This window comes from Marasmitruncus massiliensis (assembly GCF_900186535.1).
Lineage (GTDB): Bacteria > Bacillota > Clostridia > Oscillospirales > Ruminococcaceae > Anaerotruncus > Anaerotruncus massiliensis_A.
Window position 1 is genome coordinate 1,490,775 of sequence record NZ_FYDE01000005.1, and the last position, 57,671, is coordinate 1,548,445.

The following is a 57,671-nucleotide window of genomic DNA, read 5'->3' on the forward strand; positions in this document are numbered from 1 at the left end:
GGCGGACAGGCTGGATGCTTATGGCCTGCTGAACCTTGTCGGCAGAAAGCGCGGTATGCTGGTGTCGGGCGGGGAAGTAAACACCGAACGGGCCGCCATCACAGTTTTGGATGAGTTCCGAAGCGGAAAGCTGGGCAGGATTACGCTGGAACTCCCACCGGAGGGCTGAATATGGGGTTATACGATTATGAGTTGATTGCCTATGATAACGGATTTTCCGCCATCTGCGGGGTAGACGAGGCCGGGCGTGGACCGCTTGCGGGCGATGTATACGCGGCCGCCGTCATTCTGCCGCGCGGGGTGGAAATCGAAGGCGTCAACGATTCCAAAAAGCTCTCCGAGAAAAAGCGGGAAAGACTCTTTGATGTGATTACAGAAAAGGCGGTGTCGTATTGCATCGCGACTTCTACGATCGAAGAGATCGATACGCTGAATATTTTGCAGGCGTCTCTGCTTGCGATGCGGCGGGCCGTTGCCGGATTGTCCGTCCAGCCTGATCTGGCGCTGGTGGACGGGAACCAGGACCCCCACCTCGCGATAGCCGCCACCCCGATTATTGGAGGGGACGGCAAAAGCGCATCTATTGCGGCCGCATCCATCCTTGCAAAAGTTGCCCGTGACCGCTATATGAAGCAGCTGGATCTGCAGTTCCCCGAATATCAGTTTTCCCGCCATAAAGGCTATGGGACAAAACTGCATTATGAACTTCTTTCGCAGTACGGCATTTCTCCGGTTCACAGACGCACTTTCCTGAAAAAATGGGCGGGGAAGTGAGCGGGTATGGCAGATACGCACACGCGCGGCACAATGGGCGAGGAGTTCGCCTGCCGCTGTCTGCAGGCGGACGGCTATGAAATTCTGGCGCGAAATTTCCGCAGCTCCCACAGCGAGATTGACATCATCGCCCGGAAGGACTATGTCATTGCCTTTGTGGAAGTCAAACTGAGAAGCCAAACCGCGCTGGCAGCTCCCATGGCCGCCGTATCGGCGGCTCAGCGGCGGCGCATTGTGCTGGCCGCCGTTTCTTATTTGAAAGAAAAAGGCATATATAATACAGGGGAATATCAGCCGCGGTTTGACATTTTTGAGGTGGTGACGGAGTCTGCGGGCTCACCCAATGTGGTGCGTTACGCGCACGTTCCTGCCGCCTATGACACGGGGGATTTGCATGTATTTGTTTGATCTGCACTGTGACACCATCACGCGCCTGAATGATGGTGTCCGGCTGGAACCGAACGACAGGAGCCTGTTGCTGAACGCAGCCCAGCTTGCGCTGGGCAGGATGCGGGGGGAAAACTGGTGCCAGTGCTTCGCCATCTTTATGCCCGATGAATACAGAGGCAGGGACGCTGTCGATTATTATGAACGGAGCTACCGCTATTTTCTGGAGCAGATGTCCTTCCATAGTGCGTATGTGGAGCAGGTGCAAAATGCCCCGGAAGCCGAAGCGGTGATTGCACAGGGGAAAGCCGCAGCGATTTTGACCGTGGAGGGCGGCTCCGCCCTTGCCGGGGATTTGGGCCGTGTGGAACGGCTCCGGGAATGCGGCGTCAGGATGATGACTCTTACCTGGAACGGTGAAAATGAGCTGGGAAGCGGAAACCTGACTTCACATGGGCTGACCGATTTCGGCAGGGCGGTTATTCCGGCTCTGGAAGAGGCGGGAATCGTCGCGGATGTTTCTCATCTCAACGACGCCGGATTCTGGGAGGTCGCGCGGCTGGCGAAACGCCCGCTCTGCGCGTCGCATTCCAATTCCCGCTCGGTGTGCGAACATCTGCGCAACCTGACCGACGACCAGTTCCGGTTCCTTGCGGAACATCAGGGTCTGGCGGGCATCAATTATTACGTTGGCTTTTTGGCGGAAGAGGCTGCAAACGTGACTTTTGACCATCTGGCCGCGCATGTTTCCCACTTCCTCGAATTGGGGGGAGAAGATGTTCTCGCGCTCGGCTCTGATTTCGACGGTGCGGATACGCCCCCATGGCTGAGCTCCGTCGAGCATACCTGCGGGCTTTACACGCGCATGTGCGCAGAATTTGGGAGAGAGATTACAGATAAAATTTTCTGGGGCAATGCGTTTCGATTTTTCTCGTAAAAAAGAGGTGACCAAATGGCGGTTTATACGATGGGCGATCTTCACCTGTCGCTGAATTCCAATAAATCCATGGACATTTTCCCCGGCTGGCACGATTATGTGCGGCGCATCGAGGAAAACTGGCGGGCCAGAATTACGGATGCGGATACGGTGGTGCTCCCGGGCGACAGTTCCTGGGGGGAGTCTCTGGAGGAGGCGTTGCCCGATTTTCAATTTCTAAATGGGCTGCCGGGGCGGAAAATCCTGCTGAAAGGGAACCATGATTACTGGTGGAACACCAAAAGCAAGGTGACAGGTTTTTTTGCCGCGCAGGGTTTAAATACACTGGAAATCCTCAATAATAACAGCGTCGCCATTGATCGGATCGCAATATGCGGCTCCAGAGGATGGCTTCTGGAAAACGGGGAGCCGTTTGACGATAAGATCATCAAACGGGAGGCTATACGGCTTGAGCTGTCGATCACGGACGCGGAGAAAACCGGAAAAGAACCGGTGGTATTTCTCCATTATCCCCCGGTCTACGGGGAAAGCGAATCCCCTCAGATTCTTGATGTGCTTGTGCGGCATAAGATCTCCCGGTGCTATTACGGACATATTCATGCATCGGGCTGCCGGTTTGCGATTGACGGCACCTACCTGGGAATTAAATTCTATCTGGTCAGCAGCGATTACCTGGGGTTTGACCCGCTGCTGGTGGAATCATGAGATAAAAAAGGCAGCGAAAATTTTGTTATTTACAATTTATCTATTGGCAGGCAGGCCAAAATTTGCTATACTGTTACGATAGTGGGCTTATAGTGCCTGAACGTTCCTCCATGATGAATGGCAGGAGCAACAAAGATTTATGGAGGAAATAAAACATGTCTGTTAAATCTGTGAAAACCAATGAAGACAAAAAAGTTGAACTTGAAATCGCGGTCAGCGCTGAAGACTTTAATAAAGCTGTGGATGCGGCGTTTAAAAAGAACGGTAAAAAAATTAATGTCCCCGGTTTCCGCAAAGGCAAGGCTCCCCGCAAGATGGTCGAAAAAATGTACGGCGAGGGAATGTTCTTTGAGGAAGCTGTGAATAATACCTATCCTGCCGCTTATCAGGCTGCTGTGAAGGAAGCGAATATCGATCCGGTTGACCGTGCTGATATTGAAATTATGGAAGTCAGCAAGGAAAACGGCTATACGTTCAAGGCAACCGTTACTGTGAAGCCGGAAGTAACCCTCGAAGGCTATAAAGGGATTGAAGTGGAGAAAAAAGTTTCTGTCGTCACCGATGAGGAAGTGGACGCGGAAATCGGCCGCCAGCGTGAACAGAATGCCCGCGTCATTGCCGTGGAAGGCAGAGCTGCTGCAAACGGCGATACCGCGGTGATTGATTTTGAGGGCTTTGTGGACGATGTCGCTTTTGAAGGCGGCAAAGGAACCGACTATTCCCTGGTGCTGGGCTCCAACAGTTTTATTCCCGGCTTTGAAGATCAGGTCGCCGGCCACAATGTTGGCGAATCGTTTGAAGTGAATGTTACGTTCCCCGAAGATTATCACGCGGAAGAACTGAAGGGCAAGGCTGCCATGTTCAAGGTGACCATGAAAGAGCTGAAGATGAAAGAGCTGCCAGAGCTTGACGATGAATTCGCAAAAGACGTCAGCGAATTCGATACGCTGGATGAGCTGAAAGCCGACGTTTCCAAAAAACTGCAGGAGAAGAAAGACGAGCAGAGCGACACAGATGTGGAAAACAAGCTGATGGAAGCGGTTGCCAATAAAATGGTCGTCGATATTCCGGACTGCATGTTTGAGTCCCGCGTTGATGAGATGCTTCGTGACTTTGAATACCGCCTCCAATCCCAGGGCATGGATCTGAAGAATTATCTGCAGTATACCGGCATGGAGCTGGACGCTTTCCGCAAGACCTTCCGCCCGCAGGCTGAGGCGCAGGTAAAGACTAGGTTGGCGCTTGAAAAGATCGTTGAACTGGAAAAAATTGAACCGACTTCCGATGAGGTGGAGGCTGAGTATCTGAATATTGCCCAGCAGTATAAGATGGAAGTTGAGAAGGTCAAGGGCATTGTTCCGACCTCTGACATTAAGAGCGGCCTTGCGATGAATAAAGCGCTTGACATTGTGCGTGAAAACGCTAAGATTTCTGAGACAAATGATGCCGAGCCCAAGCGCAAAAAGACAACGCGCACCAAAAAAGCGGCCGCGAAAACCGAGACAGCTGAGGAAGCGGTTGAGGCTGCGGAATAATTTTTCGCTACATACCGGCATGGGGGATTGCTTCGTGCCGGTATACAAGCAGGATGTAGAGAAGCAGTTTGCGGCAGAAACAATCCAGTAGGAGGTATTTACATGAGCCTGGTGCCAATGGTAGTGGAACAGACAAACAGGGGAGAACGTTCTTACGATATTTTTTCCCGTCTTCTGAATGACCGGATCGTAATGCTCTGCGAGGAAGTAAACGATACGAGTGCAAGTCTCGTTGTGGCGCAGCTTCTATATTTGGAGGGGCAGGACCCGGACAAGGATATTCATCTTTATATTAACAGTCCCGGCGGCTCGGTGACCGCAGGCATGGCAATTTACGATACGATGAACTATATCAAGTGTGATGTTTCCACTATTTGTGTAGGGCTCGCCGCTTCAATGGGTGCTTTTCTGTTGTCCTCGGGGGCAAAAGGAAAACGCTTCGCGCTGCCGAATGCCGAAATCATGATTCACCAGCCTTCCGGCGGTGCAAGGGGTCAGGCCAGCGATATTAAAATTCATGCTGACTGGATTTTGAAAACCCGCGAAAAGCTCAACCGTATTTTGTCGGAGCAGACAGGGCAGCCTCTTGAAAATATTGAGCGTGACACCGAGCGCGACAATTTTATGTCGGCGCAGGAAGCGTGCAATTATGGTCTGGTAGATAAAATCATTACCCGGTAATGACTGGAAATGTGCAACACCTTTTGAGGTGCTGCACATTTGTGTTACGTTTAAGCTACAATCAGGAGGTATCCCTATATGGCAAAAAATGACGACCAGCGGGAGTTGCGCTGCTCTTTCTGCGGGAAATCGCAGAATCAGGTTCAGCGGCTAATTGCGGGGCCGGGCGTATGCATTTGCAATGAGTGCGTCGAATTGTGCCTGAGTGTTCTGGAAGATGATGTCCCCGAGCAGCATGCCGGCCGGCCCAACAGACAAGAACAGCAGATTACGATTCTCAAGCCTCATGAGATCAAAGAGAAACTTGACGAGTATGTCATCGGCCAGGACCGCGCAAAGACGGCACTCGCAGTAGCGGTATATAATCACTATAAACGCATTTATTTCAGCGGCTCCAGCGATGTGGAGATCAATAAAACCAATATTCTGATGCTGGGCCCTACCGGCGTCGGAAAGACGTTGCTTGCACAGACATTGGCGCATATGCTGAATGTCCCGTTTGCCATCGCTGACGCCACCACGCTGACGGAAGCCGGATATGTGGGCGAGGACGTGGAAAACATCCTGCTGCGTTTGTTGCAGGCGGCCGATTATGACGTGGAACGTGCCCAAAAGGGGATTATCTATATCGACGAGATCGATAAGATCACGCGTAAGAGCGAGAATCCTTCCATCACACGGGATGTTTCCGGCGAAGGCGTCCAGCAGGCGCTGCTGAAAATCCTGGAAGGCACGGTTGCCAACGTCCCGCCTCAGGGCGGGCGCAAACACCCGCAGCAGGAATTTATCCAGATTGACACGAAAGATATTCTGTTTATCTGCGGAGGCGCTTTTGAAGGCATCGATAAAATTATCGAGCGCCGTGTGGATAAAAGCTCCATCGGTTTTGGCTCCACGCTCAAAGATGTCAAGGCAAAGGATCAGCTGCTTCAGCAGGTCATTCCGCAGGATCTGATTAAATTCGGCCTGATTCCGGAGCTGGTGGGCCGCACCCCGCTGATTACCGTTCTGGAGCCGCTGGACAGAGACGCGCTGGTAACAATTCTGACCGAGCCGAAAAATTCGATTGCACGCCAGTATCAGCACCTGTTCCAGCTCGACGGCATTCAGCTGAATTTTGAACCGGAGGCTCTTGGCGCGATTGCGGACAAAGCGATTGAACTGAAAACCGGCGCCCGCGGACTTCGCGCAATTGTGGAAGAAATTTTGGGCGATGTCATGTTTAACGCGCCCTCTGATTATACGCTGGACAGTGTTACGATCAGCAAAGAGTGTGTAAAGGAAGGCGCGCAGCCGGTTCTTACCCATGATGCGGACCGTAAACCAACCCGCCTTCAGATCAGTACGGCCCGCCGCGTCACTCCGCGGTCGCGCCGTGAAACCGCGTCCTGACCCCCGGGTCAGCCGGCAGGAAATCCACTGTTTGAAATGCCCGCTTTAAGCGGGCATTTTTGCACATATTCGACGCAAATCGACAAGTTTTTGATTACCAAACCTTTTTGGTTTACAGCTTGCAGGAAACATGTTATAATAATTTTGCAAATCTTTTATTGATTTTTCACATAAATTACTTTTGAATGGAGGTCGCACTATGAGCGAATTTCAAGATAAAAAAATCCCTGAACTTCCGGAGCCGCAGCAGGATAAAATGCCTATGCTGGTGCTGCGCGGCCTGGTGCTTTTCCCGCAGATGGTGCTGCATTTTGATGTTGGACGCGACAAATCGATTCTGGCGCTGAACCAGGTAATGAGCGGTGACCGCAAAATTTTCCTTGTGGCACAGAAGAATATACGCGATGATGACCCCAGGGCGGATGCGCTCTATAAGGTGGGTGTTGTCGCGCAGGTGAAACAGATTGTCAAATCACAGGGCGGCACATGGCGTGTCCTTGTGGAAGGAATGTACCGCGCAAAGTTGCTGGAGGTAGTGGGCGAAACCCCTTACTTTGAAGGAGTTGTCGTTCCGTTCCCGCTGAAAAATTCCCGCAATCTAAAATCCGCGATGTGTGATGCGCTGATGCGCACCATAAAGGATCTTTTTGAAGAATACTGCTACCTGACACCCCGTATGCCGCGTGAACTGGTCGTCAATGCACTTGTCTCCGAAGACCCGATTCACCTTGCCGAATACATAGCCGGCAATATGCAGATGGAAGTGGAAGACAAACAGGCGATCCTTTCACAGAGCGATCCGTTAAAACGTCTGGAACTTTTGGCGAATGTTCTGGAATCGGAAAACGAGATCCTTTCCCTTGAGGCGGACATTCAGGAAAAAGTCAAGGGGCAGATTGACAAAAACCAGCGGGAATACTATCTGCGTGAGCAGCTGAAAGCAATTTCCGGGGAACTTGGCGAGGATGACCCGCAGGAAGAGAATCAGGACTATTCTGAAAAAATTAAAAAGCTGAAACTGGAAGAAGAAACGGCCCAGAAGCTGCTGAAGGAGGTCGACAAACTCTCCAGGCTGCCTTCGAATTCCAATGAGGCGGGAGTTATCCGCGGCTACCTGGATACGGTTCTTGACCTTCCATGGAACAAGAAGACTGTTGATAAAATTGATCTGAAAAAAGCGAAGGCTCTTCTGGATAAAGAACACTATGGCATGGTGAAGGTCAAGGAGCGCATGCTTGAACTGCTTGCAGTGCGCAAACTCGCGCCCGAGATAAAAGGCCAGATTATCTGCCTGGTGGGCCCTCCCGGCGTCGGCAAGACTTCGATCGCGCGTTCGATCGCGAAATCGCTGGGCCGAAAATATGTGCGCCTGTCTTTGGGCGGCGTGCGGGATGAAAGCGATATCCGCGGCCATCGCAAGACGTATATCGGTTCCATGCCGGGGCGGATTATCAATGCAGTCAAACTGTCCGGCAGCAGCAATCCTTTGATGCTGCTGGACGAGGTGGATAAGCTGGGCAGCGACTACCGCGGGGATCCGTCTGCCGCGCTGCTGGAGGTGCTTGATTCCGAGCAGAACCACGCTTTCCGCGACCACTTCATCGAGGTGCCGTTTGATCTGTCCGATGTACTTTTTATTGCCACCGCGAATACACTGGATACGATTCCCGCTCCGCTGCTGGACCGTATGGAGATTATTCATCTCAGCAGCTATACCCGCGAGGAGAAGTTCCAGATCGGCAGGACCTACCTGCTGCCAAAGCAGATGAAGCGCCATGGCCTGACCGCCGCGAAGGTAAAAGTGTCTGACGACGCGATTTATGCGCTGCTCGATAACTATACCCGTGAGGCGGGTGTACGCAATCTGGAGCGCGAACTGGCTTCCCTGCTGCGCAAGGCGGCAAAACGCATTGTGGCGGGGGAAACAAAAAAAGTCGTGATTACTAACGACAATATTGTGGAATTTCTCGGCCCGCGTAAATTTAAGCCCGAGCAGATTCAGAGTTACGACGAGGTCGGACTTGTAAATGGTCTGGCGTGGACAACTGTCGGCGGCGAAATGCTGCAGGTGGAGGCTGCCGTGCTGGATGGAAACGGCAAAATCGAACTGACCGGTTCGCTGGGCGATGTGATGAAGGAATCTGCCCATGCGGCGATCAGTTATATCCGCGCCCATTGGGACAAATACGGCTTGGAACATGATTTTTATAAGACCCGCGACGTTCACATCCATGTGCCGGAGGGTGCTGTACCAAAGGATGGCCCTTCTGCTGGCGTTACCATCTGCACCGCGCTTGTATCGGCGCTTTCCGGAGTTCCGGTTCACCGTGACGTTGCGATGACCGGTGAAATTACCCTGCGCGGCCGTGTCCTCCCGATCGGAGGACTGAAAGAAAAATCCATGGCGGCTTACCGCGCCGGCATCAAAACCGTAGTGATCCCGGCGGAAAACGAACCCGATCTGGCGGAAATTGACCCGGTCGTGCGCGAGCATATTGACTTCATTACGGCAGATAAAATTGATTCGGTGCTCAATATCGCCCTGGCGGGCAAACTGCGGCAGTCGGTCGGCCAGCTGACGCTGGATGACATCGCGGTTGAATCTTCCGAAAAAGCAACCCAGACCAATACGTCGATTCCGCAGTAACCCTGCGGAATCGTTCTTCAAAAAGGGGCGGCATCCTATGAACTATCATCATGTGCAGTTTGAAAGGAGCTTCGGGACATCCGAACAGCTCCCCGAATCCGACCTGCCTGAAATCGCGTTTGCCGGACGTTCCAATGTCGGCAAAAGCTCGATGATCAATAAGCTGTTTAACCGTAAACAGCTTGCGCGGGTTTCCGCCGTGCCCGGAAAAACCGCGACGATCAATTTTTTCCATGCGGACGGGATTCGTTTTGCGGATCTTCCCGGCTATGGCTACGCGAAGGTTTCCAAAAGCGAGAAACGGCGCTGGGGAGAGTTAATCGAGGGCTATTTTGCCCAGAAACGCGATCTCCGGCTTGTTTTTCAGCTGATCGACATGCGCCACGCGCCGTCGGCAGACGATCTGGTTATGGTCAATTTTCTGATTGACCATGAGATCCCTTTTGTGATCATTCTGACGAAAAAGGATAAACTCTCCGCGACGGCGCAGAAAGAGCGGCTGGGGCAGCTGCAGGATGAACTTCCCTGTGCCGGACAGATGACAATGATTCCGTTATCGTCCGAGACCGGAGACGGAATCGAACAGGTCAAAGAAATTATTGCGGAGATCGAGCAGGAATGCGCGGATGAAGCAGCCGATCCAAATGGAAACGGCGCAGCCGATTCGCCTGAAAGTTCCGACGGCATCATTTAATTTATATTACGGCCGGGAAAGGCGAAACCGCCGGTTCCCGGTTTACATATCAATTTCTTAAAGGATGGATGACAATGTTTGTTTCTGACTGCCTGGGGCTCAACGACCTCGGCCACCTGACAATCGGCGGGCGCGACACCGTCGAACTGGCCCAGACATATGGCACGCCGCTGTATGTGATGGATGAAAATGAGATCCGCCGGGCATGCCGCAGCTATTTTGATTCTGTCAAAAAATATTACGGTGGGCGCGGTCTTGTGACCTATGCCAGCAAAGCGTTCTGCTGCAAGGCGGCCTGCAAGATCGTGGCGGAAGAGGGGCTTGGGCTGGACGTTGTCTCCATCGGCGAACTTTACACCGCGATGAGCGTGGATTTCCCGCCGGAACGCATCTTTTTCCACGGAAACAACAAAACCGTTCAGGAGCTTCTCGCGGCGATTGAATACGGGGTCGGGCAGATTGTAGTCGACAATCTCACCGAGCTGGAGCTGCTCAACCAGCTTGCAATCAGCCGGAAGAAAGCAGTCAGCATCCTGTTTCGGATTAAGCCCGGTATCGATGCCCATACCCATGATTTTGTGCGTACCGGACAAATTGACAGCAAATTCGGGCTTGCGCTGGAAACAGGGGAGGCAATGGAAGCGGTCAAAGAGGCGGCGCAGATGAAGGGTGTCACCCTCAAAGGGCTTCACTGCCATATCGGTTCCCAGATTTTCGATATTGAGCCGTTTGAACATGCCGCAGAGGTTATGCTGAATTTCATTGCGGATATCAAAAAGGAGACCGGGCTTGCATTAGAGCTGCTTGATCTGGGCGGCGGATTCGGCATCAAATATCTGCCGCAGCACGACCCGGTGGAATATGACCGCTACATGCAGCGCGTCGCGCTTACGGTGCGCAGGACATGTGAGGAAAAGGGAATCGACATGCCCTTTATCGTCATTGAACCCGGTCGTTCGATTGTCGGTCCCGCTGGAATCACGCTCTATACCGTGGGCTCTGTCAAAGAAATTCCGAACGTCCGCACCTATGTTTCCATAGACGGCGGCATGGGGGACAATCCGCGCTATATTCTTTACCAGTCCCAATATGAGGCGGTAGTTGCCAATAAGGCGGTCCAGCCGAAAAACAAAACCGTTACCATCGCGGGGAAATGCTGTGAAAGCGGCGATCTCATCGGCGAGCATATGCAGGTGCAGGATGTGCAGGTGGGCGATATTATCGCAGTGCTTGCTACCGGAGCCTACAACTATTCAATGTCATCCAACTATAACCGCATTCCGAAGCCGCCTGTGGTCATGCTCAGGGATGGCGAGGCGAGAGTTGTCGTCAAGCGGGAGACACTCGAGGATATCGTCCGAAACGACTTGCTTTAAGTCCAAATTCTCCAAAAGGGATTATTGATACGAACTATACATAGAATCCGGAGAAGTATTTTTCGTAATTGTACAAATTTACATAAAAACCCCCTTTACTTTCATGCTCTAAAATGATAAAATCATACCAATGAGAGATTTATTATTTTGGAGGCGTATTGGTAATGAATACAAAATTGAAGGACATGAATGTAGATTTCCTGTTTAAAGCAGTCCTTTCCCTGAAAACAATGGAGGAATGCTATAACTTTTTTGATGATCTTTGCACAGTTCCGGAACTGAAAGCGCTGTCCCAGCGTCTGGAAGTGGCTAAAATGCTCAGTGAGGGGCGTGTTTACAGCGATATTGTCGCGAAAACAGGGGCTTCCACCGCCACCATCAGCAGGGTGAACCGCTCGCTGAATTACGGGAGCGACGGCTATAAGGTCATCTTTGAAAGGGTTAAAGACTGATGTCTTATAACGTCTTTGCCGCCTATTATGACCGCCTGACCCGGGAGGTCGATTACCGGCGGCGGGCGCAGTATTTTGATCAAATCATCAGACAGCATTTTCAGGTGACCGATGAGACCATTCTGCTCGATCTGGCCTGCGGGACGGGGAACTTGTCGGTGGAACTGTCTGCCCTTGGCTATGATGTCATCGGGGTGGACGGAAGCCCGGACATGCTGTCTGAAGCTGTGTCTAAAAACAACGGAGAAAAACAGATTCTGTATCTTTGTCAGGATATGGTCTCGCTGGACCTCTATGGTACAATTGACGTTGCGGTCTGCGCGCTGGATTCCCTGAACCATATCACCGATGCGGCAAAATTGAAAAAAGTCTTCGAAAAAGTTTCGCTGTTTACCGCGCCGGGCGGGTTGTTTTTGTTTGACGTAAATACGGAATATAAGCATCGGGAGATTTTGGGGAACCAGACGTTCGTGTATGATCTGGATGATTTGTACTGCGTCTGGCAGAATGTGACCAATGAAACGCTGACCACCGAAATCTCGCTGGATTTTTTTGTCCGGCGGGGAAATACTTATGTTCGGGAAAGTGAGCGCTTTTGTGAGCGCGCATGGCCGCAGGAACATCTCTGCGGCCTTTTGGAGCAAACCGGTTATCAGCTTCTGCATATTTATGAGGGAGATACCTTTGAACCGGTTGGCTCTACGGCTCAGCGCGCGGTCTTTGTGGCGCGCAAAAAATAATGCAGGACTTTGAGGAAACTATCATGGGAAAAATGATTCGGACGATTGCGCATGACGGCTCCGCCGTCTGCATCGCGATAGATTCTACTGATATTGTCGCGGAGATGGAGCGTATCCATAAGACTTCCGCGACTGTCACGGCGGCGCTCGGCCGGCTGATTACCGCGGCGTCAATCATGGGATCGATGCTGAAAAACGAGACGGACAGCGTCACCGTGCGCCTTGCGGGCGGCGGTCCCGCCGGCTCCCTGATCGCGGTTTCGGACAGTCACGGGAATCCCCGCGGCTATGTTGCCAACCCGATTGTCGAGATTCCGCTCAACCGGTATGGAAAGCTGGATGTTGCGGGTGCGGTGGGAACCAACGGAACGCTTTCGGTGATCAAGGATGTGGGCCTGCCCGAGGCCTCTACCGGCTCGGTGCCGATTGTTTCGGGGGAAATCGCGGAGGACATCACCAGTTATTACGCCGTCAGCGAGCAGACACCATCCATATGTGCGCTGGGCGTTCTGGTGAATCCCGACTTGACGGTAAAGGCGGCGGGCGGCTATCTGGTGCAGCTTCTTCCGGGTGCCGATGAAGACGCGGTGAGCCGGCTGGAAAAGAATATCAATGGGATCAGGCCGGTATCCGCCATGATTGAGAACGGCATGACGCCCGAAGAGATTGCCGGACTTGTGATGGACGGATTTGAGCCGGAGGTTCTGGACAGATTTTCGCCCGAATACCGCTGCACCTGTTCTAAAAAACGGGTAGAACGCGCGTTGTTGAGTATCGGTAAGGAAGAACTGCAAAAACTGGCGGAGGAACAGGAAAGCACAGAAGTGGAATGCCATTTCTGCGATAAGAAATACACGTTTTCCCGTTCCGATCTGCAGGCTTTGCTTCGGCGGTCAGCAGGCTGAACTTTCATATGTATCAAAAGAGAGGAACAGAACATTCGTGTTCTGTTCCTCTCTTTTATTTATCCGCCTAACGTAACATCCTGTTTGTTATACCAGTCCATAGCGTAATAGAAATCAGTTTCCTGAAAGTCGGGCCACATATGGTCGATGACATAAAAGTCGGCATATACCGACTGAACGGGCAAAAATCCGGAAAGGCGCCGCATACCGCCCCAGCGTATCACCAGATCTACGCGCGACACATCTTTGGATTTTAAAGCCTGCAGGATGTTTTTTCTTCCTTCCTGTTCCGTTATATCTGATAAATCCCATTCCCAGCCGTAGTTCACCAGAAAATTGACACGGATACCGCCCCCGTTTAAATCCCTGCGCTGTGAATACTGTAAAAGTTCCTGAGGAAATGCCGGCGAATCGGTATTCCCGACCACAAGCAGTGAAACCGGCTCGTTCGCAATCAGGCCGATGGCGTCTACACAAGCTTTCCGAAAGGATTTTTGCTGTTCAGTCGGACGTTTACAGTTATCGGTTGTAAAACCGTAATAGGTGATTTCGGAAATGCCGTTTGCCGCGGCAAGTTTTAAAAGTGCCAGCCCAGGCTGTAAGCCATGAAAATAGCCCTCCTGTTTTTGCATTCCATGGCAGACAGCCCAGCGCCTGTTGCCATCCGGAATGATACCGATGTGCTTGGGAAGCCGCATATTTTCATCCCTTTCTTTTTCCTGCTTGTAGTATTGGAAATATTTGTGCCGCGCATACTGAAAAAGGATCGGATTTTTTGAAAATTAAATACATACCAAAGGTCCTAATATCTATTTTTTAACATACTTTTTGTGCAATCTGTTATAATTCGTAAAAAACTATTTACAATTATGTGGATTAATTATACAATTACTTTGGAAAGCTAAGAAAGAGATTGCTGGCTTGTACAGACATTAAAATTGGAAGGGGATTTTTATGGAGTTAAGGGACTTGATTTTTTCGGATGAAAGAGTGGATATTTACCGTTTCGGTGACAAAACGGTGCGCCTGTTCAAGGAAAGTGTCCGCAAGTCTTCGGTCCTGCATATTGCGTTGACACATTCCTGCGTGGAAGAAACGGGTATAAAGATTCCGACACTCCATGAAGTCACTGTCATTAACGGCAGATGGGCGATCGTTATGGACTGTGCCGACGGAGAGACACTGGAGGAGGAGATGGCGGAACATCCGGAAAAAATCGATCAATACCTGGACGATATGCTGGATCTCCAGATAGAAATCCACTCCAAATCTGTTCCAAAGCTCAGTAAGCTCAAGGATGCATTAAGCAGGCGGATCAATGAACTGGACTGCATTGATGATGTAAAACGTTATGAACTGCTGACCCGGTTGGAAAGCATGCCCAAGCATACAAAGCTCTGCCATGGCAACTTTATTCCGTCCAATATCATTGTTGGCCCCGACGGAGATTTTGTCGTGCTGAACTGGGCCAAGGCACGCCAGGGGAATGCCTCCGCAGACGTGGCGCACACTTATCTCATGTTCGCAATGAAAGATCAGGCGCTGGCAGACCGTTATCTGGACCTGTTCTGCGAGAAAACCCATACTTCCAAAAAATATGTGCAGGATTGGCTGCCGATTGTCGCCGCCGCCCGTATGATTGATGGAGCCGATGAGGAAAAGGAATTCCTTTCCAGATGGATTGATATTGCTTCTTACGAATAATGAAATCGATTAAAGAAAAAAAGGATGGCATCTGCCATCCTTTTTTTCTTTGCTCCGGTCAGTTGACAGTAATCTGATAAAGCATCAATAAAAATTAACAATCTCGATAAAATAAATAGGAATCCCGCAAAATGTTTGGTCATTAGACCGATTGATAATAGTTTAACAATCGGGTATAATAACATTGTCAAATAAATATCAATCATGAAAACAATACACACACTTTAAAAATAGTTGGAGGACTGAATTATGGCAAAAAAAGAACAGACAGCCCTTGTTTCCCCGGAAATTGTGGACAGCGTCGAAGCGCTGAACATCAGACTGGATGAAATCCGCGCGGCCCAAAGGGAATTTGCGGCTTTTAGTCAGGAACAGGTAGACAAGATTTTCTTCGCGGCCGCGACCGCAGCGAATAAGGCAAGGATTCCGCTCGCCAAAATGGCGGTCGAAGAGACCGGCATGGGAATTGTGGAGGATAAGGTCATTAAGAACCATTATGCTTCCGAATATATCTACAACGCCTATAAAGATACAAAAACCTGCGGTGTTATTGAAGAAGACAAGGAGTTCGGAATTCAAAAAATTGCCGACCCGATTGGGCTGATTGCGGCGGTTATCCCGACCACCAACCCTACCTCGACCGCAATTTTTAAAACTCTGATTTCTCTGAAAACCAGAAACGGCATCATCATCAGCCCGCATCCCCGCGCGAAAAAATGCACGATTGCCGCAGCGAAAGTGGTTCTGGACGCGGCTGTTCAGGCGGGCGCTCCCAAAGGGATCATCGGATGGATTGACGTTCCCTCGCTGGAACTGACCAACGAAGTGATGAAGGCCGCGGATATCATTCTGGCTACCGGCGGCCCCGGCATGGTCAAGGCGGCCTATTCCTCCGGAAAACCGGCAGTAGGCGTCGGCGCGGGCAATACGCCTGCGATTATTGATTCTTCCGCGGATATCACACTGGCGGTCAACTCCATCATCCATTCCAAAACATTTGATAACGGAATGATCTGCGCATCCGAACAGTCGGTCATCCTGCTCGATTCCATTTACGAACAGGCGAAAAAGGAATTTGCGGACCGCGGCTGTTATCTGCTGAATCGGGAAGAAACCGAAAAGGTCAGAAAGACCATTATCATCAACGGCGCGCTGAACGCAAAGATTGTCGGTCAGCCGGCGCATAAGATTGCAGAGCTTGCGGGGGTGAAAACTCCGGAAGACGCAAAAATTTTAATTGGTGAAGTCGAAAGCGTGGAGCTTGAGGAAGAATTTGCGCATGAAAAATTGTCTCCGGTTCTCGCAATGTACCGCGCAAAGAACTTTGAAGACGCTGTTTCCAAAGCGGAACGCCTGATTGCGGATGGCGGATACGGACACACCTCTTCGCTTTATATCAACGCAGTTACCGAACGTGAAAAGATTTCTTACTTTACAGAAAAAATGAAAACCTGCCGTATCCTGATCAACACGCCTTCCTCCCACGGCGGCATCGGCGATCTTTATAACTTTAAGCTGACTCCTTCGCTGACTCTGGGCTGCGGTTCCTGGGGCGGGAACTCCGTCTCTGAAAATGTGGGCGTCAAACATCTGGTGAATATCAAGACAGTTGCCGAGAGGAGAGAAAACATGCTTTGGTTCAGAGCGCCGGAAAAGGTCTATTTCAAGAAAGGCTGCCTGCCGGTTGCCTTTGACGAGCTGGGCAGAGTTTTAGGCAAAAAGAAAGCTTTCATCGTGACCGACTCGTTCCTCTATAAAAACGGATATACAAAGGTTGTTACCGACAAACTCGACAGCCTGGGCATCGCGCATACCACATTCTTTGATGTCGCCCCCGACCCGACGCTTGCCTGCGCAAAAGAGGGAACAGCCGCAATGAATGCTTTCCAACCGGACTGCATCATTGCAGTCGGCGGCGGCTCCGCGATGGATGCCGCCAAGATCATGTGGGTGATGTATGAGCATCCGGAAGTGGACTTCCTGGATATGGCGATGCGCTTTATGGATATCCGCAAGAGGGTCTACACATTCCCGCATATGGGCGACAAAGCCTATTTCATTGCAGTGCCTACTTCTGCCGGTACGGGTTCCGAAGTAACCCCGTTTGCCGTCATTACAGATGAAACAACAGGTATTAAATATCCGCTGGCGGATTATGAACTGCTTCCCAAAATGGCAATTGTAGATGCGGACCTGATGATGAACATGCCGAAAGGCCTGACCTCCGCTTCCGGTATCGATGCAATGACCCACGCATTGGAAGCGTATGCCTCCATGCTTGCGACGGATTATACCGACGGCCTTGCACTGAAAGCGCTCAAATCTATCTTCACCTATCTGCCGCGTGCCTATGAAAACGGAGCGAATGACCCGGTTGCCAGAGAAAAGATGGCCGATGCCTCCACGCTGGCCGGCATGGCGTTCGCAAATGCATTTTTAGGTGTGTGCCACTCCATGGCGCATAAGCTGGGAGCTTTCCATCATCTGCCGCATGGCATCGCGAACGCGCTTTTGATTAACGAAGTCATGAAGTTTAACGCTGACCCCGCTCCCAAGAAGATGGGCACTTTCCCGCAGTACCAGTATCCGCACACGCTGCAGAGGTATGTGGAGTGCGCAGATTTCCTTGGAGTCAAAGGCAGCAGCGACCAGGAAAAATTCGATAATCTGCTCAAAGCAGTTGACGAACTGAAGGCAAAGGTCGGGATTCACAAGACCATCCGTGAATACGGCGTTGACGAACAGGACTTCCTCAATCGCCTGGATGAAATGGTGGAACAGGCGTTTGACGATCAGTGCACAGGTGCAAATCCGAGATATCCGCTGATGAGCGAAATTAAGCAAATGTACCTGAAAGCATACTACGGAAACTAAACAATTGCAGAAGGCGCGCCGGTTTTTTAACCGGCGCGCCTTCCTGCCGCAGGAAGCATTTGTCTGGATATCACATAAGATAAGGTCGGAGGTGATGTCATGAATTTGCGCAACGGGCAGATTACAGTGGGCGAACTGCTTTCCAATCCGGCGGTGCGCAGGCTTGCACAGCAGGAGTTTCCCGGTATCATGAACCATCCGATGCTGCATTCGGCGTACAATATGTCGATCAGTCAGGTGATGACGATGGCCAGGGGACGGGTTCCACAAGTTAAGATTAACCGACTGCTTCAAACGCTCGAATCCCTTTAAATTGTTTTGAGCGTGTAAGCGTTCCTATAAAGCATAACAGCATAAAGACCAGCCATCTGTATATAACAGATGGCTGGTCTCGCTTTTTTCACCGACGGTTGCCGAATGTTATTTCCGGGGACCCGCTGCCGGCATGTTAAACAATTCTTCAATGATGGTCGTGTTCACCGCATCCGTGTTCACCACAGGTATCCCCATGATGCTCCCCGTGATGATCGCAGGTAGCTTCTGAGCTAAATTCGAGCCTGTCTGCCAGCAGGGCTTCGACTGCCTTGTCCGCGTCCCCGGTCACGCCGCCGAACAGTCTGATATCTGCTTCCGACAAAGCTCTCTTGGCTCCATCGCCAATACCGCCGCATATCAGTGTGTCCACATGCAGCTTTTTCAGAATATCCGCCAGCGCACCGTGGCCGCTGCCATTGGTGCTGACTGTAGTTGCAACCGTCACTTTGCCGTCTTCAACGTCATAGACCTTAAACCTCTCCGTGTGGCCAAAATGCTGAAACACCTCTCCGTTTTCGTATGTGACTGCAATCCTCATTTGATAAATCCTCACTTTCTGCTTTTAGCATCATGCAATACGGCATGTAATTACTTGCCAATGTATCTAGTATAATTTTATTTATGTCATATGTCAATAACTAATTGTTTTTTGGATAAAATGGAAATCTAATAGGGACTAAAAAACTTGACAATAAGGTCTGAAAAAGTGTAGAATACAGTTAGAACATATGTTCTAACTTGGAGGCCTGTTATGGAACTGATGGATAAACTCGAAATTTTGTCTGACGCCGCAAAATATGATGCTGCCTGCACTTCTTCGGGTGTTTCGCGGGAGGCACGTCCCGGATCGATCGGCAGCTGTTCGCTGGGCGGTATCTGCCACAGCTTTGCCGCCGACGGACGATGTATCTCGCTGCTGAAGGTGCTGATGACCAATTCCTGTGTTTATGACTGCAAATACTGCGTTAACCGGAGGAGCAATGACGTTCGCCGCGCAGTTTTTACACCGCGTGAGCTTGCGGAACTCACCATTCAATTTTACCGCCGCAATTATATTGAAGGGCTTTTTCTGTCGTCCGGCATTTTGAAGAATCCGTCCTACACCTGTGAACAGATGATCGAAACGCTGGAGCTTCTGCGCAATGAATATCATTTCAATGGCTATATCCACGCAAAAGCCATCCCCGGAGCCGATGACGCCCTGATTCAGCAGCTTGGCCTGCTGGCCGACCGCATGAGCGTCAACATTGAACTGCCGTCCCAGCAAAGCCTGTCACTTCTGGCGCCCGACAAATCCAAAACGGACATCCTGCGCCCAATGGGCCTGATCACGCAGAAAATTGCTGAAAACACCACCGAAATCGTGCGCTATCAGCATACGCCCAAATTCGCGCCGGCAGGGCAGAGCACACAGATGATTATCGGGGCGACCCCGGACACAGATTTTAAAATCCTCAACCTGACACAGGCGCTTTACAAAAAATATAGCCTGAAACGGGTCTTTTATTCTGCCTATATGCCCGTACAGAGTGATTCTTTGCTGCCTGCCATTGATACAAAGCCGCCCCTTCTGCGGGAACACCGCCTGTATCAGGCGGACTGGCTGCTGCGCTTTTACGGCTTTGACGCTTCCGAACTGCTGGACGAGCAGCATCAGAGCTTTAATCCGCTGGTCGACCCAAAATGCAACTGGGCGATCAACCACATGGAACAGTTTCCGGTGGAAGTGAACAAAGCGCCCTATGAAATGTTGCTGCGCGTGCCGGGGATCGGCGTAAAAAGCGCGCAGCGGATTTTGCAGACAAGGCGGACCGGTCCCATTTCTTTTGACGGGCTCAAACGCATCGGGGTGGTGCTCCGGCGCGCCCAGTATTTCCTGCTCTGCCAGGGGAAAATGGCGGAAGGGCTGCGTGTAACGCCGGAAAGCGTGCTGCGCGCACTGATTTCAAAACAGGACTATGAAGCTGCACTGCGCGTGCAGGAACAGCCGCAGCAGCTCTCGCTGTTTGATCGGGACCCTACAAAGGAGGATCTTGCAAAATGTCTGACAGGGCAAATCTAGTTTACACCTGCGACGGCAGTCTGGAAGGAATTTTGTGCTGCGTGTTTGAAAGTTATGTGCGCCGCGAAGTTCCTGTGGATATTCTGCCGGATGGGGAACTGACGCTGTTCCCGGTCCGGCAGATTGTTTCCGATGAGGCGAAGGCTATACGGATACATCGCTCGCTGGAACGCATCTCCGGAGAGGTGCTGGAATGGACGCAAACCGCCTATCTTTCCTGCGTGGACGGCAGGGAATTGCTGATCTACCGGTTCATCACGCTTGCTTACCGGTACGGCGCAAAAGTCACCTCGATGCTGGCCGACCCGGTAGTAAGCGGGGTATTCAAGGCGGTGCGCGCGGTACGCAATGAAGCGCACCTGCTGACAGAATTCCTCCGGTTTTCCGATTTCGGCGGCGCGCTGGTGGCTGAAATTGAGCCGAAAGCGCTGGTGCTGCCTTACCTGAAAACGCATTTTGCGGGACGTTTTCCGGATGAGACTTTTTTCATTTTCGATCTGACGCATGGTCTCGCGCTGCTTTATCGCCCCTATGAAGCGTCGATTCAGCCAATCGACGGGTTTGAACTGCCGCAGGCAAGCGGGGAAGAACGTGCATTTCGCAGCCTGTGGAAACGATATTATGATACGATCGCTATTGAAGGAAGATATAACCCCCAATGCCGCATGACCCATATGCCCAAACATTTCTGGAAGCATATGACGGAGTTTTCCGATCAAATTTCTTTGCCCGGGGAGACGCGGGAAAGCTGCCTTCCTTCCTCGTCAAACCCGCAGAACCCTTGCCGGCGCATTGGCACAGATACCGCTCGCGAATAGAAAACGTGGGCGTAAATCGTCCGCAAAACTGCCTGCGAAACAGAAAGAATCAAATTCCGTGCAGATTCTTCCAATTTCCATAATAATTGACAGAAAAAATATACAATGTTTGTGCACCATTTGATCTTGAGTTTTCCGCTTATAGTAACGATATATTAAGTAGAACGGTAAGACAGGCAGATCAAGAGACAAAACTGTGCGTCCCCGTTTATGACCAAGGCTTCGTATTTGCCGCGTGATACGGCCGTAAACGCGGCGGGGCGAAATACAATGTTGGATGTCGGCGCAAGGATGTGCCGGACACAATAAAAACATGGAGGTATTATCATGGGAATGGTAGTAAGAAGTAACATTATGGCGCTCAACGCAAACAGGCAGTTGGGCATGAACAACACTCAGGTTTCCAAATCTCTCGAAAAGCTGTCTTCCGGCTTCAAGATCAACCGCGCCGGCGACGACGCTTCCGGTCTGGCGATCTCCGAAAAGATGAAAGCCCAGATCAAAGGCCTCGAAACCGCTTCCGCAAACTCCCAGGACGGCATCAGCCTTGTGCAGACCGCTGAAGGCGCGCTGACCGAAGTGCACAGCATGCTGAACCGTATGGTCGAGCTGGCAACCAAATCCGCGAACGGCACCCTGCAGGATGATGTTGACCGTGACGCAATCCAGAGCGAAATTGATGCACTGACTTCAGAAATTGACCGTATCGGTGATTCCACCAACTTTAACGGCATCAATCTGCTGGATGGATCTTTGAGCGGCGGCAGTGCAACATCTGTTGCTATTACCGGTACGTTAGCTGGCACACCAATTGCTGGCTCCGACGTTGCTGCTGCAGCACAGATTTATGAGACAGGCGCAGTTACTCAGACGAACACCGACGGTAGTAAAGCAGCTACCGTGACTGTTGTATACACAGATGCTTCTGGCACAACGAAAACAAAGGATGTCAATTTTGATAGTGACACTGCTGCTGCTGATACGGCTGATGCGATAATAGCTGCTATTAATGCTGACAGCGAATTAAGCGCACTGTTTACTGCTGGTGGTGATAATACTGGCATTACTTTAGAGTCCAACACTGCAGGAACTAAAGCTGCTATGGTGACTGGATTGTTTGTGAAAGCAGCGGGCGAAGATGTAGTTGCAGTTGCTGCTGGTGAAGTAGACACGCCAGCGCAGGATGCAGGAACTTCTTACGATTTGAGCGCAGCAATTCAAGCAGGTGATTCGGTTACCATTAATGGTAAGGTATACACCGCAAAAGTGGGTTCCGATGGTACGGATGGTAAAACGTTTGCTGATTGGGCCAGCTTAGTAGCTGCGGCAGCTAAGAATGGTGTGGAATTAAAGGATATTTCTGGCTCAGATGATGGCTCACAGGCAATGGCTTCCGAAAAGGGTGGCCTGACTCTTCAGATTGGAGATACCAGTGATACTTTCAACAAGATGACAGTTTCTGTCGAAGATATGCGTTCTGCTGGTTTGGGTATTTCTGGCTTGGATGTCAGCACCGCTGACGCTGCCGCGAGTGCTATCAACACCATCAAAGACGCGATCAACAAGGTTTCTACCAACCGTGCGGACATGGGTGCTCTCCAGAATCGTTTGGAATACACCATCAACAACCTCGACGTTTCCGCCGAGAACCTGACCTCCGCAAACAGCCGTATCCGCGATACCGATATGGCTAAAGAAATGATGAACTATACCAAGATGAACGTTCTGACCCAGGCCGCTCAGGCTATGCTGGCTCAGGCGAATCAGCAGCCGCAGTCCATCCTGCAACTGCTCCAGTAATCTGGTTTTTCATCAGATTATCCGCAAATTTAACCAAAAACGCCGCCCGATTTTCGGGCGGCGTTTTTTCCAATTACAAGCAGGCCATGCAAATCCCACATAACAAATTTGATTTTGAACACACTAAGAAAAATCAAACTGACTTTTGGAGGTTTTGCCATGAGAGCTTCTGCTGCTCGTGTTCTGGCCTGTGTTATAGCGCTGTCTGTCCTTCTGCCGTTTTCCTCCTGCAAACGCACGAACACGGATAATCCGTCCGCAAGCGGCTATTACGACGAATCCGGCTCCTATCAGATCTCAATTCCGGACAGAAAGCCTCAGCTTGCCGAACTGGAAAAAAAGAATCCGGATGCGGTTGCCTGGCTGCACATTCCTGATACTGATATCGACGAAGGCGTTGTACAGGCGGGTGATAACGAGTATTATCTGCGTAAAAATGTTTACGGAGATTATGCCTATGAGGGCTGCTTCTTTTTAGACTATGAATGTCTGCCGATGGAAAATGGGCTTTTCTCCCGCAACTCCATTATTTACGGTCACAATTTAGGCAGCCCGATGGGTGTAAAAGACGACCCCAACGGCGCAAAATTTGCCCAGCTTCTTAAATTCGCGAACGAAGAATTTGCGAAAAAAACACCTTATATCTTTATCACAACCGAAAAAAACGCATATGCTTTTGAAATCTTTGCCGCTTTTTACTGCGAAGCGGAAACAGTTCCGGTTCCGTATCACTATGCGGACTATTCCGACGACGAGTTTACGCAGCTGATGCATGACGTACAGGACCGCTCGGAATATATTTATCAGGCGCAGCCGGGAAACGGGGATAACATTCTCACGCTGTCCACCTGCACCTATAAATTTGGCACCTACTCGCAGAATCCGAACCAGCGCTTTGTGGTCATGGCCCGTCTGATGCGGGAAGGGGACACCTATCAGGAGAGTGCGCAATTTGAAAAAAATCCAAATCCGAAACCTCCCAATTTCTAATGATCAATTGTTTTTCTGGATTAATCTGGCAGGTTGTGCTATAATAGCCGCAAAGCGGCTATTACGTTTATGGCCGAAGCGATGCGCTCACAAAGCTCGCTCCCGCCCAAATGGCCAATTATACCACTGCATGCTTTGCACTTGTGGTATAATAGCCGCAGAATCATCCGGAAAGAAGGAAAAATATGTTTGCGTACAATCATGAAATAGCGGCGACTCCCTGTGAACCGGGCGTTACCCGAAAAATTTTGTGTTACAGTGACCAGCAGATGATGACAGAGGTGTGCTTTGAAAAGGGCGCACAGGGAAACGCACACAAGCATCCGCATGAGCAGATCACTTATGTTGCTGCCGGCCGTTTCGAATTCACCATTGGAGACCAGGTTCAGGTGGTTTCACAGCGCGATGGTGTTTATATCCCGCCAAATGTGATGCACGGGGTAAAGGCGCTGGAAGCGGGTACGTTGGTTGATGTTTTCACACCGAAACGCGACGACTTTTTGAAATAAATAAAAAAAGCCACATAAAATGTGGCTTTTTTAATGGAGCGGGTTACGAGGTTCGAACTCGCTACCTCCACCTTGGCAAGGTGGCGCTCTACCAAATGAGCTAAACCCGCAATGTGGTGCCTTCGGTCGGAATCGAACCAACGACACGAGGATTTTCAGTCCTCTGCTCTACCGACTGAGCTACAAAGGCAAAAACCCTTTAGAGAAAAAATGGCGACCTGGATGGGGCTCGAACCCACGACCTCTAGCGTGACAGGCTAGCGTTCTAACCAACTGAACTACCAGGCCAATTTAAATGGTGGGAACTACAGGGCTCGAACCTGTGACCCTCTGCTTGTAAGGCAGATGCTCTCCCAGCTGAGCTAAGCTCCCGGTTTCGATGGAGACGTTGTCTCACAAGCGACGAATGTTATTATACAGGATTAATCTATAATTGTCAACACTTTCCCCCAAAGAAAATGATATTATTTGCTTTTTTGCAAATAATATCATTGCGACGCGAAATACCCAAGTAACTGAAGGGAAGTGACTGATTTGCTGGAAAAAAACAGCTTGATTCATCCCGGCCGCAAAAAACGGAGCCGACAGCGAAAGGTTGATGCGGCAGTAGACCCGCACGCAGAAATGACGAATGCGTTCATTAATCAGGCAATCACTTCAACAGAAGGCTACCGCAATGACTTTCCCCGAACTGAAGCGGGGGTAGTAATTCCTTCAACAGACTGGATGCGGGGAAAAAACAGGTAAATGCTGGCTGCCTGAAAAAAACGGTCTCTGAAAAGAGACCGTTTTTTTACATTGAGGTATTTTGGCTCTCATAAAGAGATTTTTTCTTTTTCGCATACCGCTCTGCGGTAATCCAGATAATTACAGGGATAATGACTTGAAACGGAATGGCATAGATGCTGTAATATTTCAGAAAGTCAAACATTTCGAGTGTATTTCTATAGAGGATTGCGCATAAAGACATCGTCAATAACCCGATTGGCGAAACCATATGCTCAAAGTTTTTAATCTGAAACAAGCTGGAAATGCCTTTGGCAGCGCAGATCAAGGAAACAGTGATTTTTGTAAGACCTGCCAATATTAAATTGACGGAGATTGTTCCTTCAATCCGTGACAGGAAATCGCCGATATGAATCGTTCTGGCCATATTAAAAGATGAAAAATAACTGTTGTTCGACATAGGCACGCCAAGAGTTACAATATTTCTGAGAATTGCCAAAAGCATAATGAAAGCGCTTGAAATAATTGCAAATACGTAAATTTTATAACTGCTTTCCTCTTTTTTAATAGAATTGCCGATGGATAAAAACACAACGGTCTCAGCAAACGGAAATGTAAAAATCTGTCCTGCGCCGATGATGACCCCTTTTGGACCGTTTGGCATAATTGGCAGCAGATTTTTAAAATCGATGTCTTTAATGGCTAAAATAATTGTAAACGCAATCAGGAGGATAACAGTGATACCTGAAATGACAGCCCATTGCCCTAAAGTCTTCGGTTTGCTGCGGGCCAGATACATTGTGATAACCAAAAGAAAAGCCATAACCACAACCTGCGGGGTTTCAGGTAAGGCGACGATGCTGATATATTCGGTGAAATTGCGCAGCACCAGCGCGCATAAATGAAGGGCGTACCAGGTTAATAGGGCCACCAATACTTTCCCGACTATTTTCCCGAACACTTGATCAATAATACCGAATAAATCGGTTTCGGGAAACAGTTTCAAAATTCTTGCATAAATCAAGACCATCGGCAAAGCGAATAGCGTAGCGAGAATCAATGCAATCCAGGAATCCTGCGCTGCTGCTGTATTGACTCCAAAGAGAACGCTGCTGCCAAGCACAAATAAAAGTATGATAAAAATATGCTGCTGAAAGGTAATATAATCCTTTTGCATAGTATCGTTCCTTTCCGCTCGTTTTCATCTATTAAATTCCCAAAATAGAGTGTATCATTTTCTCAATTGAATCGGTGGGTGACGGAATCTGAACTCCCAAGCTATGCAGCATCAATATGCAGAAACTGATTGCCATAATTGAGCCATGCAGGATTTTCTCTTTGGTATTCCCGTCCTTTAAAACCGGCTTATAGTCAAACAAATATACAAAAATAAACAGGAGGACTATAATCAATGGCAGCATTACTTCTTCACTTCTCTTAGATTCATTTTTTTAGAGCAGTATTAATAATTCTGATTTCCGGAGTAATTTCGACCTCTAAATTTGGAAACAGAGTATCCCAGTCGGGGGAAAGGGTTTCCCATAATTTTGGATTTTTCTTATATATTAATTTACCGAATCCGAAAATATCGGAATTATATTGTTTCTGCACTTTTTTAATAACTGCTTCCATTCTTCTTTTCAACTGTTCAGAACCGGTTTTTTCCAGTTTTTTAATTGTCTGATCATCAGAAGAAGCTATTTTGGTTTCAGCTTCTGCCACATCGACCGTTGTTTGTACTTTTAACTTTATTTTTAGTTTTCCATCCTTGTATGAGAAGGACGGTTTTGTTTTATTTTCAAAAATTTCAAGAGAAACATCGTTACTGCCATCATCGTTGGAGGAAATTGGGAGAATCCCTCCTTTAACGCCATTCGTAATAAATAAAAAATATTTGGAATCTTCAGGCGAAAGATAGCCCTGTAACCTTTCATTTTTAAAAATTGCGATACCGTTTAATTCATCTATCTCTTTTTCATCATTTTCAGTAATATGAAAAGCAGGTAGTGTGGGAGAAATGCCGGGATTCACGATTTTATCAAAGACTTTATATAACTCCAGCGGAGAAGTCGTTGACGTAAACTCGGGATCTTTTGTGACGATGCTGTTTAGTTCAAATGCTGCGACAGTCTGATCCGTTCCACTTACACGAAACAGGTCGCTTGCTTTTTTTTCCTGTGAAATTACAACATGCACGGTCTCGCGGCATTCCGCGTCTCTGAGAAACCAGTCAATCACATCACCAAGATCCTCTTCCTTAACCACCTGCTCACTCAGTACCAAAACTTGGGCATTGCCAAAATACAGCTTGTTTACAAGCCTTCTTTTGGCGTTCCTGACTGCTTCAAAAATAGTCGAGCCTTCGGACTCTATCACTTTTCCGGTTGGGCCTTTTTCCTGGAGGGATTGTGTGAGATCAATTATTTCGCAGGAAACTAAATAGCGCCCAGTCAGCGGGTCTTTGTCCACCGCTACACCCGATACCAGAGTTATTTCGTTCAGGCCGCGATAATCCCAGCACCCGTTTAGCAGAAAAAGGGCAGACAGGCAAAAAGCGCAGCATACTATTCTTTTAATCATTGCCTTTTTCATCCTTCTGCTTCATACGCACCTGATTTTTGTTTAACCGGTCCGGCCGCAGCCGCATAGTCCACCAGGGAGCCCTGAATGCGGTATCCTTGATTGCCTGGAATTTGAAGTTGCCTGACAGCGAAAGCTGCGGAACCCCGAAGGACTCAAGATTCAGTAAATGGATAATTAGAGCGCAAAGTCCCATAGTAAGCCCGAATAGGCCCAAAGTAGACGCTAACAGCAGCAGGGCAAAACGAATATATATGACCGGTGCATTGAGTTTCGGAACCAACAGATTGGTAATTCCGGTGACAGCAATCACAATGATCATGGGAGCCGCGACAAGCTTTGCGGTAACAGCTGCCTGCCCGATTACCAGCGCGCCCACAATGCTTAACGCCTGACCGGTGTTTGACGGCATACGGATTCCTGTTTCCCGGAGAACGTCAAATGTGATGAGCATTACAAAAGCCTCTACAGCGGCCGGCAGCGGAACGCTTTGCCGCTCAGCGGAGATATTGATAAGAAGCGGTGTGGGCAGCATTTCGATTTGATAAGCGACAATTGCAATATAAAGTCCGGGAATGATAATCGTCAGGAAGAATCCGAAGATGCGCAGAACACGTGAAAAGGAAGTATAATAGAAGCTCAGGTAGTAATCCTCGTTACTCTGAAAGTTTTCTATGAATAGATACGGAACCGTGATGACATTTGGGGTGCCATCCACAAATATCGCGATCCGGCCTTCCAGCAACTTCCCTACGACGATATCCGGCCGTTCCGTATACCCGGTCGTACGAAACGGCGAATAGCGCGCGCCTCTGATCAGCTCAGTAAGATAGTTTGTGTCCAGAATTGCGTCGATGTCGATTCCTTTCAGTTTTTTCATGAGCTGATCAAGGATGTCTTTATTGATAAGACTGTCAAAATAGCACACACAAATAGAAGTTTGCGTGCGGCGCCCTAAATCCAGGAATTTCATTTTTAAATCATTGGTGCGGGCTCTCCGGCGAACCAAAGAAAGGTTCTGCATCAGGGACTCTGAAAATCCCTCGCGCGGTCCGCTTAATACCTTTTCATTGTCCGGTTCCGCAATGGAACGCAACGCGAATTCTTTGGTGCTCAGTATGACAGCCTGATTTGCTCCTTCGGCGAACAAAATGGTGTCGCCATAAGTAACCGCTTTCACAATTTCCTTAAAATTATCAGTTTTTGCTGCATCATTGACCTGTACAACCTTTTCGATGATTGTATCAATCAGACCGTCTCCGGGCTTCACTTCCGATGACAGCATCAGCGGCTTGATAATGTTGTCATTGATCAAACTGGAATTCACAACGCCATCGCAGTAAAAGATGCCGAATCGGGCACTATTATGATAGTTATTCTCAACAGTCCTTGTCCGAAGAATTTCCACATCCAGAAATAAGGCCTTCATGGTATCCACATTGTCTTTCAGCGAATACGATACTTTTCGCGTTTCAAGGGGACCATTTATCTGCTCCACTTTTTTGTCAACTGTTTTTTGTTTATTGTTTTTATCGTTCTGACGAAAACCAAACATAATGTTTCCTCGTTTCAAAGGCAATTTATAGCAATCAGATTGAAGATAGTATTGCCTTTTCGAACATATTACATGCACCTTATTTTGCAATCAATTGCTTGCAGGAGAGCCAGAGCGCAATAAACAGAGAGTCAAAAGAAAATGGCCTATGAATGCCTTCGGGCAAAAAGGGCACAGTTATTATAAATCCTGCCGGTATATCCGGGTGATGTTTGTTTTGAAGAAGTAAAGGGGAGAACCCGCCATGAATGCCTTGGCCTTAAAAATAATAGCGCTGGTCAGCATGTTCATTGATCACTTTGCAGTCGCTTTTCCGTCTTTTTTCAGCGAAACAGGGTTTCTCGTGATGCGGTGTGTGGGGCGTGTGGCATTTCCGATCTTTGCGTTTCTGATCGCGCGGGGATGTGTCTATACAAAAGACCGCCGGCGTTACTTCCTGCGTATTTTGCTGCTTGCTGTGATTTCTCAGATCCCCTATACTTACGCGCTTCATTCCAGTAAGGCGAATATTTTATTTACGTTGGCGGCAAGCGTGGCGGCGATTATCCTGCTTGAAAATATCCGCGTCCGGAACTACCGGATTTTATCTGCGGTTTTTCTCATTCCGATCTGTTTTGCATCTCCTTATCTTGATTACGGTTGGAAGGGTGTGCTGCTGATCGTACTGCTTTATTATATCCAGGAACCTGTTCAGACCGGCTGGTTTCTGGTATTCGCTCTGATGCTGATCTATAATCCGATTCGATCGCGGGATTACCTGTTTTACTATCTCAGCGCCGTTGTGGCAGTCCCTTTCCTTGTAGCTTATAATTCAAGGCAGGGATACAAAGGAAGAGTGTTGCAATATGGCTTTTATCTGCTCTATCCATTGCACTTGGCGGTTTATTCTCTGCTCAAGCTGTGGCTTGGATTCGCATGACGGCATAAAAAAGCGGTACCATTGGCATTGCAGCCGATGGTACCGCCGTGATTCAAAAATGAAGCAAATTACGGTCTGAGGAAGGTCTGGGTCCAGATATACTGGCCGTTCGCATTTTTTGCGATGCCGACGCCGATTTCAGTGTAGCTGGAATTCAGGATATTGGCTCTGTGGCCTTCAGAATTCATCCAGGCATTCATAACGCTTTCAGGGGTGGGTTGTCCCATTGCAATGTTTTCTCCGGCCGCGGTGTATGTAATGCCAAACTGAGAAAGCATTTCAAAAGGAGAACCATAAGTGGGAGAGGTATGGCTGAAATAGTTCAATTTAGCCATGTCTTCGGACTTCAAAGTCGCAACTTTGGCAAGTTCTGCGTTTTCTTTCAGAGCAGAGAGACCGTTTGCGGCTCTTTCTTCATTGACAATTGCAATCACTTGTTTCTGGAGATCACGGTATGCGCTGTCGATCTCATCGTCAGCCTGGGAAGAGCTTGCATCGGAGCTGGACGAAGAAGGTTCGGAAGAACTTGCTTCGGAGGAGCTGCTGTCAGAGCTGGAAGGCTCTTCGGAAGAACTGCTGCTTTCATCGCAGGAAGAGACGTCGCAGGTGCTTCCGTCCGAGCTGCATGAAGTTACATTGCAGGATTCGCTGTCGGACGGGCAGTTAGGGAGTCCGCAGTTTTTGCCGGCATCGTCGCTGTTTGTGTCAGTGGGGCAACTGTTTGTAAAAAATTTGCTCCAATCAAAAGATGTGGAAACGAAGTCGTTCAGGTTAAAACTATTCCCGTTATTTCCATTGAGTAACTGGGAAATCAGAGAATTAATTGGGGCACCCTCTGCCTGATCTCCGTTTTGGCCGCCAAAAGAGAATAGCGTACGAACAAATTGAGAATTGGAAAGGTTTGGCCCTTGCTTGGGGCAGGTACTGTTGCTATTCGCTGCTAAAGCAGGCGTGGCGGCGATTGACAGTGTTAGCGCACAAGAGCAAACTGCCATTAACATTTTTTTCATTTTTTCTTCTCTCTCTTTCTATTGGATTTTACCAGCTTCTGCTGGCTTGTCTAATATCATAGCACTGTTCATATTTGCAGGCATTGCTTAAAATTAGGCAGATATGACAGATTTTTAAAGATCTCCCAGACTTATCCATAAAAAATAGCAGCAAGCTCCAATTAAAAATCCTAAAAAAACAATGTATTACCAACAACTCCGCATATCATGCGGGGTTGTTGGTAATACGCAAAAATAAAACTGGAAAAAGATTACTGATCAATTTCTTATGAAAAAATTGATAAACCAATAGATAACTGGGAATCTATGTTAAATTTTTGAGAAAAATGCCGATCAAAAGCGCCGAAATATGAATAAATTCAGAACTTTTTGAAAACAACGCTCCTCTGCTTTGACGGGTAAAATCGCCTATCGGAACAGGCTTTTTATTGCAGGCAGCACTTTTACAGTCGTCTCATAACCAATTTCCATGCATTCTTCCATTCTCCCAAAGGAGAGCAGTCCAATATCATCCGGAAGGGAAGGGGTGAGCAGCAGCTTTTCTCCCTCAGACGCACATTCTTTTAGTCTGCTGCTCATTATGGAAAGCGACCGGGACGCTATTTCCAGTATATTCTGATTTTTAAGCTGCTTGTATTGTTCGGAAATATCTACGGCCAGTACATTGGCTTCCCCCGCTGCGAGCAGCAGGTTCACAGGCAGAACGTCGGTTACCCCGCCGTCAACAAGATACAGATTGCCTATTTGTTTGGGGCGGAAAACGGTTGGAACGGCAATGCTGGCGCGCATCGCTTCCGAAAGGAGGACGTCCGACTGCCAAAGAATTGTCTCAGACTGCTTGTTCAAAGGAATCCTGTTTGTGAATACGACTGTCCTGTTGCGGTTAATATCCACTGCCGGAATGACAGTTTTTAGCTTACTATCCTGTATTGCCAGGCTTTTTGTGTATTTTTTAAAAACTTTTTCCAGCCGGTTCCCTTTGATCAGCCCCGACAACGTAACAGGCCGATTTGTCAGGAACTGCAATACTGCCTTTAAGATTCCTGCGTAATCCGGATCGACAAAAAGGTAGCCGGTTTTGGACAGCCATTTTACCAGCTGAACCATTTCGTCCGGAGTTACGCCGGCCGCATAAAGCCCCGCCACGACGCTGCCCGCGCTTGTACCCGCTATCGACACCGGGAGCAGGCCGTTCTCATGTAATGCACGGAGCACACCGACGTGGGCGGCTCCCCGGACTCCTCCGCCTGCCAGCGCGATTCCAAAAGACATGACAATCCCTCCGCTCGTTTTATCAAGATGTCATATTCTATGCGAACCACAAAAAAATTGCCCGCGTACTCCATTCAACTCAAAACGGTGCCATAAGCGTACAAAAACGCTTGATGGCACCGTTTTTTTAAAATTTTTTGCCGGATGGTTTTGAGCGGTCAGTTAGTTTTTTTTATATTGTTTTTCTGAGCTGTTTTCCAGCAAAACGGAAGCGGGTACTTTTTGCTGTTTTTATGGTGTTCGATGCATTCTTCGCATAGACCGTATCTTTTACAGTTTTTCCATCTGCATGGACATGCAGCCTGCATTTTTTCCAGTATAATGATCTCCTTTCGAATCGTAAAATAGAGCAATCGGAATAAACTATATCATAACATTCAGCTGTTTAAATAGCCAGATTTTAAATGTAACAGAGAATTATTTCCAAAACAGGCTTCTTTTGAGGCGAAAATTTATCCTGAATCTATTTCATTCTGAAACATGCTGTGATAAAATAAAATTAAATAAGCAAATTCTGGAAACTGCTTAAAAAAGAGGAGGAATTGTCTATGAAACCAGCATGGTGTAAAAAACTACTTTCCCTTGCAGTCAGTGCGGTCCTGACAGTAGGAATGCTTTCCATGGCGGCATTCGCCGAAGGAAACAGCGAAACAGTAATCAAGCTGTTTCATACGAATGACGTGCATTCCCGCTATGATGCAGCTGTGGAAGACGACGGGACGCTCGGCAGCTTCGGGTATGCGCGTCTGAAAACGCTGATTGATTCCAATTCCGGCGGCGCGGATGGAGTTTTTGTTTTTGACGCGGGCGACACATTCCACGGACAGCCGTTTGCAACGCTCAACCGCGGCTCCAGTATTTCGGCGCTTATGAAAGCGGTCGGTTATAATGCGATGGTCGTGGGCAACCATGACTTTAATTATGGCTACCGCCGGACCCCAACGCTGGCGTATTTGGCACAGGTGAAACTCCTGGGTGCAAATGTCCTGAAAAAAAGCGACGGAACCATAGCGGACGGTTTCGCCGAGTATCAGTTCTATAAGGTTAACGGGGTAAAAATCGGCGTGTTCGGCCTTTCCACACCGGAGACCGCATACAAGACCAACCCCAAAAATGTTGATGCAGTTCAGTTTGCCGATCCCGTCAAGACGGCTAAGCAGGTTGTTAAAAAGCTGCGCGAGAAACAGGCGGATGTGGTCATCTGCCTCGCACATCTGGGAATTGACGCAGCAAGCGGTAAAAATACCAGCACCTATCTCGCACAGAATGTGGACGGAATCGATTTGATTATTGACGGACACAGCCATTCAACGCCTGACAGCTATCAAAAGGTGAATGACACGGTCATCACGAGTGCCGGCGAATATATGGAATATGTCGGCATGGTGACGATTGAAGTGGACGCTGATAAAAAGGTTTCGGTAAATGCAGATGCATTCAAAGCATCCGATTTTAAAGCTGACGCTTTGGAGCCCGATGCAAAGGTTCAGACAATGATTGACCGCGTGAAAAAAGCGCAGGAGCCGAGGCTGAATGCAGTGGTGGCCTCCGCTCCGGAAGTATTGGACGGGGAACGCGAGAATGTCAGGACCGGTGAAACCAACCTGTCACGCCTCGTTGCTTCGGCAATGCTGAAAGAGAGCGGCGCGGACATTGCAATGACGAACGGAGGAGGCATCCGCGCGTCGATCGATGCAGGCCCGATCACGGTGGGCGAAGTGCAGACTGTTCTGCCGTTCGGCAACTATATTGTTACAGTTCAGCTGACCGGTAAGGAAGTCCGGGAAGCAGTGGAGCATGGACTTCCTGGTCTGGCAAACGGGAGCTTGGAAGTGATCGGCAATAAAATCCAGGCTGCGGGCCTCGAAGTAACCTATGACCCTTCCAAACCGGCAGGCAGCAGGATCGTTACCATCACGCATAACGGTGAGAAGATCGTTGACAGCAAGACCTATCTGGTTGCGACAAATGACTTTATGGCAGCCGGCGGTGATGATTATACCATGCTTAACAAGAAGGTGGTCAACGAGTTCGCCGCGCTTGATGAGGCGGTTATCCACTATCTGAATGAAGAGGGAAGCAAAGGAATTTCTGAAATTTCAAACGAATCCCGCATTGTAAGAATCTAAAACAAGCCTAAAAAAGCAGCCGCCGGATATTCTTCCGGCGGCTGCTTTTTTAGGCTTGGGCCAATCTCATTCTGCTTCGTAATCACATGCGACGCGTTCTATAATCACCTTTTTAATAAAATCCTTGCATTTGACATGAGCCGGATGCACATCGTAGGCGGCAAGCGCTTCGGGAGATACAAACTTGGAGTAAAGCACGACGTCGTAGTTTTTCGGGTTGGTATCGATCCCCACTTCCAGCTTGAGGATGCCGTCAATTTTCTCGGGCAGCGCTTCGAGCATCTGCTTGATTTGCAGGGCGTTTTCAGTACGGGTGCTGCCCTGAGCAACGTCTTCCAGCTTCCACATGACGATATGTTTGATCATAAATAGTAGACCTCCTGAATTTTTTAATCGTTTACTCTAATAGGAATGGGATATAAAATTAATTTCCGCGTGCCCAGTATTTGCGGTCAAGGCTGCGGTATTGGACAGCTTCCGAAATGTGGGACATTTGAATCTGTTCGCTTCCGTCCAGATCCGCAATTGTGCGGGACACTTTTAAAATCCGGTCGTATGCCCGCCCCGACAGTCCCAGCTTCTCAAATACCAGCCGGAGCGTGCGTTCCGCATCCGGGGAAAGCGGGCATGCTTCTGCCAGCAGGGAAGGGGGGATGCGCGCGTTGCAGGAGATTCCGGTGCCGGAAAAGCGTTTTTGCTGAATCTCGCGCGCCGCGGCAACTCTTTGTTTAATATCAGCGGAGGGCTCTTCTTTTTGTGAGGAAACCAGCTGTTCGTAATTGACGGGCATTACTTCGACATGCAGATCGATTCTGTCAAGCAACGGGCCGGATACTTTATTCAAATAGGATGCCACGCGGGTTTCCGAGCAGGTGCACGGGTGAGTCGGGTGCCCGTAATAACCGCAGGGGCAGGGGTTCATTGCCGCCACCAGCATAATGCGGCTTGGGTAGCTTAGACGCGCGTTTGCGCGGGCAATCGTGAGAACGCCGTCCTCCAGCGGCTGGCGCAGCGCTTCCATAGCGGGACGCTGGAACTCCGGAAGCTCGTCCAGAAACAGGACGCCGTTATGTGCCAGCGACAGTTCTCCGGGCTGCGGAACCGCGCCGCCGCCGCATAATCCGGCGGGGGAAACCGTGTGGTGCGGTGACCGGAACGGGCGAATTCTGATGAGCGGCGTATTCGCCGGCAGCTGGCCGCAGGCGGAATAAATTTTCGTGGTTTCAATGGCTTCCTCCATGCTCATTTCCGGCAAAATCGACGGCAGCCGTTTGGCAAGCATGCTCTTCCCGGTACCAGGCGCGCCAATCAGCAGGACGTTATGGCTGCCGGCCGCGGCGATTTCCAGTGCGCGCTTGGCTGCCTGCTGGCCTTTCACATCCTGAAAATCCGGGACAGGAGGAATTGTGACGTCCTCGAATTTTACGCCCGACGCAAGCTCCAAGGGCGCTTCACCGCGTAAAAAAGCAATCAGTTCATCAACGGAATGAACGGCATAGACGTCCATCCCCTGCACAACGGAAGCCTCCGCGGCATTCTGACATGGAATAAACGCCCGCTTGATACCTAATTTTGAAGCTCCGAGCAGCATTGGCAGTACGCCGTTCACACGGTGGAGCTGACCGGAAAGCGAAAGCTCTCCCAGAAAAACACTGCCTTCGAGATTGTCCGGCAAAACGCCCTGCGCACAGAGCAGTCCGATAAAAATTGGAAGATCGTAAAGGGAACCGGCCTTTTTGATATCGGCAGGCGCAAGGTTTACGACGATTCGTCCGTCCGGAAACGGGTAGTGACAGTGAAAAAACACGGAACGGACACGTTCCCGCGATTCTTTCACCGCAGCGTCCGGCAGGCCCACAATGTCGAACAGCGGCACCATGCGGGCGAGGCTGACTTCCACGGTTACAGGGAACGGCTCAATTCCCGCCAGCCCCAGGCTTTGGATGGTTGACAGCATACTCCCATCATTCCCTCGTTGTGATATGGGAAAATTATACTGCAATCGTTTGAAAAATGCAATTCGGGCTTCTTACAGTTGGCTTTATCAAAGGCCAAAGGTGTGCTCAATGAAAATTTTGAGCCCGATTGCAACAAGAATGATGCCGCCCAAAACCTCCGCGCGCTTCCCAAGCACCAGGCCAAACCGATGCCCGAGGAAAGCCCCGACAAGACAGCATAGAAACGTGATGACGCCGACAAAAGCGGCTGCCTGAAGGATCGCGACCTGCATGACCGCAAAACCGATGCCGACGGCAAGCGCGTCAATGCTTGTGGCGACTGCCTGCAAAAACAGCACGCGGAAGGTAAAACATCGCTGGGCCGGACAGGAATCGGGACGCCGGAGTTCCAAAATACCGTCATAAATCATCTTACCGCCGATGGCGCCTAACAGAATCAATGCAATCCAATGGTCGAGGAAGCTGATTGCATTGCTGAAAGTACGGCCTGCAAAATAGCCGATCATCGGCATCAGCATCTGAAACAAGCCGAATGAAAACGCGGCCGCGAAGATTTGTTTGATGCCGAAGTTGCGAAAGCACATCCCGTTGGAAACGGATACGGCGAAAGCATCCATCGAAAGCCCCAATGCGATCAGAAAAAGTGTAGCGGTGCCCAATAAAATTCCTCCTGCCCAGCTGCCGGAAAGCAGCTATCTAACATTATGTCCTGTATTCATATGAAAAGACCCATGAATACCCAAAAAGGGCATCCATGGGTCTTGTTCTTTCAGACAGGCCAGACCATTCGGTCATCGTGTTGACATGCCACGCAAAGATGCGCAAACTACTCCCCCACGCATATTGTTTTATATTATAACATAGATTATCATAGACTGCAAGCCTGTCCCCACGGTTTTTACGGATTTTTTATGCGCTGCCGATATGATTGACTTTGACCGGCCAAAACGCTATCATGGAGATAAGAAACAGGATCAGTTTTCAATACAGGAGGGTGCATGTAATGGATACAAAAGCACTTTTTGAACGGTGGTTGAACACCTCTATGGACGACCCCGACCTTACCGATGAACTTAACGCGGTCAGAGGCAGGGAAGACGAGATTTTTGACCGCTTTTACCGTGATCTGGAATTCGGAACCGCCGGGCTGCGCGGAGTGATCGGCGCGGGTACAAATCGCATGAATATCTATACCATCCGCCGCGCGACACAGGGGCTTGCCGATTACCTCAATGGAAAAAACAGCCGGCCGTCGGTTGCGATTTCCTACGATAGCCGGATCAAATCGGATGTATTTTCAAAAGAAGCCGCAAATGTTTTAGCGGCAAATGGAATTCAGGTCTTTTTATATAAGGAACTGATGCCGGTGCCCGCGCTTTCCTTCGCGACCCGCGAACTGCATTGCGACGCCGGAATTATGGTGACTGCTTCCCATAACCCTGCGAAATACAACGGCTATAAGGTATATGGCGGGGACGGCTGCCAAATGACGGAAACAGCCGCGGATGCCGTTCTTGCACAGATCAATCAGCTGGATATTTTTGAGGATGTCCGCCGTTCGGATTTTGATCAGGCGGTCCGGAACGGGAAAATCGAATGGATTTCAGAGGCCCTGATTGATCGCTTTATCGCCGCGGTTCTGGCCCAGCAGGTCAATCCCGGTGTTTGCGCCGGCGCAGGGTTAAAACTGGTCTATTCTCCGCTCAATGGCGCGGGGAATAAGCCTGTCCGCCGGGTACTGAAAGAAATTGGCGTAACGGATATTACAGTGGTTCCCGAGCAGGAATATCCGGACGGGCATTTCCCGACCTGCCCGTTCCCGAACCCTGAAATTAAGGAGGCGCTCGCTAAGGGCCTGGAACTTTCCCAAAAAATCGGCGCGGACCTGCTGCTTGCCACCGACCCGGACTGTGATCGAGTCGGAATTGCGGTCAAAGCCAGGAAAGAGTATCGGCTTCTGACCGGAAATCAGGTCGGGGCGCTGCTGATGGATTACATCTGCGCAAACCGCATTGCAAAAGGAACGATGCCGAAAGACCCGGTTGCCGTCAAGACGATTGTTTCGACGAAACTGGTTGACGCCATTGGAAAGGGATACGGAGTTGAAGTACGCAATGTGCTGACCGGCTTCAAATATATCGGCGAACAGATTGCCGAGATGGAATCGCAGGGGCATCCGGAGCGCTTTATTTTCGGATTTGAGGAAAGCTATGGCTATCTGGCCGGTACGCATGTCCGCGACAAGGACGCCGTGGTAGGCTCGATGCTGATTGTCGAGATGGCGTCCTGGTATAAAACGAAGGGCATGAGCCTTGTTGACGCGCTGAACGCGCTGTACAGGAAATTTGGCCTTTACTGCGAGAGCGTTGCAAACTTCCAGTTTGAGGGCGCGCAGGGGATGAAACTGATGGCTGACATGATGGACAGCCTGCGCGAAAACCCGCCCAAAACAATCGCGGGCTGCGAAGTGGTCAGTGTGAGCGACTACAAAAAGTCAATGACCGTTACCAAAGAGGGGACAGCGCAGATTCATCTTCCGAAATCCAATGTGCTGGAGTATCACCTCGATAACGGCTGCGGCGCGATTGTCCGCCCGTCCGGTACAGAGCCCAAAATCAAGCTGTATCTTTCCGTGATCGGCAGCGATATGGACGAAATCAATGACCGCGCGGCCAAAATCGGCGCGGATGTTCAAAAAAGGCTCGGAGTTTGACAGAATTTCAGAAAAAGCTTGCTTTTACGAATGAACTGTGCTAAAATTCAAATGTTACATTTATGGTATCTAGTATCGATGCCAGAGAGAGGTGAAACGAAATGAAACAGGGAATTCATCCGGACTACAAAGAAACGACAATCACCTGCGCCTGCGGTGAAGTGATTCATACCCGTTCTACAAAAGAGAATATCCGCGTTGAAATCTGCTCCAAATGCCATCCCTTCTTCACCGGCCGTCAGAAGCTGGTTGACTCGGGCGGCCGTGTCGACAGATTCAAAAAGCGGTTTGGAATGGATAAGTAATCTTTGCAGACACATAACGCAGCCGCAAATGCGGCTGCGTTTTTGCGTATCATCTCATATACAGGAAAGGCGGAAAAAATGATGCAAAAGAGCACTCTGATTCTTACTGCGATGGTTTGTTTTTTGAGCGGGATCATTCTCGGGTTTTTAATGGCGCCGGCGAAAAAAGGAATCTACTGCGGCAACAATAACGGCAATGTCTATGGAACCGGGAAAGAGTCTGAAGAAGACTGTAAAGATGTCTGCTCAGAGGATGACCTGCCGTTTTGAGACGGCTGGATTATCTTGTGCCGCCTGCTTATGACGGGCGCAAAGTGCTTCACTTTCTGCGGGGAGGCGCGGGATGTTCCTATACGCTTGTGCGGTCGCTCAAGGTGTTTCCCGACGGGATTTTGCTCAATGGCGTTCGTGTCCGCACAATCGACCCGGTGCATACGGGGGATATTGTTTCAATTACCCTGCATGACCGGAAGAATGAATCTTTATACAGTGACATACACGTGCCCATCCTCTATGAAGACGAAGATCTGATGGTTTATAACAAACCTGCCGGGATGGCATGCCACCAGGTCAAGCAAAAACAGCAGGGAACGCTGGCGAATGTGTTTGCGGTCCACTGTGCGGAGCAGGGAAAATCAATGCCCTGCCGCATCCTTAACCGTCTGGACAAGGATACCACGGGCGCGGTGTTGATTGCGAAAAATGCTTTTGCAGCCGCGGCTCTGACCGGGCATGTGGACAAGCTGTACCTTGCGGCTGTTTCAGGCGGGCTGACGCCGCCGGACGGCTTGATTGACGTGCCGATTGGCCAGCCGGACCGCACCGACCCGCGCCGGTGTGTCTGTGAAGGCGGCCAACGCGCTGTTACCCAATACGAAACAGCGGCTTGCGGCAGTGGCTATTCACTTGTTCGCTGCATCCTGCATACGGGGCGCACCCATCAGATACGGGTTCATATGAGTTATATGGGCCATCCGCTTTTAGGCGACCGGCTGTACGGCGGCGATTATGGGCGTATTGAACGGCAGGCGCTTCATTGCGTCAGCTTGTCGTTTATGCATCCTGTTACCGAAAAACGAATGAAAATTCAGGCTGTTCTTCCTCAAGATATGCAAAAGTTAACGCATAATTGTGTAAAAAGATAGTAAAAGCGTATAAATATTAGTGTGTGCGAATATTTTTTCATTTCAAGGGTTGCTTTTATCCAGTATTTATGTATAATCATACTTATTAGTTGCATGTTAATTTGCGTGTATGACTTTATGTAAGATCATGGAGGAAGAAATATGAAAAAATTATTGGCTTTGTCTTTGGCGCTTCTTATGACAGCATCACTTGCGGCCTGCGGCAGTAAGGCTGAAACCGCTCCGTCCTCATCCGCCGCTTCGAGTGAAGCGGCATCCAGCGAGGCGGCATCTTCGGAGGCTCCGGATGCGACTTCTGAAACCCCTAATATTGACCGCATCAAGGCGGCCGGCAAAATTGTCATGTGCACCAACCTTGCGTTCCCGCCGTTTGAATATGTCGGCGCTGACGGAAAGGCCGCGGGCGTTGACATTGACATTTCGCAGGCGATTGCAGACGATCTTGGCGTGCAGCTTGAAGTTGTGGATATGAACTTCGACCTGCTGATTGATTCCGTAAAAGCGGGCAAAGCGGATTTCTCCGCCGCAGGCATGACCATTAAGCCGGAACGTCTCGAGCAGATTGATTTTTCCGATGAATATGTGAAATCTGCACAGTATATCATCATTAAAAAGGACAGCGGCGTCACCGCCGATAAACTGGACGGACTGACCATTGCGGTGCAGGAATCCACGACCGGTGACTTCTATGCGACCGATGAAATCAAAGCAAAAGAGGTTTTGCGCTTTAAGAGCGGAATCGAAGCGGGCGCCGCCCTCTCGGCCGGAAAATGCGATGCGGTGATCATCGATAAACTCCCCGCCGAAAGCATTGCGGCCAACAGCAACGGAGTGCTTGAGGTCCTTCCGGATTCCCTGACTGAAGAAAGCTATGCGATCGCAGTGAAAAAAGATTCCCCCGACCTGCTCGCGGAAATCAACAAGGTCCTGAAGAAACTGGTTGATGAAGGCAAAGTTGACGAGCTCGTCACAAAGCATATGACAGAAGCAAAATAAGAAATGAAAACAGCGGCGGAAACGAAGGTTTCCGCCGCTGTTTTGCGTTATGCTCCTTTATAAAAACGATCTGATTTGTATAATCTTGCAGCGTTACCCTTGCATTTGGCGGATAACTGTGTATAATATTGTATGTTACGAATTCAATGTCCTGACATTTTTTGTTGTGTTGGAAATCATTGAAAGTGTAAATTGCTTTCAAATGATGGACCGCTTTTTCCGGCTTATCTATGCTGTGAAAGGCGGAATAGACATTCCCTATGTGTTTACGGGAAAAAGGAGAAAGAAAAAAGAATGAAAAAAATCGTTGCAATCATGACGGCGTGTGTGTTGGCGCTGTCTATGGCTGCCTGCGGCAGCAAAAACCCTGACCAGAATGCGTCATCCGAAGCGTCTTCCGCCGCTGTTTCCGAATCTTCCGGCGCTGAGGCATCCGCGGCTTCCGGTGAAGCGGGCGGTCTTGACACAATTAAAGCGAACGGCAAACTTGTGATGCTGACAAACGCGACGTTCCCTCCGTTTGAGTATATTGGCGATGACGGAAGCGTGGCCGGTGTCGACCCCGATGTCGCGGCAGAAATCGCAAAAGACCTCGGTGTTGAGCTGGAAATCCTGGATATGAATTTTGATCTGCTGATTGAAGCGGTGAAATCCGGCAAAGGCGATTTTGCGGCGGCCGGCATGACCATTACTCCCGAGCGTCAGGAACAGGTGGATTTCTCCAAAGAGTATGTGAAATCCGCGCAGTATCTGATTGTTCAGAAGGGAAGCAGTATAACGAAGGATACGCTGGACGGCACCACCATTGCGGTGCAGGAATCCACAACCGGCGATTTTTATGCTTCCGACGAGGTGCAGGCGAAAGAGGTCATGCGCTTTAAAGGTGCAACCGAAACCGGCGCGGCTTTGATTGCCGGAAAGTGCGACGCTGTCATTCTGGATAAACTTCCGGCTGAAGCGATTGTTGCCAACAGCAACGGCAAACTGGAACTTCTTCCCGACCCGCTTACAGAGGAAAGTTATGCGTTTGCAGTGAAAAAAGGCAATGCGGAGCTGCTGGATGCCATCAACGCGACTTTGCAGCGCCTGATGGATGAAGGCAAAATTGACGAACTTGTAACCGAACATGCGAACGCGGCGTAAAAACCGGCTTCAAAACACCACCGAAAGCAGGCGATGACAAATGGCGGCATTTTTGCAGCAACATTACAACAATCTTTATATTGCTCTATTGGCGGAGGACAGGTGGAAACAGTATGTCGAAGGCCTGGGGCGCACCTTGCTGATTGCCGCCTGCGCTACGCTGATTGGTATTTTGATCGGTATGATCATTGCTGTTGTCAAGGTGTCGGCGGCGGGCAACCGCAAGCTTCGTTTTCTGGAAATACTGTGCGACCTCTATCTGACGGTCATCCGCGGAACTCCGGTGGTGGTGCAGCTTCTTATCTTGTATACCGCGGTGTTCACCTCCATGACCAACGGGACGCCCGTCGCGATCATTGGATTTGGACTCAACTCCGGCGCCTATGTGGCGGAAATTTTCCGATCGGGCATCATGTCTATCCCTCACGGGCAGACCGAGGCGGGGCGCTCTCTGGGCCTCACCAGCTGGATGACAATGCGTCTCATTGTTCTGCCGCAGGCTGTTAAAAATATCCTCCCGGCCCTTTTCAATGAATTTATAACCCTGCTGAAAGAAACCTCTGTCGCCGGTATGATCGCGGTACGTGACCTGACCAAGGTGGCTGATGGGATCAAAGGCAGGGCGTTTATCAGCGAACCGCTGTTTGTTGCGGCGCTCATCTATCTGGTGCTGGTCATTGCAATGACGCAGGTGCAGAAGAGACTGGAAAGGAGGCTGGGCAAAGGTGATCGACGTTAAGAATCTGCAAAAATCCTTTCATGGGAATTTAGTACTCAAAGGAATTACCGAGACCATTGAAAAAGGAGAAAAGGTCGTTGTCATCGGGCCTTCCGGTTCCGGGAAGTCCACGTTCCTTCGCTGCCTCAACCTTCTGGAAGTTCCTACCGGCGGAGAAATCTGGTTTGAAGGCGTGAATATTACCGACAAGAAATGCAATATCAATCAGCTCCGCCAAAAAATGGGGATGGTATTCCAGTCGTTCAACCTGTTCGGGCACCTGTCCGTTCAGGAAAATATCACCCTTGCCCCTGTCCGGCTCAGGCTGATGACGCAGGAGCAGGCGGATGCCAAGGCAAAGCAGCTTTTGGAGCGTATTGGGCTGGTGGACAAGGCAAGCAGCTATCCTTCCCAGCTTTCGGGCGGTCAGCAGCAGCGGATTGCCATTGTCCGCGCTCTTGCGATGAATCCGGACGTTATGCTGTTCGATGAGCCGACTTCCGCACTTGACCCCGAAATGGTCGGGGAAGTGCTCGAACTGATGAAGCAGCTGGCGGCGGAAGGCATGACCATGGTGGTGGTTACCCATGAAATGGGATTTGCCCGCGAGGTTGCCACCCGCGTCCTGTTTATGGACGGAGGGCAGATTCTGGAGCAAAATACCCCGAAAGAATTCTTTTCAAGTCCGAAAAATCCGCGGTTGCAGGATTTTCTGTCGAAGGTCTTATAATTTCGGAAAAAGTATGATAGAATAAAGGGCGCACTTCTGTGCGCCCTTTATGATTAGATGGTGGTGAACCGGTTGAAGCTTTTATTTTTTGGAGACGTGGTAGGCCAGTCGGGTTGTGAAAAGCTGCGCAGTGAGCTGCCCCGGCTGAAAAAGGATCTGGGTGCGGGGATTGTCATTGCGAACGGTGAAAATTCCGCGGAAGGGAATGGGATTACCCCTCACAGTGCCCGTTACCTGTTTGACAGCGGTGTCGATGTGATTACGACAGGGAACCATTCCCTGCGCCGGCGCGAGATTTATGAGGTTCTTGAGGAACAAAAGGGAGTTATCCGCCCCGCCAATTATCATCCGGAAGCGCCCGGCTCCGGCATCTATTTTTATGACCATCCGGCTTTTCCGCTCTGTGTCATCAACCTTCAGGGAAAAGTGTATATGGAGGGGACTTACCAAAATCCATTTGCCTGCGCGGATGAACTGCTGGCAACCATCAAGTGCCCCAATATTCTGGTTGACTTCCATGCGGAGGCAACCGCGGAAAAACTCGCGCTGGGACATTATCTGGATGGGCGTGTGTCCGCTGTGATCGGTACGCATACCCATGTGCAGACGGCCGATGAGAGGCTTCTTCCGAAAGGGACCGCCTACATAACGGATGTGGGAATGTGCGGCGGTCGGGATTCGGTTCTGGGTGTGGAAAAAGACAAGGCAATTGAACGGATGCGCACAAATCTGCCGTGCCGTTTTTCCAATGATCCGGAAAACATTGAACTGAATGGGGTTTTGCTGGAGTTCGGCAAATCGGGTGGAAAGGTCGTCGCAGTGACACGAATCCGTACAGGACAATAAAAGGCGGGATCAAAATCCCGTCTTTTTACTGCCTGCCGAATCATTTGTTCATATTCTTTCGTTGAATTCACACTTTGAATGGGGTATAATAACCGCAACGCGGTTTATAATGCTGCGGATATGGTATCATAGCCGCAAAGTGGTTATGATACCGATGATAGCCATCATAAACAAATCATTGATAATGCTGGAGATTCAGGATGAAACGCAAACTTTGTGCGCTGGTATTGGCTTTTTCGGCAGCTTTTTCGGGCTGCAGCTCTGTAAATATTGATGACCAGCAATTTGATATTCTTCAGCCGGTTGTTTCTTCCGAGCCCGAGTCTGAAAAGCCGTCCGTACAGCCCATCCATGAAGTAAAACTGGGATATACGGCAGGCGATTCCCTCAATCCTTACCGGATGACGACTCAGATCAACCGGGAACTGGTTCCGCTGCTCTATGACAGCCTGATGCGCCCCGACAAAACTTACCGCCCTGAAAACCAGCTGGCAACGGAAGTTTTGGTCGAGGGAGCTGTCTGTGTGGTGAAATTCCGGAAGGATGCCAAATTTTCCGATGGTACGATGCTCACGGGCGCGGATATTGTCTATTCCATCAATACGGCGGCTTCTTCCGATACCAATTGGAAAACGACCCTGCAAAATGTAGCGTCGGCATCGGTGAATGCGGACGGCGATGTGGTCATTCAATTAAAACAGCCTGACCTGGATTTTCCCGCGCTGCTGTCTTTCCCGATCATTAAAGACGGCACTAAGGACATGGATTATCCGATCGGAATCAGTAAATATTTTGTGGGGGGCGCGTGGCTGAACGGCGTGACACTCACCGCCAACCCGCTTTATTATCAGGCGGGAGGCAATATCCAGAAAATCACACTGGTCAGCATGGCAGATCCGGACGCGCAGCAGTTCAGCCTGAAAAGCGGAGATATCGACATGGTCTATTCGGACCTCAGCGGCTCCGAAACAGCAGCCATGTCCACCTCGAATATTCCAGTGACGCTCAACCGGCTGGTTTATATCGGGCTCAACGGCAACCACGGCCTGCTTCAGAAAGCGGAATTCCGGAAAGCGCTGTCTACCGCGCTTAACCGCGATGAACTGGTTGCCAAAGCATATGTGACGCGCGCGCGGGCTTCCATGTATCCGTTTAATCCGGAGTTTTACAGGCTGGATGGGATGGAGCTTTCCGCCCCCAGAAATCTGACGGAGGCAGACGCGCTTTTGGACGGGATTGGGCTGACGGAGAGGGACGGAAACGGATTCCGCACACTCTATCAGTCGCCGGTGACGCTGACGCTGCTGGTAAACAGCGACAATGCCTGCCGCAATGCCGCGGCTTCTCTGATTACGGAACAGCTGTCGCAGATCGGCATCCGGGTGATCGTATCCGCCCAGTCGTTTTCCCAGTACGAACAGTCCATCGCGTCCGGGAATTATGACCTTTATCTTGGGGAAGTCCGGCTGATGGATAATATGGACTTTTCGCTGCTTCTGAACGGCGGCAGCCTTGGCTACGCCGTCCCATACAGTCAGGAGGTAGCCGATTTATATAAGCTGTATAAAGAAACAGGCGCCGGTATCCAGTCGCTCTGCGATACATTTTATAACCAGTCGCCATTCATTCCGGTGGCGTTCCGGCAGGGAGTGATCTCGTTTAACCGTGAATTTCAGGCGGAAATAGTTGCAACCGAACAGGATATTTTTTATAATATAATGGAATGGTAGAAATGACTGCGCTTCATACAGTTCGTGATATAAGGAGGTTTTTGTTTTGATCAGCGTGGAAAACCAATATGGAACCATAGAAATTTCGCAGGAATATTTTGCAAAGCTGGTTGGCAAGGCGGCATCCGAATGCTTTGGTGTCGCGGGCATGGTGAATTCGCCGGCTCAGGGAATCCGCGCTGCCGTTTCGGGCAGGGACGCCATCGACAAAGGTGTGCGGGTGCGCACTTCCGGCGGTGGATTAGTGATCGACCTGCATATCGTAGTGGTTTACGGCATGAATATCTCTGTGATTGTGAAAAGTATTGTGAATAAGGTGCGCTATACGGTGGAACAATCCACCAACCTTGATGTCGCAAAGGTGAACGTGTTTGTGGATTCCATGAAGACGGAAAACGAATAGAGGACAAAACTGTAAGTATGGGGGTCAAAACATCGTGATAACAGGTAAAATGCTCAAGGATGCATTTATTTCCGGAGCTAACAATATAACCAACCAACGCCAGCGCGTGGACGCGCTGAATGTGTTTCCTGTTCCGGACGGCGATACCGGAACGAACATGTCTATGTCAGCTTCCGCGGCAAAGCGGGAGCTGATGCGCGTCCCGGACGATGCACCCGTTTCCCGGGCTGCTGATGTCTGCGCCGCCGCACTGCTTCGCGGCGCGCGCGGCAATTCCGGGGTCATTCTTTCTCTGCTGTTCCGCGGCTTTTCCCGCGGGCTGAAAAATCTGGAGGAGGCGGGCGCCGAGCACCTGGTAATTGCTCTGGAAAACGGAGTGGATTCCGCCTATAAAGCGGTGATGAAGCCCACGGAGGGAACGATCCTCACCGTTGCGCGTGTCGCCGCGGAAACGGCGAGGGAAGCGCTCAATGCTTCCATGTCCCCGCAGGAAATCTGGTCTGTTATCGTTGATGCCGCGCAAAAAGCGCTGAATGAGACCCCCGAAATGCTGCCCGTTTTGAAAAAAGCCGGTGTTGTGGATGCCGGCGGACAGGGACTTCTGGTGATTTTTGAAGGGATGAAGCGGGTTTTCGACGGAAAAGACGCAGTCCTCCTCGATGAGGAAGAATCCAAACAGTCCTCCTCGATCTATCCGGACCGCAACGCGGCCGGGGAATATGAGGGCGAGATCACCTTTACCTATTGCACCGAGTTTATTATCCTGAAAAAGGAAACAGAAGCGGACCCCCAGCCGCTGCGCACCTACCTGGAATCGATCGGCGACTGTGTGGTGGTCGTGGATGACGATGAAATTATCAAATGCCATGTGCATACAGACAATCCCGGGAATGCCCTCCAAAAAGCGTTGGAATACGGTATGCTGACCAATATGAAAATTGAGAATATGCGTGAACAGCACGCGAACCAGAAAGCCAGCGTGGTGGAGCCTGTCACCGATCAGGCTTTTGCCTATGCCATGGTGGACCCGTCCCGCACGTTCGGGTTCGTGGCGGTCGCGGCCGGCAACGGGGTTCAGCAGTTGTTTCACGATCTGGGTGTTGACAACATCGTCAGCGGCGGCCAAACCATGAATCCGTCCACCGATGACATCCTTTCCGCTGTGCACGCGACCCCCGCAAAGACGGTCTTTGTGCTGCCGAATAATAAGAACATCATCATGGCGGCGGAGCAGGCGGCTAAGCTGGCCGACCGCAATGTGGTTGTGCTGCCTACCCGCACGATTCCGCAGGGCCTTGCCGCAATGCTGGTATTTGATCATGACGCCGATGCGACGGAAAATATGATTGCGATGCAGAAAGCGTTTGAGCGTGTGGGGACCGGCCAGATTACCTATGCCGCCCGTGACAGCGAATTTGACGGGCATAAAATCAAAGAGGGTGAATTGCTGGCTCTTGAAAACGGCAAAATAGCGTTTACAGAGCGCGATCTGTCAAAAGCGGTTATCAGACTTACAAAATTGCTGGCACGTAAGGACAGCAGCTTCATCACCCTGCTTTACGGTGAGGATGTCTCCAGCGAAACTGCCGAGGAAATCCGGAAGGCGGTTGCTGCGAAACTGCCGGAGAACGTGGAAGTTGCTCTGATTAACGGCGGTCAGCCTGTCTATTATTTTATGATTTCTGTTGAATAACCCAACGATAAGAAGGGAAACCATGCTCCAATCTAAAACCGGACAGCTTGTTGCTGCGGCAATTATGACGCTGCTTTCAGCTGTCCTGGCACAATTATCTAAAAATTTGCCGGTCACCCCGGTTCCGCTTTCAGCCGTTCTGGCGGCGGTCTTTCTGGCGGGGGCTGTACTGAATCGTAAGTCCGCGCTGCTTTCCCAGGCGGTTTATGTGGCGCTCGGGCTTTTGGGAGCACCGGTGTTTCCGGGGCTTACCGGGGGGATTCATGCCCTTGCGGGCCCGACGGGCGGGTTCCTGATCTCCTATCCCCTTGTTGCGGTGCTTGTTGCCTGTATGACGGAAAAATGGGGAAGAGGATTCTTCAAATATGTCCTCTTTATGGCGCTTTCGCTGCCCGTCTGTTATGTGATCGGCACAGCGCAGTTGCTGACAATCACCAGAGCGGGCTTGCAGAACGGGCTGGATATGGCGGTTAAGCCGTTCCTGCTGCCTGATTTGGCTATGTGCGCGGCTGCCGCGGCCGTCGCGGCTGCGGCGGACCGCGTGTTCGGCAGGATAGCCGCTTCGAAAGGCGCGAAAAGAGTTGACAACCGGCCGGCGTAAGTATATACTACTAAAAGATATGGCGTTGATGGGGAAAATTGCTGAAACACAGCACAGAGAGGCGCATACCGGTGAGAGTGTGCCAAAAAACGCAAAAGCCGCCCCTGAGCTTCCGGTGAAGAGCCGGACGTGGTGTGAGCGTTAATCCTTTCGAGTGGCGCAATTTACTGCGCAATTTGGGTGGTACCACGGAATGTGTCATGTACGCTTTTCGTCCCAATTTTTTTGGGATGGAAGGCTTTTTTTATTTTTGTATCATTTAAAGGAGCGATCAATTAGATGGAATGGACAGGACTTAACGAACTGCGTGAAAAGTTCCTCAGCTTTTATGAGAGTAAGGAGCACCTTCGCCTTCCGAGTTTTCCTCTGGTTCCGCATAACGATGCCAGCCTGCTGCTGATCAATTCCGGTATGGCGCCGATGAAAAAGTGGTTTCTCGGTCTGGAAACCCCGCCGAGAAAGCGTGTGACAACCTGTCAGAAGTGCATCCGCACCCCTGACATTGAAAATGTCGGCAAGACTGCGCGCCACGGAACCTATTTCGAAATGCTCGGCAACTTTTCGTTCGGTGATTATTTTAAGCATGAGGCCACCGCATGGGCGTGGGAATTTATCACCAAGGTGCTGGAGCTGCCGGTAGACCGCCTGTGGGTATCCGTCTATGAGGACGACGACGAAGCGGTCGAAATCTGGACGAAGGAAGTCGGCGTCGACCCCACGCACATTGTGCGGATGGGTAAGGAGGACAACTTCTGGGAAATCGGCTCCGGCCCCTGCGGCCCCTGCTCCGAAATCTATTTTGACCGCGGCGAGAAATACGGATGCGGAAGCCCCACCTGCGGCGTGGGATGCGACTGCGACCGCTATATTGAGTTCTGGAACCTTGTGTTCTCCCAGTTCAATGGCGATGGGGAAGGCAACTATGAGCGTATGGCGCATCCGAATATTGACACCGGAATGGGCCTTGAGCGCCTTGCCTGCATTATGCAGGACGTGGACAACCTGTTTGAAGTGGATACGGTGCAGAACATCATGCGCCACATTTCTAAAATCGCGGGCGTTGCCTACCATGATGACGTCAAAAAGGACGTCTCCCTGCGCGTCATTACCGACCACATCCGCTCCACCACCTTCATGGTCGGGGACGGCATTCTGCCGCAGAATGAAGGCAGGGGCTATGTCCTGCGCCGTTTGCTGCGCCGTGCCGCCCGCCATGGGCGTCTGCTCGGCATCAACGAGCCGTTCCTCTATAAAGTCTGCGAAACCGTGATTCAGGAGAACGCGGCCGCGTATCCAAATCTCGTTGAAAATAAGGATTATATCATTAAAGTCATCAAAGTCGAAGAGGAACGCTTTGCACGTACGATTGACCAGGGGCTTGGGCTGCTGAACGCCATGATTGAGAAAATTGAGGGGCAGGACGGGCAGAAAGTCATGAGCGGCGCGGACGCGTTTAAGCTCTACGATACGTTCGGCTTCCCGGTGGACCTCATCCGTGAAATTCTGGAAGAGCATAAGATCGTGCTGGATGAACAGGAATTTACGAACTATATGAACGAGCAGAAGCGGCGCGCCCGTGAAGCGCGTGCCGCAATGGGCGACTTGGGATGGAAAGAGGATGTCCTCTCCGACATCAAGGAAAAAGGACGCTTTGTGGGGTATACGGATTCCGAAGCCGAAGCAAAAATTGTGGCAATCGTAAAGGATAATCAGCGGGTGGATATGCTGGCCGACGGCGAGATGGGCGAAGTTGTGCTCGATCGCACCCCGTTTTACGCGGAAAGCGGCGGTCAGGCCGGTGACGCCGGTACGATCACCGCGGGAGGAAGCGCTTTTGCGGTCTACGACTGCAAAAAGTCCCAGACCGGTCATTTTGTCCATGTCGGCGAGCTGACGGTTGGTACGCTCAGCGTGGGCGACATCGTCACGGCGGCAATCAATACCGACCGCCGCCGCGATATCATGCGCAACCATACCTCCTGCCATCTGCTTCAGGCGGCGCTGCGAACAGTGCTTGGCGAACATGTCCATCAGGCGGGCGCGTTTTATGACGACAGCATCTGCCGCTTCGATTTTAGCCATTTCAGTGCGGTGACGGCTGAAGAGCTGGAAAAGGTCGAGGAGCTTGTTAACCGCATGATTCTGTCCGCGATTGACGTCTCCGTCCACGAAATGCCGATTGAGGAAGCCAAGAAGCTCGGTGCGATGGCGCTGTTCGGTGAGAAATACGGCGACACTGTTCGCGTATGCAACGTTGAGGGCGAATCCATTGAATTCTGCGGCGGAACCCATCTGGATAATACCGCCAAGGTCGGCCTGTTTAAAATTGTGAAAGAGTCCTCGGTTGCGGCGGGTGTACGCCGTATTGAGGCTGTGACAGGCAAAAACGTACTCCGCTATCTGCGTGAGCAGGAAGCGCTGATGAACGAGACCGCCGTCGCGCTGAAAGTCGGAAATCCCTTGGAGCTGCCCGCGAAGGCGGCCTCCATGACCGGAGAATTGAAAGAATTGCAGCACGCGCTGGAAGCTGCGGAAAATAAGCTGGCGGAGAGCCGGATGAGCGGTATGTTTGAAAACGCGCGGGAAGTGAACGGCGTGAAGGTCGCCTCCCTCGCTGTCGGCGGCGTGAAACCGGAAGCCCTGCGCTTTATGGGCGACCGCGCGAAGGACAGCCATCCCGACTCCGTCTGTGTCTTCACCGCCGCCGGCGACGGAAAAACGTCGATTCTCGTTTCCTGCGGAAAAGAAGCGGTTGCCAAAGGCGCACATGCAGGAAAGATCGTAAAAGAGCTGACCGCGCTTTGCGGCGGAAGTGGCGGCGGACGTCCGGACAATGCGATGGGCGGCTGCACCGAACCGGCGAAACTGGGCGGCGCGCTGGCAAAGCTGCCGGAAATCGTTGCAAATTATGTGAAATAGACAGGGAAACCTGCCGGATATTTTTGTGGAAAGGGGGAAATAACATGGAGGACTGCCTTTTCTGTAAAATTGCTGCCGGAGAGATTCCGAGCAAGAAGATCTACGAGGACGACAGGGTGGTGGCATTTTACGACATTGACCCGCAGGCCCCGGTTCACTTTCTGGTAATCCCGCGCGAGCATATTTCCGGCGCGGACAGGATCACCGAGGAGAACAGCGCGATTGTGGGCCATATCTTCGCCGTCATTGCGAAGATTACCAAAGACCTTGGCTGCGGCGATGATTTCCGCGTGGTGAATAACTGCGGGGAACTGGCCGGGCAGACGGTAAAGCATCTGCATTTCCATGTGCTCGCGAAACGCAGCCTGGCGTGGCCTCCCGGCTGACCGGATTCCCAAGGCGGCACGCCGATGCGGTGTGCCGCCTTTCTGCATTTTAAACAGGCAAGGAGAACCCTATGACGATTAAAAAACCGGTGCTGGCGGCATCCGGGATTGCCGTGCTGGCGGCTTTTTCCTACTGGCAGAATAATGGAATTCAAACATCCCGGTTTACTGTGGAAAGCGAAAAGGTGCCGCCCGCTTTCGAGGGCTTTCGGATTGCCCAGATTTCCGACCTCCATGATAAAACCTTCGGATATCAACAGAAGCGCCTGATCAACGCGCTGTGCGCCACCGCCCCCGACCTGATTGTCATTACAGGGGATCTGTGCGACTGCAAAGCCGACGTTGCCCTGTCGGTTGTTCGGGGCGCTGTGGAGCTTGCGCCGGTCTGCTATGTCCCGGGAAATCATGAGGCGCGCTCAAGGGTTTACCACAGGTTGCGCAGGGAGCTTCGCAGTCTGGGTGTGATTCTGCTGGACGGAAGAAAACTGGTGATTCACAAAAACGGGGACCGCCTTTGCATTTATGGCGCGCTCGACCCGGCATTTTACCGCAAGCGCACACTCAAGCGCGATACACCCGAATGTGTTGCGAAATTCGCGGACGTGCTGGGGCAGGCAGCCTGCCGAATCAGTCCGCTGGATTTCAATATTCTGCTGTCCCACCGTCCGGAGCAGTTTGACTGTTACGTCCGGAATGGGTTTGACTTGGTGTTCTGCGGACATGCGCACGGCGGCCAGTTCCGGTTCCCCGGGATTCCGGGGCTATATGCGCCGGAACAGGGAATTTTCCCCTGTTATACCGCCGGGCTTTACCGGCAGGGAGCCTGCACCATGGCGGTCAGCCGCGGGCTTGGCCCGAGCACGTTTCCCCAGCGGCTCGGGAACCGGCCGGAGCTGGTCTGTGTTACTTTAAAAAGCCGCCGGCCAAATTTTCGTGGAAATTTTTGACTGAAAGTGGTATAGTGGAAAAGACGATACGATTTCTTGATAAAGGTGGTCGTGATGTGAAAAGGATCGAACTCAAAAAGCTGTTTGCCGCGGTTGAGGATTACACGGGTGCGCCGGTAACCGTATGCGGCTGGGTAAAGACAATCAGGGATTCCAAATCGATCGGATTTATAGAACTCAATGACGGATCTTCCTTTCGCAATCTGCAGGTTGTGCTGGAACAGTCCAAACTGGAGAATTTTTCGGAAGTCGTGAAGCTGAACGTCGGCAGCGCGATTGTGGTTCGCGGCGATATTGTGTTGACACCCGACGCGAAACAGCCGTTTGAAGTGCATGCACTTTCGGTGGAGATTGAGGGGATTTCACCTCCCGACTATCCGCTCCAGAAAAAACGCCATTCCCTGGAGTTTTTGCGCTCCATCGCCCATCTGCGCCCCCGTACCAATACCTTTGCGGCTGTATTCCGTGTCCGTTCGGTCGCCGCGTTCGCGATTCACCGGTTTTTCAATGAGCGGGGATTTGTTTACGCGCACACGCCGCTGATTACGGGCAGCGACTGCGAGGGCGCCGGAGAAATGTTCCGGGTGACCACGCTGGACCCCAAGGCACCGCCGCTGAATGAAGGCGGCTCTGTGGACTATACACAGGATTTCTTCGGGAAGGCCACCAGCCTGACGGTATCGGGGCAGCTGGAAGCCGAATGCATGGCATTGGCGTTCGGCAGCGTTTATACGTTCGGGCCCACCTTCCGCGCTGAAAATTCCAATACCGCCCGCCACGCGGCCGAATTTTGGATGATCGAGCCGGAAATCGCCTTTGCCGATCTGGAAGACGATATGCAGCTCGCGCAGGACATGGTCAAGTATGTGCTGTCCTATGTGCTGGAACAGTGCCCGCAGGAAATGGAGTTTTTCAATAACTTCTATGACAAGGGCCTGATCGAGCGCCTGAATCATATTATTGATTCTGATTTCGGCCATGTCACCTACACCCAGGCGGTTGAACTGCTGGAAAAAGTAAAAGACAGGTTCCAATACCCGGTTTACTGGGGCTGCGACCTGCAGACGGAGCATGAACGGTATCTGACCGAGGAAATCATGAAAAAGCCTGTTTTTGTGACCGATTATCCGAAAGAGATCAAAGCGTTTTACATGCGTATGAATGATGACAACAAAACAGTTGCAGCGGTGGACCTGCTGGTTCCCGGCATTGGGGAGATCATCGGCGGAAGCCAGCGCGAGGAGCGTTTGGATAAGCTGCTTGCGCGTATGAAAGAACTGGGGCTGAAAGAGGAAGATTATAGCTGGTATCTCGATCTGCGCCGGTTTGGCGGGGCAAAGCACGCGGGGTTCGGTCTCGGATTTGAACGCCTGATTATGTATATCACCGGAATTTCCAACATCCGCGATGTGCTGCCGTTCCCGAGGACGACCGGTTCGGCGGAATATTAATTGATTTAAACAAGCCATTAGAAAAAACAGGAACAGCCTGTCCGCGGGCATGTTCCTGTTTTTTCTGTACTATCCAGATAAAAAGTACTTTCCGTTTTGGCTTTTTTTTCGTATCACTTGATGAATTTTGCAAGTTTAAAAAATTCATCTTGCAAAATGGAAGTTTATCGTATAATATAAGTAAGGTGGAAACGGGCACAGGCCAACAGGTTTCCGTAGAATGTGTTGTGAAATTTACAGGGCGGTTTCAGCAGACTGGAAACGCACCAAATCATTGGGGGTACAAACCTATGTCACAGTATTCGGAACTATCACACGTTGAACTTGAGCATCTGCACCGCGAACTGATGCGGCGCTATGAAGACTGGAAGGGCAGGGGGCTTTCCCTCGACATGTCCCGCGGAAAACCCGCCGGGGATCAGTTCGATCTGATCAGCGGCATGCTGGATACGCTCGATTCCAAATCTTCCCTCAAATCGGCGGACGGTTCCGATTGCCGCAATTACGGGGATTTTGACGGGATTCCGGAATGTAAGGCGCTTTTCTGTGAAATGCTGGGCGTCAGCTTTGACGAGCTTTTTGTCTGCGGGAATTCCAGCCTTTCCATTATGTACGACGCAATCGGCAAGATGATACTGCACGGCGTGCGCAAAGGCGCTGCGCCGTGGTGCAGGCTGGATAAAGTGAAATTCCTCTGCCCTTCGCCGGGTTATGACCGCCATTTCGCGATTACAGAGCGCTACGGTTTTGAGTTGATTCCGATTGAGATGACTGCGGAAGGCCCCGATATGGACCAGGTGGAACGGCTGGTGGCTTCGGATGAGAGCATTAAGGGAATCTGGTGCGTTCCGAAATATTCCAATCCGCAGGGCATTACTTACTCCGATGAAACAGTCCGCCGCTTCGCGCGCATGAAAACCGCTGCGAAGGACTTCATGATTATGTGGGATAACGCTTATGCCGTTCATGACCTTTATCCCGGCGACCGTGACCAGGTACTTAATATTCTGGACGAATGCAAAAAAGCCGGTGATCCGGACAGAGTCATGATTTTTGCCTCAACCTCCAAGATTTCCTATGCCGGCGCCGGAGTTGCCGCATTTGCGTGTTCTGCGGATAACATGCAGCGGATGAAAAAACTGATGAGCATCCAGACCATCGGATTTGATAAAATCAACATGCTACGGCATGCGCGGTATTTTGGAAATCTTGACGGCATTATGACGCATATGGACCGGCAGGCACAACTGCTCCGTCCGAAATTTAAAACGGTGCTCGACGCATTCGAACGCAGGCTTGCCGGGAAAGGCATTGCCGAATGGGTGAACCCGAAGGGCGGCTATTTCATCTCCCTGGATGTCATGGACGGATGCGCGAAGCGCGTGGTGGGCTTGTGTAAATCCGCGGGCGTTGTGCTCACTTCGGCCGGAGCAACCTTCCCTTATGGGATTGACCCGCGCGACCGGAATATCCGCGTCGCCCCGACCTATCCCACTGTGCCTGAGCTCGAGCAGGCGGTGGCGCTGCTTTGCCTGTGTACCGAACTGGCAGCGGTAGAAAAACTGCTGCTTAAAAAGTAAAGAAAATCTGGGATTTTTTACAAAAAGGGCGGATGATGAGTTTCAATCATCCGCCTTTTGTGCTATACTATATAAATATGCACAGAGCTGTTGGAACATCGTTTCAACGGCCTCGGCGGCTGATTTTTGCAGGACAGGGGAAGCAGCCCCTGCGGAAAGGTTGATTTTGATGAGTGACATGCATGACAGGTATGAAAGCCCGTTTTGCACGCGTTATGCCAGCGAGGAGATGCAGTATGTCTTTTCGGCTGACAACAAATTTAAAACGTGGCGCAGGCTCTGGATTGCGCTCGCCAAGGCGGAGAAACGGCAGGGCCTGCCGATTACGGAAGAGCAGATCGCCCAGATGGAGGCCCATGCCGACGACATCAATTATGATGTGGCGGCCGCGCGGGAAAAGGAATGCCGCCATGATGTGATGAGCCATGTATATGCTTATGGGGTGCAGTGCCCGGACGCGAAAGGGATCATCCATCTGGGTGCCACCAGCTGTTATGTGGGTGACAATACCGATATCATCGTCATGCGGGAAGGCCTGAACATTGTCCGCAGAAAGCTGATCAATGTCCTTTCGCTTCTGGCGGATTTTGCCGTCCGCTATAAGGACATGCCTGCGCTTGCCTATACCCATTTGCAGCCTGCGCAGCTGACCACTGTCGGCAAACGCGCCACATTGTGGCTGAATGAACTGCTGATGGATTTGGAGGAGGCGGAGCACCGTATTGCTTCGCTCAAACTGCTCGGCAGCAAGGGAACAACCGGCACGCAGGCCAGCTTTATGGAACTGTTTGATGGGGACACCGTGAAAATCAAAGCGGTGGAGGAAGATATTGCGAAGGAAATGGGCTTTTCGGCGGTGGTCCCGGTATCCGGACAGACCTATTCCCGCAAGGTCGACAGCTTTGTGGTGAATGTTTTA

At 50.6% G+C, this 57,671-nt stretch carries 54 protein-coding genes and 4 tRNA genes (2 of these 58 cut by a window edge); 44 read left to right on the forward strand and 14 right to left on the reverse strand.

Annotation, left to right across the window (positions count from 1 at the left end; translation table 11 throughout):
- From ylqF to hslO, 14 genes are all read left to right on the forward strand, one after another.
- Window positions 1–169 carry the final stretch of a ribosome biogenesis GTPase YlqF gene (ylqF, locus tag C1A10_RS15215; protein WP_101911695.1) on the forward strand. 704 nt of this gene lie to the left of the window's left edge, so only the last 169 of its 873 coding nucleotides appear in the window; its start codon lies beyond the left edge, outside the window; its stop codon occupies window positions 167–169.
- A gap of 2 nt (window positions 170–171) precedes the next feature.
- Window positions 172–774 (forward strand): ribonuclease HII, encoded by a 603-nt coding sequence (locus tag C1A10_RS15220; RefSeq protein WP_101911063.1) that lies wholly within the window; start codon window positions 172–174, stop codon window positions 772–774.
- Window positions 775–780: 6 nt separating this feature from the next.
- A complete protein-coding gene (locus C1A10_RS15225; RefSeq protein WP_101911064.1) occupies window positions 781–1,182 on the forward strand; it encodes a YraN family protein in 402 nt (133 codons plus the stop codon).
- A complete protein-coding gene (locus tag C1A10_RS15230) occupies window positions 1,169–2,098 on the forward strand; it encodes a dipeptidase (protein WP_180951171.1) in 930 nt (309 codons plus the stop codon). Before C1A10_RS15225 ends, C1A10_RS15230 begins: the two co-directional genes overlap by 14 nt.
- A gap of 15 nt (window positions 2,099–2,113) precedes the next feature.
- Entirely contained in the window at window positions 2,114–2,803 is a 690-nt protein-coding gene (locus C1A10_RS15235; protein WP_101911066.1) for a metallophosphoesterase, read from the forward strand.
- Window positions 2,804–2,958: 155 nt separating this feature from the next.
- Window positions 2,959–4,338, forward strand: a complete 1,380-nt coding sequence (gene tig / locus C1A10_RS15240; protein ID WP_101911067.1) for a trigger factor — start codon at window positions 2,959–2,961, stop codon at window positions 4,336–4,338.
- 102 nt (window positions 4,339–4,440) lie between these two features.
- Window positions 4,441–5,019, forward strand: coding sequence for an ATP-dependent Clp endopeptidase proteolytic subunit ClpP (clpP, locus tag C1A10_RS15245; protein ID WP_101911068.1), 579 nt, complete (start codon window positions 4,441–4,443; stop codon window positions 5,017–5,019).
- Between the two features lie 78 nt (window positions 5,020–5,097).
- Entirely contained in the window at window positions 5,098–6,411 is a 1,314-nt protein-coding gene (clpX, locus tag C1A10_RS15250; RefSeq protein WP_101911069.1) for an ATP-dependent Clp protease ATP-binding subunit ClpX, read from the forward strand.
- A 199-nt stretch (window positions 6,412–6,610) separates the two neighbouring features.
- A complete protein-coding gene (lon, locus tag C1A10_RS15255; RefSeq protein WP_101911070.1) occupies window positions 6,611–9,058 on the forward strand; it encodes an endopeptidase La in 2,448 nt (815 codons plus the stop codon).
- 37 nt (window positions 9,059–9,095) lie between these two features.
- Window positions 9,096–9,752, forward strand: a complete 657-nt coding sequence (gene yihA / locus C1A10_RS15260) for a ribosome biogenesis GTP-binding protein YihA/YsxC (RefSeq protein WP_101911071.1) — start codon at window positions 9,096–9,098, stop codon at window positions 9,750–9,752.
- 74 nt (window positions 9,753–9,826) lie between these two features.
- On the forward strand, window positions 9,827–11,128 hold the full coding sequence (lysA, locus tag C1A10_RS15265) for a diaminopimelate decarboxylase (protein ID WP_101911072.1): 1,302 nt from the start codon (window positions 9,827–9,829) through the stop codon (window positions 11,126–11,128).
- A 164-nt stretch (window positions 11,129–11,292) separates the two neighbouring features.
- Window positions 11,293–11,580, forward strand: a complete 288-nt coding sequence (locus tag C1A10_RS15270) for a YerC/YecD family TrpR-related protein (RefSeq protein ID WP_101911073.1) — start codon at window positions 11,293–11,295, stop codon at window positions 11,578–11,580.
- Window positions 11,580–12,320: a class I SAM-dependent DNA methyltransferase gene (locus tag C1A10_RS15275; protein WP_242968950.1), complete on the forward strand. Its 741-nt coding sequence runs from the start codon at window positions 11,580–11,582 to the stop codon at window positions 12,318–12,320. Before C1A10_RS15270 ends, C1A10_RS15275 begins: the two co-directional genes overlap by 1 nt.
- A 23-nt stretch (window positions 12,321–12,343) precedes the next feature.
- Window positions 12,344–13,225 (forward strand): Hsp33 family molecular chaperone HslO, encoded by an 882-nt coding sequence (hslO, locus tag C1A10_RS15280; protein ID WP_101911696.1) that lies wholly within the window; start codon window positions 12,344–12,346, stop codon window positions 13,223–13,225.
- Between the two features lie 59 nt (window positions 13,226–13,284).
- Here hslO and C1A10_RS15285 read toward each other — a convergent pair whose 3' ends face one another.
- Window positions 13,285–13,923: an undecaprenyl diphosphate synthase family protein gene (locus C1A10_RS15285; RefSeq protein WP_101911075.1), complete on the reverse strand. Its 639-nt coding sequence runs from the start codon at window positions 13,921–13,923 to the stop codon at window positions 13,285–13,287.
- Window positions 13,924–14,179: 256 nt separating this feature from the next.
- Here C1A10_RS15285 and C1A10_RS15290 point away from each other — a divergent pair, with 256 nt between their 5' ends.
- The 3 genes from C1A10_RS15290 (at window position 14,180) to C1A10_RS15300 (ending at window position 18,115) form a co-directional block, all read left to right on the forward strand.
- Window positions 14,180–14,929: a phosphotransferase family protein gene (locus C1A10_RS15290; protein ID WP_101911076.1), complete on the forward strand. Its 750-nt coding sequence runs from the start codon at window positions 14,180–14,182 to the stop codon at window positions 14,927–14,929.
- A gap of 249 nt (window positions 14,930–15,178) precedes the next feature.
- Window positions 15,179–17,803, forward strand: a complete 2,625-nt coding sequence (adhE, locus tag C1A10_RS15295) for a bifunctional acetaldehyde-CoA/alcohol dehydrogenase (RefSeq protein WP_101911077.1) — start codon at window positions 15,179–15,181, stop codon at window positions 17,801–17,803.
- A gap of 99 nt (window positions 17,804–17,902) precedes the next feature.
- Window positions 17,903–18,115 (forward strand): hypothetical protein, encoded by a 213-nt coding sequence (locus C1A10_RS15300; protein ID WP_101911078.1) that lies wholly within the window; start codon window positions 17,903–17,905, stop codon window positions 18,113–18,115.
- Between the two features lie 148 nt (window positions 18,116–18,263).
- Here C1A10_RS15300 and C1A10_RS15305 read toward each other — a convergent pair whose 3' ends face one another.
- Entirely contained in the window at window positions 18,264–18,656 is a 393-nt protein-coding gene (locus C1A10_RS15305; protein ID WP_101911079.1) for a NifB/NifX family molybdenum-iron cluster-binding protein, read from the reverse strand.
- A gap of 213 nt (window positions 18,657–18,869) precedes the next feature.
- Between C1A10_RS15305 and C1A10_RS15310 the strand changes: the two genes are divergently transcribed.
- The 5 genes from C1A10_RS15310 (at window position 18,870) to C1A10_RS15330 (ending at window position 24,297) form a co-directional block, all read left to right on the forward strand.
- Window positions 18,870–20,180, forward strand: a complete 1,311-nt coding sequence (locus tag C1A10_RS15310; protein ID WP_101911080.1) for a putative DNA modification/repair radical SAM protein — start codon at window positions 18,870–18,872, stop codon at window positions 20,178–20,180.
- Window positions 20,159–20,998 carry a TIGR03915 family putative DNA repair protein gene (locus tag C1A10_RS15315; RefSeq protein ID WP_101911697.1) on the forward strand — a complete coding sequence of 280 codons (840 nt, stop codon included), beginning with the start codon at window positions 20,159–20,161 and terminating at the stop codon, window positions 20,996–20,998. Before C1A10_RS15310 ends, C1A10_RS15315 begins: the two co-directional genes overlap by 22 nt.
- Window positions 20,999–21,325: 327 nt before the next feature.
- Window positions 21,326–22,798 (forward strand): flagellin N-terminal helical domain-containing protein, encoded by a 1,473-nt coding sequence (locus C1A10_RS15320; RefSeq protein ID WP_341456928.1) that lies wholly within the window; start codon window positions 21,326–21,328, stop codon window positions 22,796–22,798.
- Between the two features lie 159 nt (window positions 22,799–22,957).
- Window positions 22,958–23,788 (forward strand): class B sortase, encoded by an 831-nt coding sequence (locus C1A10_RS15325; protein ID WP_101911081.1) that lies wholly within the window; start codon window positions 22,958–22,960, stop codon window positions 23,786–23,788.
- Window positions 23,789–23,973: 185 nt separating this feature from the next.
- Window positions 23,974–24,297 (forward strand): cupin domain-containing protein, encoded by a 324-nt coding sequence (locus tag C1A10_RS15330; RefSeq protein WP_101911082.1) that lies wholly within the window; start codon window positions 23,974–23,976, stop codon window positions 24,295–24,297.
- Between the two features lie 34 nt (window positions 24,298–24,331).
- Here the strand turns inward: C1A10_RS15330 and C1A10_RS15335 are convergent.
- From C1A10_RS15335 to C1A10_RS15350, 4 genes are all read right to left on the reverse strand, one after another.
- A tRNA-Gly gene (locus tag C1A10_RS15335) sits at window positions 24,332–24,407 on the reverse strand.
- A 4-nt stretch (window positions 24,408–24,411) separates the two neighbouring features.
- Window positions 24,412–24,487 (reverse strand) — tRNA-Phe (locus C1A10_RS15340).
- Window positions 24,488–24,508: 21 nt separating this feature from the next.
- Window positions 24,509–24,585, reverse strand: a tRNA-Asp gene (locus C1A10_RS15345).
- Between the two features lie 8 nt (window positions 24,586–24,593).
- A tRNA-Val gene (locus tag C1A10_RS15350) sits at window positions 24,594–24,669 on the reverse strand.
- 162 nt (window positions 24,670–24,831) lie between these two features.
- On the opposite strand from C1A10_RS15350, the gene C1A10_RS15355 reads away from it, so the two are divergent.
- Complete coding sequence (locus C1A10_RS15355) at window positions 24,832–25,044, forward strand: hypothetical protein (RefSeq protein ID WP_101911083.1); 213 nt, start codon at window positions 24,832–24,834, stop codon at window positions 25,042–25,044.
- Window positions 25,045–25,090: 46 nt separating this feature from the next.
- Here the strand turns inward: C1A10_RS15355 and C1A10_RS15360 are convergent, their stop codons facing one another.
- The 3 genes from C1A10_RS15360 to C1A10_RS15375 all read right to left on the reverse strand — a co-directional run bounded on the left by C1A10_RS15360 (window position 25,091) and on the right by C1A10_RS15375 (window position 29,158).
- A complete protein-coding gene (locus tag C1A10_RS15360; protein WP_101911084.1) occupies window positions 25,091–26,200 on the reverse strand; it encodes a GerAB/ArcD/ProY family transporter in 1,110 nt (369 codons plus the stop codon).
- A 266-nt stretch (window positions 26,201–26,466) separates the two neighbouring features.
- Window positions 26,467–27,615, reverse strand: coding sequence for a Ger(x)C family spore germination protein (locus tag C1A10_RS15370; RefSeq protein WP_101911086.1), 1,149 nt, complete (start codon window positions 27,613–27,615; stop codon window positions 26,467–26,469).
- On the reverse strand, window positions 27,596–29,158 hold the full coding sequence (locus tag C1A10_RS15375) for a spore germination protein (protein ID WP_101911087.1): 1,563 nt from the start codon (window positions 29,156–29,158) through the stop codon (window positions 27,596–27,598). The genes C1A10_RS15370 and C1A10_RS15375 overlap by 20 nt, the downstream gene beginning before the upstream one ends.
- 244 nt (window positions 29,159–29,402) lie before the next feature.
- Between C1A10_RS15375 and C1A10_RS15380 the strand changes: the two genes are divergently transcribed.
- Entirely contained in the window at window positions 29,403–30,077 is a 675-nt protein-coding gene (locus C1A10_RS15380) for a TraX family protein (RefSeq protein ID WP_101911088.1), read from the forward strand.
- A 68-nt stretch (window positions 30,078–30,145) separates the two neighbouring features.
- Here the strand turns inward: C1A10_RS15380 and C1A10_RS15385 are convergent, their stop codons facing one another.
- On the reverse strand, window positions 30,146–31,087 hold the full coding sequence (locus tag C1A10_RS15385; protein ID WP_101911089.1) for a CAP domain-containing protein: 942 nt from the start codon (window positions 31,085–31,087) through the stop codon (window positions 30,146–30,148).
- A gap of 408 nt (window positions 31,088–31,495) precedes the next feature.
- A complete protein-coding gene (locus tag C1A10_RS15390; protein WP_101911090.1) occupies window positions 31,496–32,359 on the reverse strand; it encodes a patatin-like phospholipase family protein in 864 nt (287 codons plus the stop codon).
- A gap of 548 nt (window positions 32,360–32,907) precedes the next feature.
- On the opposite strand from C1A10_RS15390, the gene C1A10_RS15395 reads away from it, so the two are divergent.
- Window positions 32,908–34,488 (forward strand): bifunctional metallophosphatase/5'-nucleotidase, encoded by a 1,581-nt coding sequence (locus C1A10_RS15395; RefSeq protein WP_101911091.1) that lies wholly within the window; start codon window positions 32,908–32,910, stop codon window positions 34,486–34,488.
- A 66-nt stretch (window positions 34,489–34,554) separates the two neighbouring features.
- On the opposite strand, the gene C1A10_RS15400 is transcribed toward C1A10_RS15395, so the two are convergent.
- The 3 genes from C1A10_RS15400 to C1A10_RS15410 all read right to left on the reverse strand — a co-directional run bounded on the left by C1A10_RS15400 (window position 34,555) and on the right by C1A10_RS15410 (window position 37,105).
- Window positions 34,555–34,854 carry a Dabb family protein gene (locus C1A10_RS15400; RefSeq protein WP_101911092.1) on the reverse strand — a complete coding sequence of 100 codons (300 nt, stop codon included), beginning with the start codon at window positions 34,852–34,854 and terminating at the stop codon, window positions 34,555–34,557.
- Between the two features lie 58 nt (window positions 34,855–34,912).
- Window positions 34,913–36,445: a YifB family Mg chelatase-like AAA ATPase gene (locus C1A10_RS15405; RefSeq protein WP_101911093.1), complete on the reverse strand. Its 1,533-nt coding sequence runs from the start codon at window positions 36,443–36,445 to the stop codon at window positions 34,913–34,915.
- A gap of 87 nt (window positions 36,446–36,532) precedes the next feature.
- On the reverse strand, window positions 36,533–37,105 hold the full coding sequence (locus C1A10_RS15410; protein WP_101911094.1) for a manganese efflux pump MntP: 573 nt from the start codon (window positions 37,103–37,105) through the stop codon (window positions 36,533–36,535).
- A gap of 344 nt (window positions 37,106–37,449) precedes the next feature.
- Here C1A10_RS15410 and C1A10_RS15415 point away from each other — a divergent pair, with 344 nt between their 5' ends.
- The 19 genes from C1A10_RS15415 to purB form a co-directional block, all read left to right on the forward strand.
- Complete coding sequence (locus C1A10_RS15415; protein ID WP_101911095.1) at window positions 37,450–39,159, forward strand: phospho-sugar mutase; 1,710 nt, start codon at window positions 37,450–37,452, stop codon at window positions 39,157–39,159.
- Window positions 39,160–39,260: 101 nt separating this feature from the next.
- Complete coding sequence (gene rpmE / locus C1A10_RS15420; RefSeq protein WP_101911096.1) at window positions 39,261–39,464, forward strand: 50S ribosomal protein L31; 204 nt, start codon at window positions 39,261–39,263, stop codon at window positions 39,462–39,464.
- An 81-nt stretch (window positions 39,465–39,545) separates the two neighbouring features.
- Complete coding sequence (locus C1A10_RS15425) at window positions 39,546–39,734, forward strand: hypothetical protein (RefSeq protein ID WP_180951172.1); 189 nt, start codon at window positions 39,546–39,548, stop codon at window positions 39,732–39,734.
- Window positions 39,731–40,609, forward strand: a complete 879-nt coding sequence (locus C1A10_RS15430) for an RluA family pseudouridine synthase (protein ID WP_101911098.1) — start codon at window positions 39,731–39,733, stop codon at window positions 40,607–40,609. The genes C1A10_RS15425 and C1A10_RS15430 overlap by 4 nt, the downstream gene beginning before the upstream one ends.
- Before the next feature lie 141 nt (window positions 40,610–40,750).
- On the forward strand, window positions 40,751–41,605 hold the full coding sequence (locus C1A10_RS15435) for an ABC transporter substrate-binding protein (RefSeq protein WP_101911099.1): 855 nt from the start codon (window positions 40,751–40,753) through the stop codon (window positions 41,603–41,605).
- A gap of 294 nt (window positions 41,606–41,899) precedes the next feature.
- Window positions 41,900–42,748: an ABC transporter substrate-binding protein gene (locus tag C1A10_RS15445; RefSeq protein ID WP_101911101.1), complete on the forward strand. Its 849-nt coding sequence runs from the start codon at window positions 41,900–41,902 to the stop codon at window positions 42,746–42,748.
- Window positions 42,749–42,788: 40 nt separating this feature from the next.
- Window positions 42,789–43,487 (forward strand): amino acid ABC transporter permease, encoded by a 699-nt coding sequence (locus C1A10_RS15450; RefSeq protein WP_101911102.1) that lies wholly within the window; start codon window positions 42,789–42,791, stop codon window positions 43,485–43,487.
- Entirely contained in the window at window positions 43,474–44,196 is a 723-nt protein-coding gene (locus C1A10_RS15455) for an amino acid ABC transporter ATP-binding protein (protein WP_101911103.1), read from the forward strand. Before C1A10_RS15450 ends, C1A10_RS15455 begins: the two co-directional genes overlap by 14 nt.
- A 72-nt stretch (window positions 44,197–44,268) precedes the next feature.
- Complete coding sequence (locus tag C1A10_RS15460) at window positions 44,269–45,042, forward strand: TIGR00282 family metallophosphoesterase (RefSeq protein ID WP_101911104.1); 774 nt, start codon at window positions 44,269–44,271, stop codon at window positions 45,040–45,042.
- A 200-nt stretch (window positions 45,043–45,242) separates the two neighbouring features.
- On the forward strand, window positions 45,243–46,772 hold the full coding sequence (locus C1A10_RS15465) for an ABC transporter substrate-binding protein (protein WP_101911105.1): 1,530 nt from the start codon (window positions 45,243–45,245) through the stop codon (window positions 46,770–46,772).
- A 55-nt stretch (window positions 46,773–46,827) separates the two neighbouring features.
- The gene (locus tag C1A10_RS15470; protein WP_242968987.1) at window positions 46,828–47,175 is read left to right on the forward strand and encodes an Asp23/Gls24 family envelope stress response protein; all 348 of its coding nucleotides are present in this window, start codon (window positions 46,828–46,830) and stop codon (window positions 47,173–47,175) included.
- Between the two features lie 34 nt (window positions 47,176–47,209).
- Window positions 47,210–48,868, forward strand: a complete 1,659-nt coding sequence (locus C1A10_RS15475; protein ID WP_101911107.1) for a DAK2 domain-containing protein — start codon at window positions 47,210–47,212, stop codon at window positions 48,866–48,868.
- A gap of 22 nt (window positions 48,869–48,890) precedes the next feature.
- Window positions 48,891–49,469, forward strand: a complete 579-nt coding sequence (locus C1A10_RS15480; RefSeq protein WP_101911108.1) for a biotin transporter BioY — start codon at window positions 48,891–48,893, stop codon at window positions 49,467–49,469.
- Window positions 49,470–49,748: 279 nt separating this feature from the next.
- Window positions 49,749–52,388, forward strand: a complete 2,640-nt coding sequence (gene alaS, locus C1A10_RS15485) for an alanine--tRNA ligase (RefSeq protein WP_101911109.1) — start codon at window positions 49,749–49,751, stop codon at window positions 52,386–52,388.
- 44 nt (window positions 52,389–52,432) lie between these two features.
- On the forward strand, window positions 52,433–52,774 hold the full coding sequence (locus tag C1A10_RS15490; protein ID WP_101911110.1) for a histidine triad nucleotide-binding protein: 342 nt from the start codon (window positions 52,433–52,435) through the stop codon (window positions 52,772–52,774).
- A gap of 71 nt (window positions 52,775–52,845) precedes the next feature.
- The gene (locus C1A10_RS15495) at window positions 52,846–53,721 is read left to right on the forward strand and encodes a metallophosphoesterase (protein WP_101911111.1); all 876 of its coding nucleotides are present in this window, start codon (window positions 52,846–52,848) and stop codon (window positions 53,719–53,721) included.
- 56 nt (window positions 53,722–53,777) lie between these two features.
- Window positions 53,778–55,172: an asparagine--tRNA ligase gene (gene asnS, locus C1A10_RS15500; RefSeq protein ID WP_101911112.1), complete on the forward strand. Its 1,395-nt coding sequence runs from the start codon at window positions 53,778–53,780 to the stop codon at window positions 55,170–55,172.
- Window positions 55,173–55,462: 290 nt separating this feature from the next.
- Window positions 55,463–56,752, forward strand: coding sequence for an aspartate aminotransferase type Ic (locus C1A10_RS15505; RefSeq protein WP_101911113.1), 1,290 nt, complete (start codon window positions 55,463–55,465; stop codon window positions 56,750–56,752).
- A 169-nt stretch (window positions 56,753–56,921) separates the two neighbouring features.
- Window positions 56,922–57,671, forward strand: the 5' portion of a protein-coding gene (gene purB, locus C1A10_RS15510; RefSeq protein ID WP_101911114.1) for an adenylosuccinate lyase. The gene runs 690 nt beyond the window's last position; only the first 750 of its 1,440 coding nucleotides appear in the window; its start codon is at window positions 56,922–56,924; its stop codon lies beyond the right edge, outside the window.

Coding starts and splice junctions, on each gene's coding strand:
- C1A10_RS15220 (WP_101911063.1), top strand. CDS start 172: ATGGGGTTATACGATTATGAGTTGATTGCCTATGATAACGGATTTTCC.
- C1A10_RS15380 (WP_101911088.1), top strand. CDS start 29,403: ATGAATGCCTTGGCCTTAAAAATAATAGCGCTGGTCAGCATGTTCATT.
- clpP (WP_101911068.1), top strand. CDS start 4,441: ATGAGCCTGGTGCCAATGGTAGTGGAACAGACAAACAGGGGAGAACGT.
- C1A10_RS15395 (WP_101911091.1), top strand. CDS start 32,908: ATGAAACCAGCATGGTGTAAAAAACTACTTTCCCTTGCAGTCAGTGCG.
- C1A10_RS15320 (WP_341456928.1), top strand. CDS start 21,326: ATGGGAATGGTAGTAAGAAGTAACATTATGGCGCTCAACGCAAACAGG.
- C1A10_RS15225 (WP_101911064.1), top strand. CDS start 781: ATGGCAGATACGCACACGCGCGGCACAATGGGCGAGGAGTTCGCCTGC.
- C1A10_RS15370 (WP_101911086.1), bottom strand. CDS start 27,615: ATGAAAAAGGCAATGATTAAAAGAATAGTATGCTGCGCTTTTTGCCTG.
- C1A10_RS15290 (WP_101911076.1), top strand. CDS start 14,180: ATGGAGTTAAGGGACTTGATTTTTTCGGATGAAAGAGTGGATATTTAC.
- tig (WP_101911067.1), top strand. CDS start 2,959: ATGTCTGTTAAATCTGTGAAAACCAATGAAGACAAAAAAGTTGAACTT.
- C1A10_RS15450 (WP_101911102.1), top strand. CDS start 42,789: ATGGCGGCATTTTTGCAGCAACATTACAACAATCTTTATATTGCTCTA.
- adhE (WP_101911077.1), top strand. CDS start 15,179: ATGGCAAAAAAAGAACAGACAGCCCTTGTTTCCCCGGAAATTGTGGAC.
- C1A10_RS15275 (WP_242968950.1), top strand. CDS start 11,580: ATGTCTTATAACGTCTTTGCCGCCTATTATGACCGCCTGACCCGGGAG.
- C1A10_RS15505 (WP_101911113.1), top strand. CDS start 55,463: ATGTCACAGTATTCGGAACTATCACACGTTGAACTTGAGCATCTGCAC.
- C1A10_RS15415 (WP_101911095.1), top strand. CDS start 37,450: ATGGATACAAAAGCACTTTTTGAACGGTGGTTGAACACCTCTATGGAC.
- C1A10_RS15400 (WP_101911092.1), bottom strand. CDS start 34,854: ATGATCAAACATATCGTCATGTGGAAGCTGGAAGACGTTGCTCAGGGC.
- yihA (WP_101911071.1), top strand. CDS start 9,096: ATGAACTATCATCATGTGCAGTTTGAAAGGAGCTTCGGGACATCCGAA.
- lysA (WP_101911072.1), top strand. CDS start 9,827: ATGTTTGTTTCTGACTGCCTGGGGCTCAACGACCTCGGCCACCTGACA.
- C1A10_RS15425 (WP_180951172.1), top strand. CDS start 39,546: ATGCAAAAGAGCACTCTGATTCTTACTGCGATGGTTTGTTTTTTGAGC.
- alaS (WP_101911109.1), top strand. CDS start 49,749: ATGGAATGGACAGGACTTAACGAACTGCGTGAAAAGTTCCTCAGCTTT.
- C1A10_RS15285 (WP_101911075.1), bottom strand. CDS start 13,923: ATGCGGCTTCCCAAGCACATCGGTATCATTCCGGATGGCAACAGGCGC.
- C1A10_RS15235 (WP_101911066.1), top strand. CDS start 2,114: ATGGCGGTTTATACGATGGGCGATCTTCACCTGTCGCTGAATTCCAAT.
- C1A10_RS15270 (WP_101911073.1), top strand. CDS start 11,293: ATGAATACAAAATTGAAGGACATGAATGTAGATTTCCTGTTTAAAGCA.
- hslO (WP_101911696.1), top strand. CDS start 12,344: ATGGGAAAAATGATTCGGACGATTGCGCATGACGGCTCCGCCGTCTGC.
- C1A10_RS15325 (WP_101911081.1), top strand. CDS start 22,958: ATGAGAGCTTCTGCTGCTCGTGTTCTGGCCTGTGTTATAGCGCTGTCT.
- C1A10_RS15405 (WP_101911093.1), bottom strand. CDS start 36,445: ATGCTGTCAACCATCCAAAGCCTGGGGCTGGCGGGAATTGAGCCGTTC.
- C1A10_RS15310 (WP_101911080.1), top strand. CDS start 18,870: ATGGAACTGATGGATAAACTCGAAATTTTGTCTGACGCCGCAAAATAT.
- C1A10_RS15495 (WP_101911111.1), top strand. CDS start 52,846: ATGACGATTAAAAAACCGGTGCTGGCGGCATCCGGGATTGCCGTGCTG.
- C1A10_RS15360 (WP_101911084.1), bottom strand. CDS start 26,200: ATGCAAAAGGATTATATTACCTTTCAGCAGCATATTTTTATCATACTT.
- lon (WP_101911070.1), top strand. CDS start 6,611: ATGAGCGAATTTCAAGATAAAAAAATCCCTGAACTTCCGGAGCCGCAG.
- C1A10_RS15445 (WP_101911101.1), top strand. CDS start 41,900: ATGAAAAAAATCGTTGCAATCATGACGGCGTGTGTGTTGGCGCTGTCT.
- C1A10_RS15490 (WP_101911110.1), top strand. CDS start 52,433: ATGGAGGACTGCCTTTTCTGTAAAATTGCTGCCGGAGAGATTCCGAGC.
- C1A10_RS15330 (WP_101911082.1), top strand. CDS start 23,974: ATGTTTGCGTACAATCATGAAATAGCGGCGACTCCCTGTGAACCGGGC.
- C1A10_RS15435 (WP_101911099.1), top strand. CDS start 40,751: ATGAAAAAATTATTGGCTTTGTCTTTGGCGCTTCTTATGACAGCATCA.
- C1A10_RS15300 (WP_101911078.1), top strand. CDS start 17,903: ATGAATTTGCGCAACGGGCAGATTACAGTGGGCGAACTGCTTTCCAAT.
- clpX (WP_101911069.1), top strand. CDS start 5,098: ATGGCAAAAAATGACGACCAGCGGGAGTTGCGCTGCTCTTTCTGCGGG.
- rpmE (WP_101911096.1), top strand. CDS start 39,261: ATGAAACAGGGAATTCATCCGGACTACAAAGAAACGACAATCACCTGC.
- C1A10_RS15305 (WP_101911079.1), bottom strand. CDS start 18,656: ATGAGGATTGCAGTCACATACGAAAACGGAGAGGTGTTTCAGCATTTT.
- C1A10_RS15390 (WP_101911090.1), bottom strand. CDS start 32,359: ATGTCTTTTGGAATCGCGCTGGCAGGCGGAGGAGTCCGGGGAGCCGCC.
- C1A10_RS15315 (WP_101911697.1), top strand. CDS start 20,159: ATGTCTGACAGGGCAAATCTAGTTTACACCTGCGACGGCAGTCTGGAA.
- C1A10_RS15375 (WP_101911087.1), bottom strand. CDS start 29,158: ATGTTTGGTTTTCGTCAGAACGATAAAAACAATAAACAAAAAACAGTT.
- C1A10_RS15480 (WP_101911108.1), top strand. CDS start 48,891: ATGCTCCAATCTAAAACCGGACAGCTTGTTGCTGCGGCAATTATGACG.
- C1A10_RS15465 (WP_101911105.1), top strand. CDS start 45,243: ATGAAACGCAAACTTTGTGCGCTGGTATTGGCTTTTTCGGCAGCTTTT.
- C1A10_RS15230 (WP_180951171.1), top strand. CDS start 1,169: ATGTATTTGTTTGATCTGCACTGTGACACCATCACGCGCCTGAATGAT.
- C1A10_RS15385 (WP_101911089.1), bottom strand. CDS start 31,087: ATGAAAAAAATGTTAATGGCAGTTTGCTCTTGTGCGCTAACACTGTCA.